Annotated in this window: 52 protein-coding genes and 4 pseudogenes (1 of these 56 running past the window's edge); 24 read left to right on the plus strand and 32 right to left on the minus strand. The window is 71.0% G+C overall.

Going from position 1 to position 56,840, the window contains the following annotated elements:
• Positions 1-343: 343 nt before the first annotated feature.
• A complete protein-coding gene (locus ACWERV_RS27145; protein ID WP_452937769.1) occupies positions 344-625 on the minus strand; it encodes a hypothetical protein in 282 nt (93 codons plus the stop codon).
• 134 nt (positions 626-759) lie between these two features.
• Here ACWERV_RS27145 and ACWERV_RS27150 point away from each other — a divergent pair, with 134 nt between their 5' ends.
• The gene (locus ACWERV_RS27150; RefSeq protein ID WP_452937771.1) at positions 760-3,270 is read left to right on the plus strand and encodes a Helicase associated domain protein; all 2,511 of its coding nucleotides are present in this window, start codon (positions 760-762) and stop codon (positions 3,268-3,270) included.
• Between the two features lie 66 nt (positions 3,271-3,336).
• Here the strand turns inward: ACWERV_RS27150 and ACWERV_RS27155 are convergent, their stop codons facing one another.
• A complete protein-coding gene (locus ACWERV_RS27155) occupies positions 3,337-4,140 on the minus strand; it encodes a nucleotidyltransferase domain-containing protein (protein ID WP_452937774.1) in 804 nt (267 codons plus the stop codon).
• Positions 4,141-4,172: 32 nt separating this feature from the next.
• Positions 4,173-4,616 carry a hypothetical protein gene (locus ACWERV_RS27160; RefSeq protein WP_452937776.1) on the minus strand — a complete coding sequence of 148 codons (444 nt, stop codon included), beginning with the start codon at positions 4,614-4,616 and terminating at the stop codon, positions 4,173-4,175.
• 220 nt (positions 4,617-4,836) lie between these two features.
• On the opposite strand from ACWERV_RS27160, the gene ACWERV_RS27165 reads away from it, so the two are divergent.
• Entirely contained in the window at positions 4,837-6,990 is a 2,154-nt protein-coding gene (locus tag ACWERV_RS27165) for a KAP family P-loop NTPase fold protein (RefSeq protein ID WP_452937778.1), read from the plus strand.
• A 92-nt stretch (positions 6,991-7,082) separates the two neighbouring features.
• Here the strand turns inward: ACWERV_RS27165 and ACWERV_RS27170 are convergent, their stop codons facing one another.
• Positions 7,083-7,805 carry a hypothetical protein gene (locus ACWERV_RS27170; RefSeq protein ID WP_452937781.1) on the minus strand — a complete coding sequence of 241 codons (723 nt, stop codon included), beginning with the start codon at positions 7,803-7,805 and terminating at the stop codon, positions 7,083-7,085.
• Positions 7,806-8,079: 274 nt separating this feature from the next.
• On the opposite strand from ACWERV_RS27170, the gene ACWERV_RS27175 reads away from it, so the two are divergent.
• On the plus strand, positions 8,080-8,499 hold the full coding sequence (locus ACWERV_RS27175) for a hypothetical protein (RefSeq protein ID WP_452937784.1): 420 nt from the start codon (positions 8,080-8,082) through the stop codon (positions 8,497-8,499).
• Positions 8,500-8,579: 80 nt separating this feature from the next.
• Here ACWERV_RS27175 and ACWERV_RS27180 read toward each other — a convergent pair whose 3' ends face one another.
• Positions 8,580-8,798 carry a hypothetical protein gene (locus ACWERV_RS27180; protein ID WP_452937787.1) on the minus strand — a complete coding sequence of 73 codons (219 nt, stop codon included), beginning with the start codon at positions 8,796-8,798 and terminating at the stop codon, positions 8,580-8,582.
• A 158-nt stretch (positions 8,799-8,956) separates the two neighbouring features.
• Between ACWERV_RS27180 and ACWERV_RS27185 the strand changes: the two genes are divergently transcribed.
• Positions 8,957-10,228: a hypothetical protein gene (locus tag ACWERV_RS27185; RefSeq protein WP_452937788.1), complete on the plus strand. Its 1,272-nt coding sequence runs from the start codon at positions 8,957-8,959 to the stop codon at positions 10,226-10,228.
• 4 nt (positions 10,229-10,232) lie between these two features.
• Here ACWERV_RS27185 and ACWERV_RS27190 read toward each other — a convergent pair.
• Positions 10,233-11,089, minus strand: a protein-coding gene (locus tag ACWERV_RS27190; protein ID WP_452937791.1) for an IS5 family transposase whose coding sequence is annotated in 2 segments (ribosomal slippage) — positions 10,233-10,742 and positions 10,745-11,089 — 855 coding nt in all. Because the reading frame shifts where the segments join, the coding sequence is not laid out codon by codon here.
• Positions 11,090-11,387: 298 nt separating this feature from the next.
• Here ACWERV_RS27190 and ACWERV_RS27195 point away from each other — a divergent pair.
• The 5 genes and pseudogenes from ACWERV_RS27195 to ACWERV_RS27215 all read left to right on the plus strand — a co-directional run.
• A pseudogene (locus ACWERV_RS27195) lies at positions 11,388-12,125 on the plus strand (ISL3 family transposase); the annotation flags it as partial.
• A gap of 582 nt (positions 12,126-12,707) precedes the next feature.
• A complete protein-coding gene (locus ACWERV_RS27200; protein ID WP_452937794.1) occupies positions 12,708-13,115 on the plus strand; it encodes a hypothetical protein in 408 nt (135 codons plus the stop codon).
• On the plus strand, positions 13,097-14,149 hold the full coding sequence (locus ACWERV_RS27205) for a reverse transcriptase domain-containing protein (protein WP_452937797.1): 1,053 nt from the start codon (positions 13,097-13,099) through the stop codon (positions 14,147-14,149). Before ACWERV_RS27200 ends, ACWERV_RS27205 begins: the two co-directional genes overlap by 19 nt.
• A 360-nt stretch (positions 14,150-14,509) precedes the next feature.
• On the plus strand, positions 14,510-15,157 hold the full coding sequence (locus tag ACWERV_RS27210) for a transposase (protein WP_452937800.1): 648 nt from the start codon (positions 14,510-14,512) through the stop codon (positions 15,155-15,157).
• A 49-nt stretch (positions 15,158-15,206) separates the two neighbouring features.
• Complete coding sequence (locus tag ACWERV_RS27215) at positions 15,207-15,794, plus strand: SMI1/KNR4 family protein (protein WP_452937803.1); 588 nt, start codon at positions 15,207-15,209, stop codon at positions 15,792-15,794.
• On the opposite strand, the gene ACWERV_RS27220 is transcribed toward ACWERV_RS27215, so the two are convergent.
• Both ACWERV_RS27220 and ACWERV_RS27225 read right to left on the minus strand, forming a co-directional pair.
• The gene (locus ACWERV_RS27220; RefSeq protein ID WP_452937806.1) at positions 15,782-15,982 is read right to left on the minus strand and encodes a hypothetical protein; all 201 of its coding nucleotides are present in this window, start codon (positions 15,980-15,982) and stop codon (positions 15,782-15,784) included. The two genes, ACWERV_RS27215 and ACWERV_RS27220, sit on opposite strands and share 13 nt — an antisense overlap.
• 1,170 nt (positions 15,983-17,152) lie before the next feature.
• A complete protein-coding gene (locus ACWERV_RS27225; RefSeq protein ID WP_452937809.1) occupies positions 17,153-17,560 on the minus strand; it encodes a hypothetical protein in 408 nt (135 codons plus the stop codon).
• A 1,172-nt stretch (positions 17,561-18,732) separates the two neighbouring features.
• Between ACWERV_RS27225 and ACWERV_RS27230 the strand changes: the two genes are divergently transcribed.
• The 3 genes from ACWERV_RS27230 (at position 18,733) to ACWERV_RS27240 (ending at position 19,609) form a co-directional block, all read left to right on the plus strand.
• Positions 18,733-18,894, plus strand: a complete 162-nt coding sequence (locus ACWERV_RS27230; RefSeq protein ID WP_452937812.1) for a hypothetical protein — start codon at positions 18,733-18,735, stop codon at positions 18,892-18,894.
• Positions 18,895-19,058: 164 nt separating this feature from the next.
• A complete protein-coding gene (locus ACWERV_RS27235) occupies positions 19,059-19,328 on the plus strand; it encodes a hypothetical protein (protein ID WP_452937816.1) in 270 nt (89 codons plus the stop codon).
• Positions 19,329-19,387: 59 nt separating this feature from the next.
• Positions 19,388-19,609: a hypothetical protein gene (locus ACWERV_RS27240; protein ID WP_452937819.1), complete on the plus strand. Its 222-nt coding sequence runs from the start codon at positions 19,388-19,390 to the stop codon at positions 19,607-19,609.
• Between the two features lie 304 nt (positions 19,610-19,913).
• Here ACWERV_RS27240 and ACWERV_RS27245 read toward each other — a convergent pair whose 3' ends face one another.
• The 7 genes and pseudogenes from ACWERV_RS27245 to ACWERV_RS27275 all read right to left on the minus strand — a co-directional run bounded on the left by ACWERV_RS27245 (position 19,914) and on the right by ACWERV_RS27275 (position 28,779).
• The gene (locus ACWERV_RS27245; RefSeq protein WP_452937822.1) at positions 19,914-20,774 is read right to left on the minus strand and encodes a PH domain-containing protein; all 861 of its coding nucleotides are present in this window, start codon (positions 20,772-20,774) and stop codon (positions 19,914-19,916) included.
• Between the two features lie 510 nt (positions 20,775-21,284).
• Positions 21,285-21,572: a hypothetical protein gene (locus tag ACWERV_RS27250; RefSeq protein ID WP_452937824.1), complete on the minus strand. Its 288-nt coding sequence runs from the start codon at positions 21,570-21,572 to the stop codon at positions 21,285-21,287.
• Between the two features lie 65 nt (positions 21,573-21,637).
• Positions 21,638-22,435: pseudogene (locus ACWERV_RS27255) on the minus strand (IS5 family transposase).
• 518 nt (positions 22,436-22,953) lie between these two features.
• Positions 22,954-23,181 carry a hypothetical protein gene (locus ACWERV_RS27260; protein ID WP_452937827.1) on the minus strand — a complete coding sequence of 76 codons (228 nt, stop codon included), beginning with the start codon at positions 23,179-23,181 and terminating at the stop codon, positions 22,954-22,956.
• Between the two features lie 205 nt (positions 23,182-23,386).
• Positions 23,387-23,920: a hypothetical protein gene (locus ACWERV_RS27265; RefSeq protein ID WP_452937830.1), complete on the minus strand. Its 534-nt coding sequence runs from the start codon at positions 23,918-23,920 to the stop codon at positions 23,387-23,389.
• 549 nt (positions 23,921-24,469) lie between these two features.
• A complete protein-coding gene (locus ACWERV_RS27270) occupies positions 24,470-25,210 on the minus strand; it encodes a hypothetical protein (RefSeq protein ID WP_452937833.1) in 741 nt (246 codons plus the stop codon).
• A gap of 137 nt (positions 25,211-25,347) precedes the next feature.
• A complete protein-coding gene (locus tag ACWERV_RS27275; RefSeq protein ID WP_452937835.1) occupies positions 25,348-28,779 on the minus strand; it encodes a tetratricopeptide repeat protein in 3,432 nt (1,143 codons plus the stop codon).
• Between the two features lie 169 nt (positions 28,780-28,948).
• Here ACWERV_RS27275 and ACWERV_RS27280 point away from each other — a divergent pair, with 169 nt between their 5' ends.
• From ACWERV_RS27280 to ACWERV_RS27290, 3 genes and pseudogenes are all read left to right on the plus strand, one after another.
• Complete coding sequence (locus tag ACWERV_RS27280) at positions 28,949-29,089, plus strand: hypothetical protein (RefSeq protein WP_452937838.1); 141 nt, start codon at positions 28,949-28,951, stop codon at positions 29,087-29,089.
• A gap of 712 nt (positions 29,090-29,801) precedes the next feature.
• On the plus strand, positions 29,802-31,979 hold the full coding sequence (locus tag ACWERV_RS27285; protein WP_452937840.1) for a hypothetical protein: 2,178 nt from the start codon (positions 29,802-29,804) through the stop codon (positions 31,977-31,979).
• Positions 31,980-32,087: 108 nt separating this feature from the next.
• A pseudogene (locus ACWERV_RS27290) lies at positions 32,088-32,345 on the plus strand (hypothetical protein); the annotation flags it as partial.
• Positions 32,346-32,575: 230 nt separating this feature from the next.
• Here the strand turns inward: ACWERV_RS27290 and ACWERV_RS27295 are convergent.
• The 10 genes and pseudogenes from ACWERV_RS27295 to ACWERV_RS27340 form a co-directional block, all read right to left on the minus strand.
• A complete protein-coding gene (locus ACWERV_RS27295; protein ID WP_452937843.1) occupies positions 32,576-32,794 on the minus strand; it encodes a hypothetical protein in 219 nt (72 codons plus the stop codon).
• Positions 32,795-33,707: 913 nt separating this feature from the next.
• Complete coding sequence (locus ACWERV_RS27300) at positions 33,708-34,391, minus strand: aldo/keto reductase (RefSeq protein WP_452937845.1); 684 nt, start codon at positions 34,389-34,391, stop codon at positions 33,708-33,710.
• A gap of 73 nt (positions 34,392-34,464) precedes the next feature.
• Positions 34,465-34,665, minus strand: a pseudogene (locus ACWERV_RS27305) (aldo/keto reductase); the annotation flags it as partial.
• Positions 34,666-34,755: 90 nt separating this feature from the next.
• Positions 34,756-35,970 (minus strand): amidohydrolase family protein, encoded by a 1,215-nt coding sequence (locus ACWERV_RS27310; RefSeq protein WP_452937847.1) that lies wholly within the window; start codon positions 35,968-35,970, stop codon positions 34,756-34,758.
• Between the two features lie 89 nt (positions 35,971-36,059).
• On the minus strand, positions 36,060-37,055 hold the full coding sequence (locus tag ACWERV_RS27315; protein ID WP_452937850.1) for a succinylglutamate desuccinylase/aspartoacylase family protein: 996 nt from the start codon (positions 37,053-37,055) through the stop codon (positions 36,060-36,062).
• A 67-nt stretch (positions 37,056-37,122) separates the two neighbouring features.
• On the minus strand, positions 37,123-37,902 hold the full coding sequence (locus tag ACWERV_RS27320; RefSeq protein WP_398442443.1) for an IclR family transcriptional regulator: 780 nt from the start codon (positions 37,900-37,902) through the stop codon (positions 37,123-37,125).
• 106 nt (positions 37,903-38,008) lie between these two features.
• Positions 38,009-39,586, minus strand: coding sequence for a DUF885 family protein (locus ACWERV_RS27325; RefSeq protein ID WP_452937853.1), 1,578 nt, complete (start codon positions 39,584-39,586; stop codon positions 38,009-38,011).
• A 49-nt stretch (positions 39,587-39,635) separates the two neighbouring features.
• Positions 39,636-41,387, minus strand: coding sequence for an ABC transporter permease (locus ACWERV_RS27330; RefSeq protein ID WP_452937856.1), 1,752 nt, complete (start codon positions 41,385-41,387; stop codon positions 39,636-39,638).
• A 31-nt stretch (positions 41,388-41,418) separates the two neighbouring features.
• Complete coding sequence (locus ACWERV_RS27335; protein WP_452937859.1) at positions 41,419-42,534, minus strand: ABC transporter substrate-binding protein; 1,116 nt, start codon at positions 42,532-42,534, stop codon at positions 41,419-41,421.
• A gap of 12 nt (positions 42,535-42,546) precedes the next feature.
• Entirely contained in the window at positions 42,547-43,614 is a 1,068-nt protein-coding gene (locus ACWERV_RS27340; RefSeq protein WP_452937861.1) for an ABC transporter ATP-binding protein, read from the minus strand.
• A gap of 253 nt (positions 43,615-43,867) precedes the next feature.
• Here ACWERV_RS27340 and ACWERV_RS27345 point away from each other — a divergent pair, with 253 nt between their 5' ends.
• Positions 43,868-44,596, plus strand: coding sequence for a spermidine synthase (locus ACWERV_RS27345; protein ID WP_452937864.1), 729 nt, complete (start codon positions 43,868-43,870; stop codon positions 44,594-44,596).
• A 550-nt stretch (positions 44,597-45,146) separates the two neighbouring features.
• On the opposite strand, the gene ACWERV_RS27350 is transcribed toward ACWERV_RS27345, so the two are convergent.
• Together ACWERV_RS27350 and ACWERV_RS27355 are read right to left on the minus strand one after the other, a co-directional pair.
• On the minus strand, positions 45,147-45,797 hold the full coding sequence (locus tag ACWERV_RS27350; protein WP_452937867.1) for a LuxR C-terminal-related transcriptional regulator: 651 nt from the start codon (positions 45,795-45,797) through the stop codon (positions 45,147-45,149).
• Complete coding sequence (locus tag ACWERV_RS27355; protein WP_452937870.1) at positions 45,785-47,059, minus strand: histidine kinase; 1,275 nt, start codon at positions 47,057-47,059, stop codon at positions 45,785-45,787. The genes ACWERV_RS27350 and ACWERV_RS27355 overlap by 13 nt, the downstream gene beginning before the upstream one ends.
• Before the next feature lie 135 nt (positions 47,060-47,194).
• On the opposite strand from ACWERV_RS27355, the gene ACWERV_RS27360 reads away from it, so the two are divergent.
• Entirely contained in the window at positions 47,195-47,710 is a 516-nt protein-coding gene (locus ACWERV_RS27360; protein ID WP_452937872.1) for a hypothetical protein, read from the plus strand.
• 655 nt (positions 47,711-48,365) lie between these two features.
• Here the strand turns inward: ACWERV_RS27360 and ACWERV_RS27365 are convergent.
• A complete protein-coding gene (locus tag ACWERV_RS27365; protein WP_452937924.1) occupies positions 48,366-48,629 on the minus strand; it encodes a hypothetical protein in 264 nt (87 codons plus the stop codon).
• A 93-nt stretch (positions 48,630-48,722) separates the two neighbouring features.
• On the opposite strand from ACWERV_RS27365, the gene ACWERV_RS27370 reads away from it, so the two are divergent.
• Positions 48,723-48,881 (plus strand): DUF6233 domain-containing protein, encoded by a 159-nt coding sequence (locus ACWERV_RS27370; RefSeq protein ID WP_452937913.1) that lies wholly within the window; start codon positions 48,723-48,725, stop codon positions 48,879-48,881.
• Positions 48,882-48,936: 55 nt separating this feature from the next.
• A complete protein-coding gene (locus ACWERV_RS27375) occupies positions 48,937-49,380 on the plus strand; it encodes a hypothetical protein (RefSeq protein ID WP_452937875.1) in 444 nt (147 codons plus the stop codon).
• Between the two features lie 74 nt (positions 49,381-49,454).
• On the opposite strand, the gene ACWERV_RS27380 is transcribed toward ACWERV_RS27375, so the two are convergent.
• On the minus strand, positions 49,455-49,724 hold the full coding sequence (locus tag ACWERV_RS27380) for a hypothetical protein (protein WP_452937876.1): 270 nt from the start codon (positions 49,722-49,724) through the stop codon (positions 49,455-49,457).
• A 762-nt stretch (positions 49,725-50,486) separates the two neighbouring features.
• On the opposite strand from ACWERV_RS27380, the gene ACWERV_RS27385 reads away from it, so the two are divergent.
• Positions 50,487-51,152, plus strand: a complete 666-nt coding sequence (locus ACWERV_RS27385; protein ID WP_452937877.1) for a hypothetical protein — start codon at positions 50,487-50,489, stop codon at positions 51,150-51,152.
• A gap of 64 nt (positions 51,153-51,216) precedes the next feature.
• On the opposite strand, the gene ACWERV_RS27390 is transcribed toward ACWERV_RS27385, so the two are convergent.
• Together ACWERV_RS27390 and ACWERV_RS27395 are read right to left on the minus strand one after the other, a co-directional pair.
• Positions 51,217-51,876 (minus strand): sigma factor, encoded by a 660-nt coding sequence (locus ACWERV_RS27390; protein ID WP_452937916.1) that lies wholly within the window; start codon positions 51,874-51,876, stop codon positions 51,217-51,219.
• Complete coding sequence (locus ACWERV_RS27395; RefSeq protein WP_452937879.1) at positions 51,806-52,315, minus strand: hypothetical protein; 510 nt, start codon at positions 52,313-52,315, stop codon at positions 51,806-51,808. The genes ACWERV_RS27390 and ACWERV_RS27395 overlap by 71 nt, the downstream gene beginning before the upstream one ends.
• Positions 52,316-52,791: 476 nt before the next feature.
• Between ACWERV_RS27395 and ACWERV_RS27400 the strand changes: the two genes are divergently transcribed.
• The 4 genes from ACWERV_RS27400 (at position 52,792) to ACWERV_RS27415 (ending at position 56,823) form a co-directional block, all read left to right on the plus strand.
• Positions 52,792-53,634, plus strand: a complete 843-nt coding sequence (locus ACWERV_RS27400; RefSeq protein ID WP_452937919.1) for a DUF1206 domain-containing protein — start codon at positions 52,792-52,794, stop codon at positions 53,632-53,634.
• Between the two features lie 157 nt (positions 53,635-53,791).
• Positions 53,792-53,995, plus strand: a complete 204-nt coding sequence (locus ACWERV_RS27405) for a DUF4177 domain-containing protein (protein WP_452937881.1) — start codon at positions 53,792-53,794, stop codon at positions 53,993-53,995.
• A 193-nt stretch (positions 53,996-54,188) separates the two neighbouring features.
• Positions 54,189-55,292 carry a DUF3710 domain-containing protein gene (locus ACWERV_RS27410; RefSeq protein WP_452937884.1) on the plus strand — a complete coding sequence of 368 codons (1,104 nt, stop codon included), beginning with the start codon at positions 54,189-54,191 and terminating at the stop codon, positions 55,290-55,292.
• 793 nt (positions 55,293-56,085) lie between these two features.
• Positions 56,086-56,823: an MFS transporter gene (locus tag ACWERV_RS27415; protein WP_452937887.1), complete on the plus strand. Its 738-nt coding sequence runs from the start codon at positions 56,086-56,088 to the stop codon at positions 56,821-56,823.
• Here ACWERV_RS27415 and ACWERV_RS27420 read toward each other — a convergent pair.
• On the minus strand, positions 56,801-56,840 hold the end of the coding sequence (locus ACWERV_RS27420) for a hypothetical protein (RefSeq protein WP_452937890.1). 1,013 nt of this gene lie beyond the right edge of the window; 40 of the gene's 1,053 nt are visible here — the last part of the coding sequence; the start codon falls outside the window, past its right edge; it ends in the stop codon at positions 56,801-56,803. The genes ACWERV_RS27415 and ACWERV_RS27420 overlap by 23 nt on opposite strands.

A 56,840-nucleotide genomic window follows, 5' to 3' on the forward strand; every position in this document is an offset into this window, starting at 1 on the left:
CGCCATGACCGCCTACGACGCCCGCGGAGCGGGTAGCACAGCGCTGCGCGCTGTGCAAGCGAAACGCCTCGCTTCGCTCAGCGTGACCGCGCTCCGCGCGGTCTGCCCGGCTCCGCCGGGCCAACCCCTCCGCTTCGCTTCAGGGTTGAGGGCCCGTCACCGGGCCTGCTTCGCAGTCCCTCTGACGGGCCGTGGCCCCTCGCTCCACTCTGGACCTGGCGGTGCGCTCCGCGCCCCGCTGTGGGTGAGCGAACAGGAATTCGTGCGGCCCGTGCGAGCCGGACAACAAGCAGGCTGGCTAGGGGGAGGTGGTGGCCGGCTTTGGGCAAGTGGAGCATCAGAGTCACTCCCAGCTGCCCCCATGAATCTGCCAGGCCGCCTTGGCGGCAGTGGTGTCATCGATGCTCACTCCCCAGCGTTGAGCAGCTGCCTGCAGTGCGTCTTTCGCTTCCTCAAAGGGGCGCGCCCAGTGGGTGGTGGAGACCTCTTCCCACACCGCCCGATACCTCATGGCTTGCTCCACAACTCGAAGGAGGTCCGCCTCGCGTGTGGACGGCACAGGTTCCACGTGCTGCCCCTCCCTTGTCTTCACGGTGCAGGTCATCGGGAGAGTGAAGTCAACCATCAGTAGAGAGGGTGCCGAGCAGGAAGAGATGTGCGTCAACTTGGCGAATGCGCTAGCCTCTGGAATCAGACACCACCCCCGGAGCACACCCGTCCGGGGCCGCGCATCGTCCCGGGATGGGGGAGCATCAAACCATGGTGGCAGTGGTCACAGCAGAAGCGGAAAACACGGTCGTAGAAATGGACCCGCTTCCGCATCAGATCGAGGCGTCCGATGCGGCGGTGCGGAAACTCGAATTGCAGCCGGGTCAGGAAATGCCCGCGCAGGGTCTGCGGACACAGGTCATCGCGGCGACCGGTTCGGGAAAAACCTTTATGGCGGTGCTGACCGCGCGGAAATTGCGGTCGGGCCGGGTGTTGGTGCTCGTTCCGACTCTGGATTTGCTGACGCAGATGGCGGCCGCGTGGCGGGCCGGCGGGCGTACGGGGCCGTTCTACGGGATCTGCTCGCTGCGGGCGGAGGAGGCGCAGGGGCTGGCGGCGTGCACTAGGGACGTGGACGAGCTGGTGGCGTGGACCAAGGGGCTGGAGACCGTCACCGTGTTCGCCACGTATGCCAGCGTGGGTCTGGGGACGCTCCAGCGGGCGCATGAGGCGGGGCTTTCTCCCTGGTCGCTGGTGGTGGTGGACGAGGCCCACCGGGTCAGCGGACGCGGCTCGAAGCCATGGGCCGCGATCCACGACAACGTGAAGATCCCGGCTGACCGGCGGCTCTACATGACGGCCACCCCGAGGGTGTGGGAGGCGCCGGAGACCGAGGAAGGCGGCAGCGGCGCGCCGGTGCTGGTCGCCAGCATGGAAGACGACCCGGACGGGCTGTTCGGCAGCGTGGCGTACAAGTTGACGCTCTCGCAGGCCCGCAACCTCGGGTTGGTCGCGGCGTGGCAGGTGGTGTGCGTGGACGTGACCGATCCGGAGCTCCAGGCGGCCGCGCTGCTCGGGATCAACAACCGCTCGGACAACGTGCGCGGGAGCCGTCTCGCGGCGTTGCAGACAGCCGCGGTGAAGACCGCCGCGGCGCGGGGCCTGCGCAGGATGCTCACGTTCCACTACCGGACCAGCGAGGCTGAGGCGATGGCGGCCGGGGTGCCAGCCGTGGCCACGCGGCTGTGGGAGGACGACCCGGAGACGTATCCGGAGCCGGATCGGGTGTGGGCGTCGTGGCTGTGCGGGGACCACAAGCCCGACCACCGCAAAACGACCCTGGCGACGTTCGCCGACCCGGTCGGCGAACGCGTCGACGGCGACCTGGTCCCGATGCGCCTGCGGCTGCTCAGCAGTGTTCGAATCCTCGGGGAAGGCGTCGACACCAAGGGATGTGACGCTGTGTTCTTCGGAGACGTGCGCGGGTCCGCGGTCGACATCCTCCAGATCGTCGGCCGGGCGCTGCGCATGAAACCGGGAGAAGGCAAGGTAGCGGCCTTGGTTGTGCCGGTCTTCCTCGGCAAGGGCGAGGACCCGGACGCCATGCTGACGTCCAAGGGGTACGAGTCGTTGGCCAAGGTTTTGGCTGCTCTCCGCAGTCACGACGCGGACACCGTGGAGGCCCTGGCAGAGCAGCAGTCGAACACCCGGAGCCGGAAGCCCACGGTCGCGGAGATCAAGGCCGCCGGGCGGGGAGAAGAGGCCGGTACGTCGGCTCCCGCGCAGAGCCTGCTGTCCTTCTCCACCCCGCGCGACCCGGCCGTCCTGGCACAGTTCATGAAGCTCCGCATTCTCCAGCCGGAAAACGCGTACTGGCGTCAGGGAATCCAGGCCGCGATCGGGTACGTGAAAGAGAACGGGGACCTGAAAGTCCCGTATACATTCGTCACGCCGGAGGAATGGCAGCCCGCCGGATTTCCGCTGGGGACGTGGATTGCCGATCAGCGGAGGTTCTTCAATGCGGGTGAGATGAAGCCCTCACGGGCTAAGGAACTCGAAGAGTTGCAGATGGTGTGGTCGCACTGGGACGTCGCTTTCCAGGAGGGGCTGTCAGCAGCGCAGGGGTGGGCGGCCGAGCACGGCCATCTGCTGGCCCCTACGACAGCGGTCTTCAACGGCCATCCGGTGGGAGTATGGCTGAAGAATTTGAGGACGGCCGGTCGGAAGTTGGCGGAGATCGAGGCGCGGCGCGAGGCCGGCCAGCCAGTCGGCTCCACCACGGGCGCGCTGACCGAAGAACGCAGGGACGCGCTCGAGGCGATCGACCCGAGCTGGTGCCCGGCCTGGCCGGTGGCCTGGCAGCGCTGCTACAAGCTGTGCCGCAACCTCATCGAGGCCGGGGCCCCGCTGCCGGGGCCGGGTGAGGCCACGGTGCAGGGCGAAGACCTCGGGGCGTGGGCGCTGGCGCAGCGCCTGAACTGGGAGCAGCTGCTGCCCGCACAGCAGTGGATGCTGGAGAACATGCTCCACCTGTCCCCCGCGGAGGCCTCGGAGCGGCCCCCGGCGCCCCGTACACAGGCCGACAAATGGGCGGCGAACCTCGCGGCCGCCCGGCAGTTCCACGCCCGCGAGAGCCACCTCCAGGTGCCCCGCAAGCACGTCGAGGTCGTGGGCGGTGTCGAGCACAGGCTTGGCATGTTCGTCGACAACGCCCGGCGTAGGGCCGACAAGCTGAGCGAGGCGCGGCGCCAGGAGCTGACCGAGCTGGGCATGCGCTGGTAAGGCGGGCGCCGGGCTCGGACGGCTCCCGAACCATCTCGCGCCGGAACGCGGTTGTGCCAGTACCAGTTAGGTCCGAGGCAGCGGTTCGATGAGCAGTGCATCCATGGGCTTGTTGATGTGGGGTCGCAGCACTTCCAGCCAGGTCACTCCATCGTCTAGGAAACGCCCCATGTATCCGAAGCCATTCCACCCCAGGTCGACGAAGCAGCGTTCAGCCTGCTGGTCGCGGCCGAACAGCCGCTGACCGTGCAGCGTGACTTCTCCGAGGTCAGCGCCCCGCTGCTCCAACGCAGCCAGGGCGCAGGCCGCTGCCCGGCGCAACGGACTCGTCTCGACCCAGCGCCTCCGTACGTGCTGGGCGGCTTCAGGATCCTCGATGTCTCCGTCCAGCAGGCTCAGCGGCGTGATGCTGATCCGGCCCTTTGCGTACCGGTTGAACAACTCGATCCGCGCCGGGCGCGGCACCCCGCTCTGAAGCCCCTCGAACTCCGCGAGCATGTGGTCTCTGGGCGCAGGTCCGGCTTTAGGGTCTGCGCCCAGAGAGGCAAGGCGCTCGCGAGCAAGAGAGAACGGCTCGCCCTTCCGCCAGAGCAAGAACAGTTCGAAGCCCTCGTCCTCCAGGCTGCGGCCACGGAACTGGAAGGAAATTCCCCGGGTACGGCCCCGAAGGGCTTGTTTCATCGCCACGTACGAGTCACGCCCGTTGATCGACGCATCCAACGACTCATCCAGCCAACGCCTGTCCGTACCGTGCTCGATGACGACATCGACGCCATTCGGCTCCAGCGCTCCGCGCGCGTACGACCCGAAGACGTACACCTCATCCACCAGCCCCAGCGGCCAACCACCGCCCTCGAGCCGCGTGATCATGTCCGCCAATAGCCGTGTCGCCCGCTCCCGCTTCACTCGACCACGCCCTCGGCATACGCAGCACGGAACTCCTGCGCCACCACGAAAACAGAGCCCGGCACCGCTCGCGGCCTCCCGTCCTCAAACGTCTGCCCGATCACCTCAGCCGCAGCCCTCCCCCGCTGCAGTTCATACTCCTCAACCGCGGCGGCGAACTCTGCAGGAACCTCCCGCCGGTCCACCACACCTGCCACAGCAGCCTGCGGAAAGGAACCACCAAACGTCTGCAGCTTGGTCCATCCCAGGGACCGGCCGGCCTTACGCATCGCCGATCTAATCAGCGCGACCCCACCCAGCTCATCCGCCTCATCAACACCGAGCCGCAGCTCGTACGCCCCACCGAACCCGCCACCCTCGGGCGGACACGACCGACGCAACAACGGCACCAGGACAGCAACGAGACGCTCATGACGGGGATCACCCGCAAACGACGGCATCCACCGAGCGTAGCCAGACACGACACGGCCCCACCCAGAGTTTCACTACACTCACTCACAGAAACGACCCGTTGCCGAACGACCGCCCTTCACCAGTACGACAGCACCCAGTTCCGGCATCAGCACGGGCCAGTATCTGTAAGGCGACCAGGCGGGGTGCATAGTGCACAGACGCAACGACTATCGGCCAGGCAGATGCGCGGTCGGGCACGATGGGCCGATGACCGGGGAGAGATTCTTCAACGACGATCCTGTCGACGGGAGCGTTGACGCTCCGGACCTGCTGGGGCGACGGCAGTACGCCCAGCACGCTGTCTCGCTCCTCCACCAAGTGCGCGAGCAGAGCGAGTCCGGGGTCCTCGCGCTCATCGGGCCCTGGGGCTCGGGCAAGTCGTCCGTCCTGCAGATGACGGTCAAGCACCTGAAGCACACGACCGGCGGCGCCGACACCAACGCGTGGTCGGTCGCCGAGCTGAACCCGTGGATGTACTCCGACCTCGAATCGCTGACGCTGGCACTGTTCAGCGAGATCCGCGCCGCCCTCCCCCACGACAGCCAGTGGTCCGAACTACGCAGGAAAATCGGCGCGTTCGGCCAGTCGATCAGCCCGCTGGGCAAGCTCACGGGCCTGCTCGGCCTGGACTCCTCGGATCTGATCAAAACCGTTGCCGACCGGATGTCCGGGGACACCAGCGCCTCGGCCGCCAAGCGCACCGCCGAGGCGGCCCTGCGCCAGGCAGCCTTGCCCGTCCTGGTGGTCATGGACGACCTGGACCGGCTCACCCCCGCCGAGCTGCTGGTTGTCTTCAAGCTCATCCGGCTGGTCGGCCACCTGCCGAACGTGTACTACCTGGTCAGCTTCGACGAACAGACCCTGCTGGACGTCCTCAAGCGCACTGACCTGGTCGGCTCGAACGACCAGCGCGGCCAAGAATTCCTGGAAAAGCTCATCCAGGTCCGGCTCGACCTTCCGGCCTTCCGCGACCGCGACATCGACGCCATGGCCACCCGCCTCCTGAACGCCCTGCTGGACTTTCACGGGGTGTCCATGACGCCGGAGCAGGAGCAGCGATTCTCCGAGGCGTACTTCCGGCACCTCCAAGACCGGCTGAGGACACCGCGGTCCATCAAGCGCTACTTCGGCCAGGCCGGCGCGACGCTCGGCTCGCTGGCCGGGGAGGTCGACCTCGTCGACTTCCTGATCGTCACCTTCCTGCGGACCAGCGAGCCCGGCGCCTACCGGATGCTCGGACGGCACCGCGGCGAGCTGACCGGCACCAGCATGGACCCGGCGCTGCGGCACGACGCACGGCCCGGTGAGCGCGCCGAGCGGTGGAAGGAACGCCTGCGCCGGGCCGGTGTCGCCGACGACAACCTGAACGGGGTACTCGCGCTTCTCGGGCTGCTGTTCCCCACCGTCCAGCGAGTCATCGGCAACGGCGGCGACCCCCGTGCCGCAGCCCGCCGGCACGGGATCGGCAGCCCCGACTACTTCGACCGGTACGTCGTCTTCACCGTCCCCGCCGACGACCTCCCCGAAGCCGTCTTCGCACAAGCCCTCGCCCAAATCGCCTCAGGAACAGAAGGCGATCAGGCGACCGAACTACTGGTGCGTCTACGGGAGGACACCCACCGCATCATCCGGCGCATTGACCAGGCACGCGCCGACGGCGTCCCCGTGCCCGCGGCCGCGCTGCTCCAGGCCCTGGCCGACAACTACGGCCAACTGACGGCGCAGCCCGAAGCGATGGGGCTGCTGGGCGCCGACCAGCGGGCGCGCTTCTTCGCCCCGGCCCTCCTCCTAGACCTGCCTCCCGGCCAGCGGCCCGCCGCCGTGGCCGCGATGGCCGCCACCCCCGTCGGAGCAGTCCTGGCCACCCGGACTCTCCACCGCGCCACCAACCCCGACGACACCGCCTCCGAACACGTGACAACCACCGAAGAATGGGCAGCCCAGGCCCGCGACACCCTCACCGCCCGCCTGGCCGAACACCTCGCACCAGCCGCCGGCCGGCCCGCGACCAACCTCACCAAGCAGGACAGCGAGCTGATCTGGATGTGGTGCCACACCGACCCCGCCGGCATCCGCACCTGGCTGAGCAACCGCCTCGACAACGGATGGGACCTCCTCCCCCTCCTCGCCAAACTCATCAGCCCCCAACCATTCCCCCACCTGCTTATCAACGACGAGACCTGGGCCGGCCTCGACGCCATGTTCACCCACGACGGCCTCTACGCCCGCCTCGCACCCCACCTCGACAACCCCACCACCCCGCACCCCGCCGACCAACACCAAACCGACATCCTCCAAGCCCTCCGCGACCGCCGACCCAACCCCCACCAAACCACCCCGGATGCCCCCGAGACTCCGTGACGACACCACGCCCCCAAAGCCAGGCCATAGGAGCAGCCACCCGCACGACAGCCGACCCACCCCGGCCTCGCCGCTAAACGGCAGCCGCTTGGTCACCCCGCGACAGCAGACCAACACGAGTCCACCCCGCATGACCAGGCAATCAACAAGCGAACACGGCTGACACCCAACCGCTGCCACCAAGACGCCCACTCACAGGGCAACGCCGAGTCGTCGTACGTTCTCATCTCGGTGCGGACCGCCCGGTGTTCCCGGGCCCGGCTGGTGCGGTGCTTGCGGAACTCGTTCGGGAAGTCGTAGGCGCAGGCGCCCATGAAGTAGGTGGTGATGCTGGCGCCGCCCTCGAAGGTCCAGCCGCCTTCCAGGAGCGCCCGCTGGCGGAACCGGAGCAGTGCACGGGCCACGGTCATGTCCGCCAGGTCCTGCCGGAGCTCGCTGTCCACGCGCAGCTCGTCCAGCTCCGCCTCGGTGGGGTGGAGCCCGTACCCCCGCTGGGCGACCAGCTTGAAGACGTATCCGGAGTACATCCACCCCCGCAGCATCGACAGCGCGTACCGCGCGAGGTCCTCGACGAACGCCTCGTACCGGCGGCCCTCGAACCCGTCCTCGGCCAGCATCCGCACCAGCTCCTGATCGGCCATCCTCCGGTCGATACTCTCCCGGGCGCGCTGCGCCTGCTCGCGCTCACCGGCGTCCAGCCCGTCCAGGTTCTCCGCCACCGGGGCACCGAGGTCTTTTCGAACGCTCGCGCCGGAAGGTTGTAGGTCCCAGGCGCGGGCGGGCGCGCAGCCCTCGCCCGCGTCCTCGCCCTGCATCGTGTCCCCTTCCGCCTGAGTCGTCGTACCGGCCCCGAAAGATGCTGGCGGGGCGGCTGTGCTTTCGCCCGGATCAGCCCGCCAACCGCTCGCGGACTCATCCGACCGAAACCACAGTCGACCCTTCTATGTGGCCGGGCTCCGGGTACCCCACGGAAGAATTCCAAGATCTTTTACAGACTTCTCGGCGGACGGATTCCGTGGGGTCCGGCGCGCCCGGACACGTATGAGCGCACAGCGCTCATCCCCCCGGACCAACCTTACGGAGCACCACGTGACCGCCGCCGCCGACCAGTTGACCGTCCCGAACGTCTTCAGCGAGTCCGTCCCGCACATCGTCGCCGGTGTGATCGTCGCCGTGCTGCTGGGCGCCTGCGCGTGGGCGGCCCGGCGCGTGCACATCCGCTGGGGCACCGAGCCCCAGGGACCCGGACGCCTCCCGGGCACCGAGCAGCAGCCGGACGGGAACCCGCAGCCGCCGACGCCCGCGGCCGGTACGGCACCGGACCGACCCGTGCACCGCACCTACACCCTGCTCACGACCAGGAGCAGCAGCGGCGGACCCGAGCGGATCGCCAGCCCGCTCCCCGCCGGCACCACCGTCGTCCACCTGGTCAACGGCGAGACGAACCGCTTCATACTCACCGAAACCCCGCTGTTCGACGGCTCCTACCTCGCCGAACCCATCCGCTGAACAGCCCCCGACAACAGCGCGCCCCGACCTTCTGCCCGGCCCGCCCTGGGCCGGGCAGAAGGTCGGTCGGGCAGGCACGGTTACGGGCCCTGGGCGCGGCGGGAGCGGAGTTCTCGTAGGACGGCCAGGGCGGCTGCCCGGCGGGCCGGCTTGTTCGACCAGACCGCGGGCAGGACGACCCCGGCGAACAGCAGCACGACTCCCACCAGGGCGCACAGTGCGGCCACCGCCCCGCCGGTGCCCATCGTGCGCAGCGCGGCCGCCACCGTGCCGCCTGCGAGTGAACTCAGGTGTCGCATGTCGTGCCCCCTTGTCCGGTTCTCCAGCGCGCGGCTGCGCGCACCATCACAATGGGGGGTCCGCGGGTGCTGGCGGGAAGTGAAATCTGGAAGTTTTTGCAGCTCAGAGGGTTGCATGGGGTGGCAGCGCCGGGCTTGCACCCCCTGCCGGAGGGGACATGGGGGAGATGATGGTCGGCAACGAGGACGGCTTACCGGCCGAGCAGAACGGCGGGACCGACGCGCCGCGGGCCGAGGAGGCCCTCCAGCGGTGGGTGGAGAGGTTCCGGTGGCTGCTGGAGCAGACCGGCCAGCCCGCCTACGTCTATGCCGCCAACCACGACCTGTCCGAGACGCAGGTGTCCCGGTGGCGCAACGGCAAGACCATGCCGACCGAGTTCGCAGTCGACGACCTCCTCCGGTCGCTGCAGCCCGCCCTGTCCGAGCAGGTCGTCGAGCAGACGTGGGAGCTGTGGCGGGAGGCCGCGAAGACCGCCAGCCGCTACGAGTACGAGAAGTACATGCTGCGCCAGGAGCTCCGCCGCGCGCTCCAGCAGCTCAAGAACGTCGGCGCCTATGCCGAAACCCTCCGCGACCAGCACGACGCCGCCCAGGCCGACGTCGCACGCCTGCGCCGCCAGGTCGAGGAGCTCCAGCAGGCCGCAGGCCGCACCGCCGTCCTGTCCCAGCTCGAGCACGACCGCAAAGACCAGAGGATCACCGAGTTGGAAGCCGAACTCGGCCTCCTCAAAGCCCAGCTCCACGAAGCCGAGCAGGACCTGAAGACCACCGACCGCGAGATCGAAGCCGTCGACCGCACCGAGGCCCGCGCAGCCGACCACGCCGACGCCGTCCGCCGCCAGCTCCGCGCCCTGGAAGAAGCCACCGCCCGCCAACTCCCGCCCGGCCACGAAACCGCCGCCCCGGCCGACCCGGCCCCAGCACCTGCTTCCGACCCGGCCTCCGTAGACACCCCCGCCCCTTTCCCGGCCAACGGCCAGCGGCCGCCAGCCAGCCCGACACCCCCGCGCGCCACCGTCCGCCTCGCTCAGGAGCAGCCCGGCACCGGCACCTTTCCCTTCGGCCGGACCACCTACTGGTCGAAGACACAGCTCACCTTGTACGGCCTCGCGACGTGGCCCCCCGCCGGCGCCAGCGCCTACACCGTCGGCTGCGGGTTCACGCACCTGCAGATGGCCCACCACAACACCGTCTGGCAGCTGGCCGCCTACGCACTCATCGGGGCCCTCGCGCTGTTCGTCATCTGGATCGGATGGGTGCTCACCATCGACCTGCCCGTCTCCGTCCGCGAGGACGACAAATGGCTGCCGATAAGCGTGTGTGGCTGGGCCTTCATGGTCAGCCTCGCCCTAGGCATCTTCGAGCCCCACGTCATCGTGATCCTCGACGACCTGGGCGCCAAACTCCAGTCGCCCCTCAACCCCGACTGATCCCCTAGGGTGTGTCCGCAAAGTTGTTGAGCCAGAGGCGTAGGCAGGCGATGGTGACTATGGCCTGGTAGTGCCGGGCGAGTTTGTCGTAGCGGGTGGCGAGGGCTTTGTTCTGCTTGAGGCGGTTAAAGCAGCGTTCGCCGACGTTGCGGCGTCGGTAGAGGTGCCGGTCGAAGGTGCAGAGCTTCTCGCCGCGGCGTCGTCGGCCGGCGATCTGGTCGGCGCGTTCGGGGATGGTGCAGGCGATACCCCTCCCGCGCAGGTAGTCCCGGATCGCGCGGGAGGAGCAGCCCTTGTCGGCCGGGAGCCGGCCGGGCCGGGTGCGGGGCCGGCCCGGCCCGGTCCGGGGGATGCGGACGGCGGCCATGACCTGCGTGAGCTGGGTGCAGTCGTTGACATTGCCTGCGGTGACGGTGAACGCCAGCGGCAGGCCTCGGCCGTCGACGACCAGGTGGATCTTCGTCCTCAGCCCGCCCCGGGACCGGCCGGGCGCCTGGCCGGCCGGACCCGGGCCCCCTTTTTCCGGGCTCCGGCAGCGTGCTGGTGCGCCCGCACGATCGTGGAATCGATACAGGCCACCGACCAGTCCACACCGCCGACCGCGTCCGAGTGCTGCTGCACCTGCACCAGCAGCCGCTCCCACGTCCCGTCCGCCGACCAGCGGCGGAACCGCTCGTAGGCGGTCTTCCACGGCCCGTACCGCTCGGGCAGGTCCCGCCACGCAGCCCCGGTGGACAGCTTCCACAAGAACGCGTTGATGATCTCCCGCCGGTCCCGCACCGGACGCCCCAACCGCGACACCGGCAACAACGGCTCGATCCGCTCCCACGCCTGATCAGTCAACTCATGCCGACGCACCACACACCAACAACGCCCACACCCACTTTGCGGACACGCCCTAGCCCAACTTGCAGCCCCCACCAGACCGAACCCAGGCCGCCGGGGGACTGCGTACGCCTTCACCGACACATAATCCCGCACAAAAACACCGCGTCCCCGAACCCTGTGAACTGGGATCTGGCTTTGTTCACGAGTTGCGGTTCTGGCTCAACTTCTGTGACGCGGCCACGCTGAGTGACGGCTGAGCTTCTCCGGGCAGTAGGTGAAGTCGCCCGAAAATGAGCCGTGGTCAAGACGGTTGGGATGGCAGTTCGGGGCCGTGGAAGAGATCGTGCTCCGGTTGAAGGAGCTGTTGTTCCCGTCGATCGCGGACGTTGCGGTGCTGTCGGTGGACGTGAGCATCGCGATAGTGCGGGTCGACGCGGAATGCACTGCGAACGGTGCCGCTTGCCCGGCGTGCGGGGCCTGGTCGAACCGGGTTCATGGTTCCTACCTGCGGTTTCCCGTTGACGTGCCCAGCGCCGGACGAAGCGTTGTTCTTCAGCTGAGGGTCCGCCGATTCGCCTGCGGGAACTCGGGGTGCACCCGCCGCACCTTCGTCGAGCAGATACCCGGCCTGACCCGTCGGCACGGTCAGCGGACCGAGCGGCTGCGCGCGACGCTGGCCGCGGTCGGTCTCGCCCTGGCGGGCCGTGCCGGCGCCCGCCTGAGCCCCGCGCTCGGGGTCTGCGTCAGCCGAAGCACCGTCCTGTGCCTGGTCGACGCCCTTCCCGAGCCGGAAGTGCCGGCCCCGCGTGTGGTCGGCGTTGACGAGTACGCCACCCGCAAGGGCCGCCACTACGGCACCGTTCTCGTCGACGTCGAAACTCGCCGCCCTGTCGACCTGCTGCCCGACCGGGAGGCATCGAGCCTGGCGGCCTGGCTCGCCGATCGGCCCGGCGTCGAGGTCGTGTGCAGGGACCGGGCGCCGTTCTTCGCCGAGGGCGCCACCGCCGGTGCACCGCAGGCCGTCCAGGTCGCGGACCGGTGGCATCTCTGGCACGTGCGCCGTGAGGCGCTGATTGATCGAGTGGAGGTGGGAGACCTTCGCCGCTGTCCTGTCGCAGCAGGACGGTGAAGCTGGGGGCAGCCTGACCCGGGAGATGCCGGGGAGGGTGGCAAGCGGCCCCTACGAAGCCGGGACGTATCAGCACTGCCAGATGGTGCGGGTTCGGCGAGCGAGACGGAGAGGTATACGCGAGGAACCGGTGTGTGAAGCCTCCTAAGGTGCCACCAGCTCGAACCTGGCGGATCTGGGCTGGTCGCGGCGCGCACCCGCACCGTGGGTTGTTGGTGCCGGGGAACTTCCGGGTGGTTTTGTGCTAAACGGCCCGGGAGGCCACAGCGAAGTGCTGCGGGTTAGCTGTGGCGATGCCGCGGGGGTATAGCCGGGTGCCTCCTCCGTCGATCGATCGATTGGTGAACACGGGAACCTTCCCGGTCTTGCCCCTCGGTCGCGCTGCCAGCGCGGCCGGGACGGGCTGGGCACATCGTCTGCCGAACAGGCTGGGCAAGGGGCGGAGCCGCCGTAGTAGTCCGAGGCCGGGAGAGCCGGCCACATGGCGAAGGGCGGCAGCGAGATTGCAAGGGAGGTACTGCAATGTCCGAAGACACCTGGGTGGATGCCCCGGTCACGTGGCCGGTGGCGGAGTACGCCGAGCTACGGGTACGGAAGATGCAGATCAAGCTGCACCGTTGGGCGGTAGCCGATCATGGCTTCCGGTTCGACGATGTGTTCAACTTCGTGTGTGACCCGGCCACCCTGGTAGTGGCGTTCGAGCGGGTCGCAGGCAACACCGGAGCCCGAACTGCGGGCGTGGACGGCCTTCGCGCCGACCACGTGCAGGCATTTGGGGCGGAAGCGTACTTGGAACAGATCCGCTCGCAGTTGAGGGCAGGGGTCTTTCGGCCAATGCCGGTGCGCGAACGGATGATCCCCAAGGCGGGCGGGCACTGCGGCGCCTGGGGATCCCGACCATCGCGGATCGGGTGGTTCAGGCTGCGCTGAAGCTGGTTATGGAGCCCATCTTCGAGGCGGACTTTCGTCCGTGCTCGTACGGGTTCCGGCCCAACCGGCGTGCGCACGACGCGATTGCCGAGATCCATCTGTTCGGCACTCAGGGTTACCGATGGGTGCTGGACGCTGACATCGAGGCGTGCTTCGACCGTATCGACCACGCGGCCCTGATGGGCCGAGTCCGGATGCGGCTGAAGGACAAGCGGGTGCTTGCGCTGGTGAAGGCGTTCCTCAAGGCCGGGATCATGACCGAGCTCGGCGAACGGAACGAAACCACCTCCGGGACGCCCCAGGGAGGGATCCTCTCACCCCTGCTGGCCAACATCGCGCTGTCCGCACTCGACGACTTTGCCGCCGAACAGTGGACGAACACGATGGCAACGCGGCGGGATCGCGAGCGTCGACGGAAACACGGCCTGGGCACCTGGCGACTCGTCCGCTACGCGGACGACTTCGCCATCATGGTGCACGGGACCAGAGAACACGTCGAAGAGCTTCGCGAGCAAGTGAGCGAGGCCTTGGCGACGATGGGCTTGGTCCTGTCGCCGTCGAAGACCCGGATCGTCCACCTGGCCGACGGGTTCGACTTCCTCGGGTTCCGCATCGTGTGGAACCGCAAGCGGGGAACGGACAAGTGGTACGTCTACACGTTCATCGCCGACAAGCCGGTCGAGGCGTTGAAACGGAAGATCAAGTCACTGACCCTCAGGTTGTCGCATCTCGATTACAGGGTCGCGCTGATCAGGATCAACCAAATTCAGCGCGGCTGGGCCAACTACTTCAAGCACGCGGTCGCCAAGCACACCCTGTCGCGCCTTGCCACCTTCGTATGGTGGAGGGTCGTGCACTGGGTGATGCACCGCAACCGCATGACGTGGAAGGCCATCCCGCGATGGCTCCACACTCCGCAAGGATGGGGAGCGATCCGTATGGAAGGGATCGAACTGTTCAGCCTCGCCACGGTGCCGGTCACCCGCTACCGCTACCGAGGCAACAGCATCCCAACCCCCTGGCCGGATCTCTGACCGAGCCGATCCCAACGGCATGATCTCGTGGAGAGCCCGGTGCGGTGAAAGTCGCACGCCGGGTTCGGCGGGCGGGTCCGGGAAACGGTCCTGGAGCAATCCAGGAACCGCGCCCGGACCCGACCCGACAACCTCAGCGAGGCCACCGAGCGGAGCGTCGCCCAGCACCGTCGCTGCCTCCGCGCTCTGGTCCCCACGGTCCCCGAACCCGAACCCGAGGCTGTTCCGGCCGCGGACTCGTCCGGTTCTCCTTGGCCGCGTGGGCACCGATTCGCCGACCGGACCCGGGCCCGGCATGCCGCCGTCCACGCACTGCTGACGGCGGGGCACAGCCGGCGCTCGGTCCAGCGGCAGCTCGGGATGGCCTACCGCACCGTCAAGCAGTTCGCCGACGCTGCAACGCCGGAAGAGCTGTTCACCGGTCAGTGGCAGAACCGGCCCTCCGTCCTCGACGACTACAAGCAGTACCTGGACGACCGCTGGAGCGAGGGCTGCACCAACGCCTGGAAGCTGTGGGAGGAGGTCGTGCCACTCGGCTACAAGGGCAGCTACCAGCGCGTTCGCGCCTACCTGCGCGACAAGCGCATCTCACCGCAGCCGGTGACCGCCCGGCCGCCCTCGCCCCGGACCGTCGCCGGATGGATCCTCCGCTGTCCGGACACCCTCACCGAGATCGAGCAACTCCAGCTCAAGGCTGTCCGGACGCACTGCTCCGAACTCGACGCCCTCACCGGGCACGTCCGCTCCTTTGCGACCATGCTCACCGAGCGCCAGGGCGAGCGCCTGCCCGACTGGCTCGACGCCGTCCGGCAGGACGACCTGCCCAGCCTCCACACCCTCGCCGCGGGCATCGACCGCGACCGCGACGCCGTCATCGCCGGCCTCACTCTGCCGTGGAGTTCTGGCGTCGTCGAAGGGCACGTCAACCGGATCAAGATACTCAAGCGCCAAATGTTCGGCCGGGCCGGCTTCCAGCTGCTGAGGAAGCGAGTCCTGCTCGCAGGATGAGCTCTGGTGCCGTGCGATAGATTGCGTGCGACACGAGAGAAGAGCTCGCATGGACTCCCGCATCCCGCGGTTGCGACGCAAGCTGGCATGCATCCCCTACGCGCCCAACCGAAGCCACTCCTTTGGGGAGGAGCGGCACGAATTTCGTCTCGGCCCCCGCCTCACCAAAGGTCAGGCAGATGCCTTTCAGGCCGAGCATGACGTGGAACTCCCGCAGCCCTACCGAGACTTCCTCACCAAGATGGGCGGCAGTGGTGCGTCTCCGTACTACGGACTGATCCCGTTGGAGGATTGCACGCTCTTCACGATGAACTCCAGAGACGCCAGCACGGGCTCAAGAGGATTCAGCCGGGCCTTCCGCCCCACCCTCCGTGGTGACCTGTTCCTGCACGTCATCGAACGCGGCTGCAGCGATCTCGTCCTCATTGGCATAACCGGCCCTCTCACCGGGCGCATGCTCATCGGCAACGCGGACGGCTTCTGGGGCCCGAACGTCTCCTCTGCCCCGGACTTTCTCGCCTGGTATGAACGATGGCTCGACCACATGGCCGCCGGACAGGACAACCGGACTCTGGAGCTCACCTCACCCCAGCTCCGAGCGCATCTAATTCGGCAGCGGCTCGCTCACTCGCCGTGACCACTCCACAGAACCTGAGCCAGAGCCACTTCACGTGAACGAAGCCAGTCCTCGTACTCGGCCCGGGACTCGATACGCGCCCGAAGGCACAACTCGATCACCCGGTCCACGCGGCGCACCACGCACATCGCCAGGGCAAGGAGCGGGATCAACGTCCCGCCCTCCCCCAGCAGTTCAGGCCAAGCCACAGGCCCAGCTCCTTCTGACGATCCATCCGTTGGGGTGGAGCACACCACGGCCTCCGACTCCTACACACAGCGGGACCTCCAGATCCGGATACCGCCGACCAAGATTTTTTCGGCCTGCGCCGGCTTGATGCTGCAAGGTCGCAAAAGCGCGAGGTCAGGGGCGCGGAAGGACTATCGCGTCCCGAGGTCACGCGGCCCAGGCGCAGGTCCGTTGCCCTCTGTGTGTGGACGCCCGCCAGCGGGGCCCCGGGACGGAGGACTGAACCGCTGCGCGGAGGGTCGGCGTTCGCGAAGAATGTGGTGGATGACTGAGGAGTACTTCCGCTCGGATGATTTCGAGATCGTCTGGCCGCGATGGCTGGTGAAGGCGGAACTGGATCGGCTGGTGGAACTGCCGGGCCGCCGGCAGCCCGGTTCGGACGCCGGGTACAGCGCCCGCTGGGACGGCCAGGTCGAGCAGTTCTTCCGCGAGGCGTTCGCCCACCACGAGGCGGTCGAGGAGTGGAGATCACGTACAGGCGCCCTCGGGCGCGGTTGCTCCAGTACACAGCCGTCAGCTGGCCGGCGGCGGCGCGGACGTCCTCGTCCTCGATGTCGCCGGAGTCCGTCAATGGCCACGTCCACGGGGCGCGACCAGCGATGTCCATCACGTCGCGCAGCATCTCCACCGCGAGCGCGGGTAGTTCCGCGGCGGTCTTGGCGGCGTCCGGGGAGAGCCGGACCGGCCACGGCATGGCGGTCACCGGACGCCCGTGGGCCGAGGACGCCCTCCAGAGCGACGCCGTCGCCGTCGCCGTAGCCCGACGCGACGAACGCGTCGACCGCTGGGGCCGCCGCCAGGCGAGCCTGCCAGGTGCGGACCACGTCGTGAGTACCGGGAGTCCTCGAACGCCGGCACCCACCGGTCCGCACGGCCGTCGGCCCGCAGGGCCTCCAGCAGCTGCGCGGCCGCAGCCGGAGGCAGGGCGCGGTCGAGCGGTGCGCTCGTCAAGACCTCCGCAGGGGAGGCGTTGCGGGCCTGCCACGGTAGCGCCGCAGCAGGTCCGCAACGGGCCCCTTGGTTGGGGTGGTTCAGGCCCGATCATCCGTCAGTAGAACCGGAGCGTTCGCAGGCGCCGTGCCGGCTGCGCGGCGACGCGATTATCTGGCCTCTCTTAGCTGCTCAGCCGATCAGAGGTCGTTGAGGTAGACGTGGTCGGTCTCGTCGGCGTAGTCCGGGCCACGCCAGATGTCGACGTAGATATTCGTGTTCTCCGGCAGGTCATAACCTGTCATCGTGGCGTTGACCTCAATGCAATGGCCCTTGCCGCCGTAGGCGGCCAGGTAGTACCAGCCCCCGTCCCAGAAGACATATGCCCGAGGGGTGGCTCCGTCGGCGGCGGTGTCGCAGAGGCGGACGGTGTCACCGTGCTCATGGATGTAGATCGTGCCGCCGTGACCGGAGTCCGCGGTTGTCCAGATGTGGTCCCAGCTGTCGGCGCTGGGCTGCGCCGAGGCGGCAGACGCCGACGTGGCGCTGGCGAGCGTCCCTCCGGCGAGCAGCACCGTGCCGACTAGAGCTGCGAGCTTTTTTCGCATACTTGATCCTCCCCCTTGCTCAGCCGGAACGTCCGGCGAGCCACCGCCCGCTCCCACGCGGGCGGGCACAACAGGCAACCAGGACGTTTCCTGTCCCCGGTCCAGTAGCGCGGAACTCCCCCTCCACGCCGCTGTGGCTGCCTGCGGCAACAACCACTATGGGATGCGGCCCGCAGGGCCACAGCCCTCAAACCGGTCAGGGCCACCACCACCCCGGGCGTACGCGTCCAGCGAACCGCACAACCGGCCCGACATCGCACTTCACCTCCCGCCCACGCCTATCGCGGCCCCGCACCCCGCCCCGCGCCGCTACGGCGCGCTCTGCCCCTGACCGGGCCCGTGACCAGGGCAGGACACACAGGCCGGCCAGCAGGCTCGCCATATCCGGAATGGCCTAAATGCCCCACTTGGCGCAATTGCGCCACTCTCCCTCCACTCCCACCGCACCATCCCCCACCGTGCTGATCGCCGCGGCCGGCAGTCGACAGCCGGCACTGAACCGGGGTGCTCGCATGGGGTGTAGTCGGCCGCGTGCAGTCGGGTGCCAGCCGAGGCCCGGTCCTCGTTGCGGATCATGCCGGTGAGAGCGCTGCGGCACTGTGAGGGACGTTAGGTGCGGCTCTGGCTCTTGATCATTCGGCCGGGGCCGGTTCGGGCCTGTCAGTTCGTCTTCGAGCTCGGTGATCCGTTGCCGCAGTGACGCGTCCGCCAGCGGGTGTGGGCGACCATCTCGGCGAGCAGCTACCGCCCCGGGACAGTCTCCTCCACCATGGGCAGGCTGGCCGGACCGGGCGAGGCCCCGGTGCAGCGCTCGCACTCGGGCTGGCCGGGGCAGGACACGATCTGCTCGCCCTGGTCCCGCCCGGCCGCGGGGGTTGGGCACCCCCCGCTTTCCTCGGCGGCGGCCCGTCCGGCAGCCGGAGGCCCTGCAGTCGTTCGTCCGCGTCGTCGCCGACGACGGCGCGGACGCGTTCCTTCACCCCTCCGGGGAGCGGGACCTGCCGGTCCGTCACGCCCACCACGACCTGATCACCGGCCAGGTGAGCCTCGGGACGGTGCCGGATGTGTAGAAGAACGCCCACGGCCACCGCACCAGCGGGCTCGGGGGCGGCCGGACGTGCCGGGCACCGGGCTGCGCGCTCGGCGCGTCCGGCTCCGGGAAGACGACGCGGGTGCTGCGACCGGTCGCCGAGGCCCTGTGCCTGCAGGCCCTGGCTGGACAGGCCGCCGTCGTCGTGGTCGGCCCCGCGGGCGCCGACCTCGGCCCGGACGGGCAGTACGACGTCGCGATCCGACTGGGCGCCGGCCCCGCGATGACGATCACTCCACGCTGACCGACGTCGCCCGATCAAGCTCGCTCGACGGCAGCTCGCTTCGGCTGACGGTCCCGCCCTGACCGCTGTGGCCCGGCCCCGGCCGGGCCACACGACTCCGCACCCCAGCACTACCGCTGGAGGTCCGGACAGCGCTACCGATCCTGCTGTGCGCCTACAGCGCGGTGGGGAACGGCCCCGGCTCGTTCAAGTCCTACGGTGCGCGCGCGGTCGTCACCGACGGGCGCGGTTCCACCGTGACCGTACCGCTGTTCAGCAACCGCCACCTCTCCTACTGGGTCGCCGTCGCCCTGATCGACTTCACCGTCCCCGGCGGTGCCACGATCCGCCACGTCGAGAGGTACAGCGCCAACCACGTCGAGGGCCGCCCCACCCTGTATAGCGACGGGACCTTCCGCATGGGCAACGGGAAGGTCGAGTTCAAGTCCCGGTAGCCGCCGCGCCGGCGTGTGTCCACGGGCCAGGTCAGTCGTCGGCGGCGACCAGGAGGGTGATGCGGGCGGCCGATGAGGACGAATTCGTGGACTTCGCCGTGGACGCCGCCCCAGTCGTGGAAGTGCTCGCTGCCGAGGCCGCGCAGGTGGTGGACGGAGCCGGCCGCGGTGAGCGGGGCGAAGACGTCGCGGTGCAGGTGGGCGGTGAGTTCGGCGGGCATCCCGGGCCGAGCCAGATGCTCAGGATCTGTGCGCCGCGCTCCCCGGTGAGGGGTTCGTAGGCGTCGGGGGTGACCGAGGTGAGCCGGCAGGTGCCGTGGCGGGTGCCTTCGGGCGACGCCGCCGCCCGCGTAGTCGTCGCAGAACCGCTCGTGGGCGAGGACGGCGGCAAGCAGGCCCCGGTCCGACGCGGGACCGGCGGGCAGGCGGAGGTACTTGGCGTCGATCCGGCGGAATCCGTGGCCCATCGGGGCCGGGAAGGCGTAGTGGCGGAAACTGAGGAACGTGCCGCCTTCGTGGGTGAGGTCTGTGCCCATGGCGGGAGAGCGAAGCCGCCGGAGCCGGACGCGCGCACGGGACCTTCGACTACGCGGGCTGCGTCCGCACCGCCGGCAGGGTGCCCTGCGAGACCTGCCAGCCCGCGGGGACCGCGGCCCGCGCGGCGGTCAGGAAGGCGGCCGCCCGCTCCGCCTTGCCCGCGCCCTCGAAGAAGAAGCTCGTGAAGTCCGGCTCCCGCAGGACCGTTTTCGCACCGCCGTGCGCCGCGGCGAGCTCCGGCAGCGTACGGTCCAGCAGCGGCCGCAGCTCCGCCGGTACGTCCGCCCCGTGGCGTACCGCGACCGCCCGCGCCCCGCGTACGTCCATGGCGACGGCGGCGGTCAGCGCCCGCGCGCTGAACAGCGGGGTGCGGAACTCCCACGGACGCGGCTCGGGAGAGGGGAAGCCGTGCACCGCCAGCTCCTGGAGGACCACCCGGCGCCGGTGGTCGCTCCTGCGCTCGCCGCCGCCGTCGAGGGACGGCAGCGCCATGAGCACCGGGCCGCGGGCGAGGTCCTGCCGCTGCACCTGCGTCAGGAACCGCCCCAGCGGCGGCTCCTGCCCGCGCAACACCAGCCGCAGCTGGTAGACGGGGCCGGAGTTCGGCATGCCGGAGCCGCGCTCGGTGTAGACCAGACCGGCGACCTGGGACCACGCCACCCGCCTGTGCCGCGGCCCCCGCACCACGGTGATCCCCTCGTCGTCGAACCGCAGCCGCACCAGGAAGCGCATCTGGAGCCAGTGGAAGACCACCACCACCGCGATGACGCCGAACGCGCCGAGCCCCCGCGGCTGCGCGCGTATACCGAGGACCACCGCCCCGTACAGGACGACGAAGAAGACCAGGTCCACTCCGAGCGCGCGGGAGTGCTCCTCGATCAGCGGGCCGAGCCGCACGGTTGTGGCCATACGCCCCACGCTACGGACGTCCCCGCGCCGCGGTACCGGCTGTGACGGAGCGGTGCCGCGGTCGTGACAAACCCGCGGTGCACGCGTCAGCCCAGCAGGGCCAGCAGGGTCTCGGCGCCGAAGCGGGCCGCGTCGGGGTCCACGCGGCCGTGCGCGGGGACGGCGGCGGCGGACGGCACGACGCGCACGGCCTTCGCCATCACGGCGACGGCGCCCGGGGCATCGGGCGCCGCGTCTTCGGTGAACCCGGTCTCCCGGCGCAGCGCGGCGTCACCTTCCGCGGGCCGGGTGCCGGTGCCCCGGGCGTGGCGGGCCGGGCGCCGGGGGCGCCGGGGCGCTGTGCTGCTGGTGCACGGCGTAGAGGGCGACGCAACGCCACGCGGGCTCGTCCATCGCCGCCGCGAGCCGCGGACGCGCAGGACAGCGGGTGCGCGTCTGCGGCCTGAGGGTTGAGGAACATCCATGCCAGATCGTGCGCTGAGACGTTGTCTCAGTACGGTTGGCGATGTGTCATGTGACGTCGAAAGGTTCGGTTCCGGCATAGTCGTACGACCATCCCGCGGTCGTGTCGGGTGCAGGCATGAGGTCGTAGACGTGCCACACGTCAATCGGTGGGTGCTTGCGCGAGCCGCGGGCACGTTGCTGCTGCGGCGGCTGATTGCGTTGGTCCAGTTCCACGATGCGGGTGCGGCCGTGGAACGGACCTCCGCGCACCTTGATGCCCACCGTGTTGTTTACGATCTCTCCGCGCACCCACTGGGCGATCAGTCCCAGGTGCCTGCTGTCTCCACCGCTCATACCGACAGCGAACCACTGCCGGCGGCCTTCGGGGAGCCGGCTGCATCGGCGCAGAGCCAACAGTGTCAGCTGAGCCTGCGATAGCAGATGAGGGCACTGGCGATGCCGGCGAAGGCGAGGAAGTGCTCGGCCTTGCGCTCGTAGCGGCGGTGCAAGCGACGGCAGCCGTTCAGCCAGGACATCGTCCGCTCGACCGCTCAGCGGTGCCGGCCCAGGCGGCCGGAGGACTCGACTCCGCGCCGGGCGATGCGCGGCACTATCTTCCGGCGGCGCAGCCATCCGCGCAGGTGGTCGAAGTCGTAGCCCTTGTCCGCGTGCAGCCGGGCCGGACGACGGCGACGGGGTCCGTAGCGGGAGCGGATCGGCGGGATGCCGCGCATCAGGAGGATCAGGGCCTGGCTGTCGTGAAGGTTGGCGCCGGAGATGCCCACCGAGATCGGCAGCCCGTTGCGGTCGCAGATGACGTGTATCTTCGATCCGAACTTGCCTCGATCGGTCGGATTCGGTCCGGTCAGCGGCCCCCTTTGACCGCGCGGACGCTGACCGAGTCAATCGCGCACCGCGACCACTCCAGATCGCCGTTTGCACCGAGCCGGTCCAGGACTACGCGGTGCAGCTTGGCCCACGCCCGGCCGCGGACCGGTGGGTGAAACGTCGATGGACCGTCTGCCACGACGCACCGACGACGGGCGGCACCCGCCGCCACGTGCAGCCCGACGTGGCGACGAACACGATCGCCGCCAGTACCGCGCGATCACCGCACCGCCGCCGCCCCCACCCTGGGCACGGAGTGGCGGATCCGGCACCACGTCCCGAAAGATCTCCCACAGCCCGTCCGGCACCAGCCGCTCAACTATGTCCATGCCAAGGCGACGAGCGACTGCCAATCCTCACCAGCGACGACGGCACTGCGCGCGCAGCTCCCACGGGCTCCTCCGGTATCGGACTCACCCGCTGCATCCAGACCCTGGCCAGCGTCCACCACGACGCCGAGGGACGGCGCTGGAAACACGGCACCGACCCTGCCCACGTCCACCTGGTCGTCCTGCGCTCCGACCTGACCGAGCAGCAGGAGCGCACCGACCGCACCGTCCGGCAGCTCCACCGACTCGGACTGCGGCTCTCGTCGACGACCGCCGGAGCCACCGCAGTTGTTGAAATTGACCAACCAGCGACCCAGGGTATCCGCGATACCTGAATGCACACACCTGCTGTGAATGCCACGTCGATTCGGCCCGGAGCGGAGCAGTGCCGACGCGGATGGTGTCGGTCACCTCGTCCAGGCCGGGCCGCGCAGCCGTCGTCGACCGCCTGGCCACGGACGCGGGCCGAAGCGCCGGCCAAAACCGGCTGAGCGCTGCAGGGCTCAGCTTGACGATCCTCAACCGCAAGGATCGTCGAGCACTGTTCCGGGGAGGCTCGACGTGAGCATCTCGTCGATGCAACTGCGCAGCCCGACGCCGCTGGGGTCGATCCAGGTGAGCCACGGCACCGGCTGGAGCAGGCCGTCGTACGGACGGGGGGCAGCGGCGGTGAGGAGAGCGCGGAGCTCGTCGGGGGCGGGGTCGGTGACCAGGCACAGCCAGGCCGGGGCGGCGCCGATGCGCACCTCGGGCGGTCGTCCGGGGTCCGGCCACAGGCTCCGAGCCCACCCGGGTAAGTTGGGCGATCGCAAGGACCAGGCTCACCCGGACCACCGCATCGTCTTCCTCCGCCGGCCTGGACCGCAGAGCAGAGGAGACGTACCGGCTCCCACGGCGGAGCCGGTACGCGCGTTCGCCTGGGGCGCGGACGGCCGGCACCACGCCATCGGGTCAGACCAGGACCGGGGGGCGGGGGTCAGCCGCGAGTTTCGCCAGCTGTGTGTGGAGGATGTTCTGCGGGATGTCGGGGGTGTCGTCGGTCTGGTCGAGGGTTTTGAAGGTGACGATGGTGGAGCCCTTGCGGACGACCACGACGGTCATGGGGATCGCGGACCCGTCGGCTCCGACGACGACCTGGCTCGCGTCGAAGGCGATGGCGTCGTCGCCGGCGCCGGGGGCGGTCCGCTGGTAGGGCGATGAATACTGCAGCTCGTCGCCGGGCCGGGCACCGGAGGGGCGGATCTCGGCGGTCGTGCACTGGGAGAGGGCGAAGCGCAGCTCGGACATCACCTGGCCGGCGACCGTATCGGTGTACGAGGTCAGCGCGACGCTCGCGTGCCTGGCCGTCGCGTCGGCGGAGGGCACGACGTCCTCGCTGACATGGGCGGTGAAGTCGTGGAGGCTTTGCAGCTCCGCGGCTGCGTAGATCGGTCGGCACGATGCGGGCGTGACGGTGTCGTACCTCGTGCGGAGGCCGTGGTCCACCGGGGCGCCCTTGCCTTCGACGGCCTTGACCGTGTAACCCGTGATGTCACCCGGGCTCAGCGCGAGCCGGTCCAGATCCGGCTGGTTCAGCGCCGGCTCAGCCGTGGCAGGGCGATCCGTCTTCTGATGAGCCGCAGCATCATGGCCGCCGCACGCGGCAGCCGGCCCAAGTGCACAGACCACCCCCGCGGCTGCGACAGCTCGCATCAACGCAGCCCGCACCCCCATCGCCCCCATCGCCCCCAGAATCGCTCACTCGAAGGGCCCCGGCCGCACGCCAGGACCAGAAAGCAGCGAGCAGCTTAACTGATCACCTGCGCGGGAAAGTCACCGATGTGGTCGCGTACGACGTCGGCGTACCGGCCGCAACGCTCGGCGGCGCAGAGGTCTGTGTCCGACAGTGAGACCACGGATGCGGCGGCACGATGCGTCGTTGCGACACCGTCGAGATGCGAGGACCGCCGTGAAAAGCATGTCACCAGCCACATCGAAGCAGGCGGATTCGGCCCGGCGCGCGAGCGCGACACCCGCCGTCGGGGGGGGTGTTCGTCATCCGGGGAGGATGCCGGTGATCGATGTGGCGGGAGCGGTGGCTTCGGCTGTGGGTACGGTCACTGTGACGGGGTGTCCGACGTCGGACAGGGTCATCGTGGCGGTCACGGTGGTGTTCTGCAGAGCTATGGTGGTTCGGGTGCGTACCACGTGGCCGGCCTGGTCGACCCAGACGTCCGCGTCCGCGAAGACCGCCCAGGAGTCCTCCTTCGCCGCGGCCAGTTGCCCGCGCGGGCCCGCCGCCATCCGCATCGTCAGGGGGCCCAGGCCGAGGCTGCCCGAGTAGTGCACGGTGGGGGTGCCGTTGATCCGTGCGGGCGCCGCCTTGGAGACGTGATCCATCTCGGCGATCTGCTGGAGAACGCACTCCGGGTCGTTGAGGGGTGCGCGCAGGAGGTAATGCGTCACCGTGTCGGCACGGACGGTCTCAACCCACTTCTGGCCCAGGTTGGACAGACCGCGCAGGTAGACCGTTTTCTGGTCGAACACCTCGTCAATGTGGTCGATGGCTCCACGGGGAAGGCGCACAGTCACGGCGCCCTTGTCCGCGGCCATGTCGAAGGCGCCCGTGACGGTCAGGGTGCCTCCGGTTCCGTTGCTGTTGACCACGACGGTGTCCGTAATCCGCGCGCTGGTGCTGCGGCTCGCGGCGACCGCGGAGCGGACGGCCTCCCGGTAGGCGGCCGACACCGGCAGGGCCGTCGCCTCGCTCGGCGGCGTGTCATGCACCGAGCTCACGCACCCCGAGCAACCCAGCAGCAGGAGCGCGGTCCACGCTGCACACGCACGTCGCTTCATGATCCCCCCCGGGAATGTCAAACTGCCTGACCGGCAGCGTTGCAGGATAACCCCCGGGCCGCGCTGCCCGTGCTCCGTCAGGAGTCGTCGGCCGGGGTGTAGTGGCTGTTCGCCAGGCACCACTCGATGTCGGCGACGGCCGACGCGTGGATCCGGGGGTCGAGGTGGCCGAGCACGCTGTTCCACCTGTAGTCGACGCGGTGTAGCAGGTTGGCCTGTGCGAGTGTGGTTCGACCGGTTCGGTGTTGGAGGCGTACGAGTGCGGCCTCGCTCATCACTGTGTCCGGCTCGCCGCGACCGGAGGAAGGGCACAGGCCGCTCTCGAGCAGGTCGAGGGCGTCCGACAGCCGGCCGCGCCCGGCCAGCCGCCCCGACAGGACGTGCAGGGCACCGTTGTCGTCCGCCGAGAGGGCCCTGCGCAGGAGGTCGTCGATGCCGTCCCGATCGCCTGCGTGGTCGGCGTGGGCCGCGGCACCGAGCCAGATGCCCTGAGTGGAGCGCATGTTGACGTCCAGGTCGAGTCCCTTGACGAATGCCTCGGCGATCGCGGCGGCTCCCGGCAGGCCGACGGAGCCGGTCAGGCCTGCGGCGATCTGGCCGCAGGTGGGGAAATCGGAGATGTCGGTTGCCGTGGACAGGCCGAGTGCCAGGTCGGTACGGCCCGCGTCGAGCAGGACGGTGAGCAGTCGGAAGGCAGGCAGAGCAGGCGCGCCAGCCGCGATGCGCCGCAGAACGGCGGTGGCCTCGCCGACACCGTCGGGGTTCAGCAGCAGCATCTGGGCGCACACCGGCCCGAACTGGCCGCGCCCGGCGAGGAAGCACTCGTACGCCTGACGCGCCGCGGCGGCGTGGTCACCGAGTTCGCTGCAGGCCAGGACGCGGTAACCGTGCAGGATCTCGTGCGAGTTCACGTAATCCGAGTCGGGGTTGGGTTGGGGCGTGTGCTCCAGCAGCGCGCGCCACTGCCGGGTTCGGCGATAGTGCTCCAGCAGCGGCACTGGCGTTCCCTGCTCGGCCACCGCTGTGAGGGCAGCGTCCTCGTCGAGGCATTCGTACAGGCCGGGATGCAACTCGTGGAACATCATCTCCAGGTAGCCGGTGAGCCGTTGAAGGGGAAGTCCCCCGGTGAACGTGTTGGTCGCGCCGGAGATTCTGCGGCCGGACGCGTACGGCAGCCCCGCGGGCGCGCGGCCGGTGATCCGCAGGATTCTCAGCCGTGTCCGGGAAGCCGCCTCGTGGCCGGCGTCGGCGGCCTCGGCGAGGAGTCGCTCGGCTTCGTCGAGACGGTTCCGCCGCCACAGCGTGGCCGCCAGGTTCCGCCACGAGGTCGCCGAGCCGGGCCACTTCGTGACCGCGTGGCGCAGCCATTCCTCGTCGTCCTGCGGCACGGCGTACGAAGTCCGGCTCACCGGTCCACCGCGGCTGGCGCCACCGTGGGCTCCCGTTCCGGCGGGTTCGGGAGCCCAGGCAGATGGCGGGACCAGTTCCCGCAGCCGCTGCCGCCACCAGCCCGCGGAGCCCGTCACCTCATTGGTGCACAGGTTCGTACCCCAGTCAAAGGTGAGTGTCTCGCCAGGATCGCTCTCGCACAGCCACCGGACCATGCGGCGTTCCTCGGCCAGCGCCCCTTCCTCACGGTCGGTCCGGGTACTGCGCACCTCCAGCATGCGCTCCAGTTCCCGCCAGCGGGCGCGGTGCGTCACGGCACTGAACAAATCGTACGGCTCGCGCCTCCTGGTCACCGCTTCGTCGTCGGCGGAGGCGGTTACGCAATCGGCCAGTTCGTCCCAGCGGCCGTGCCAGGCGAGGAAGTCTTCCCACTTGCGGTGGTAGTGGGAAGGGGCGGCCTGACGCAGCAGGGGTTCGGCGCGTTCGCTCTCGCCGCGACTCCACAGCAGGGTCCCGAGCTGTTCCGCTGCTTCCGCGGCGATCGCCTCGTCCGCAGCGGCATGCGCCGTGGACAGCAGTCTTTCCGCGATCTCTCCGTGGCACGCGTTCACGGCCCGCAGGCCCATCGCAAGGGCGGTACGGGGGTCAGCCGCCTCTGCCATGATCCCCCAGGCCGGCGCGGCGATCGGCGGCCTCAGCCTGTACTGAGCGTCGTCGACGAGGTAGTCGAAGACGGTCACCGCGCGGCCGCCCCCTGGCGTCAGCAGGCGGCAGTAGCCACGGCGCAGGCGCACGGCCCAGCGCAGTGCCTCATCGAACGCGGAGGTGTTCCCGGCTTCCCCGGCCTCCCCGGCGAGTCCGTCGGGGACATACAGGGGGTGCAGGCGGGACAGCAGGTCCAACGGCACCGGGCCGCTCCAGCCGGCGCGTACGCAGTCCACGGCGGCGTGCACCAGCGCGGCGCCGTGGTAGTGCCCGCCGGGGTCGGCGGTATGGGCGGCCAGCAGGTCCCGCAGTTCGGGCCCGGCGGCAATTGCCTCGGCCAGGCCGTAGCGGTCCGTGGTGGGCAGAGCCGTCGCGATCCTCGGGTCGCCGGCCAGCCCGTGCGCCCGCTGCAACTCCTCGGCCGTGAACGGCCGCTCCAGGTTCACGCGAGTGGCGCGTGCCAGGAACTGCCGGGTGAGCGGGCGCCGGTCGCCGTCCATATTGCCGGGCGCGCTGTCGCCGGACGGGTCGGTGAGGTCGGTCAGCTCGGTGGCGCGGATCGTGGCCAGCAGCACCGGCCGGTGAGGATGGGCCAGCAGCCGCAGCAGGTCCGCTACGTGGACGCCGCCGGGACCGAGATGGAGTTGCAGGTCGTCCAGCCACACGGCGGTACGGTGCATCTCGAAGGCGGGGTCCGACAACGGCGCCAAGGCCCCGGGCACCACGGGAACGGCCAGCCGCCAGCCCTCCAGGTGCCGCCACATGGCCTCGGCCATGGCCCGGGATTTCCCCGCCGACGACTGGCCGACCACCAGCGCCAGTCCTCCGCGGTCACGCGCCGCGACCACGGCTTCGTCCAGCAGCCGGTCCCGGTCCCGGCTCACGTACGAGGGGTACTGCGGATCCAGCGCCACGTGGTATCCGCCGCCGCGCACCGGAGGCGCCGCGTGGATGCCGAGTACGTCCCGATCCCGTACCGCACCTGCCAGGGGCAGGTCACCGTCCGGTCCCAGGACGACGCGGCCGCCCAGGATCTCGCGGCGGCGCTGCGCGGCCGCCGGAGAGCGCGGCCACTGCCCCGGGGCCGCGGAAAGCCGCGCGGCCGCGACCCGGTCGGCTTCGCGCTGCCGTGCGCGGCGCAGCCGGTCGGCCGCGTGCGCCTTGAACCGCAGCGACTCCCACTCCTGGTCGTCCTCCACACCGCAGGCGGCGAGCAGCCTGCCCAGTGTCCGCTTCGTCGGCGCCCGGCGAGCGCACAGCGCCTCGCCCACCACCGTCTCGCCCAGGTCCGCGGCTTCAGCGAGGCGGGAAAACGATTCCAGTCCCGCCGCCCGCATTGCGGAGCGCAGCCGTTCCGCCAGCCGGCGCATCTCCAAGGGCGCGTCCGGGTCGACCCGCTCCGCCGTACGCCCCAACCCAGCAGCCCCCGTTCCCCGCGCGGACAACCGCATTCCCCGCGACCGTCCCCAGCCATTGTCCGCGGATTCCCCGCATCCCGGCAACCGGCCCGGACCGGGGAAGCGCCCCCGTTCCAGGCTCGGTTCAGCGGTCCCAGCCGGGACGCACCCGACCCGGGGAGGAACCATGCACACCCTGCACCACATCCACGACGTGTTCACCGCGCTGCAGCCCGTGCTGGCCGCGGTCCAAACAGGCGTCGGCCTCGCCGGCCTGATCGCGCGGGTGCGCCCGAAGCGCACGGCGCCCAACCGCGACGACCGGTGACCCCAGCCCGGGTGCGACATTCCGCAGCACCCGGGCTTCCACCGACGCCATGCCATGAGCCAGGAGCCAGTAACGCTGGTTCCGGGCTCATGTGCGTGACAGGCAGCAAGGCGCCGAAGTCGAAGGCGAGATCTTCGGGCACGGCCACTGCGCCGGTCACCGACGTCCGGCCTACGCGCAGGGCGATGTGCAAAGGGCGATGTACCGCCAGGGCCGTGGGACCAGGTGACGGCGGCGCCTCCGTGACTGCCGTCACCGTCCCGCCCCCGGCCGGCACGCCCGAACAGACACCGCCGGCCCCGCCCGGGAGCCCTGTGGCCTGGGCCTCTTCCCTCCCAGAAAGAGGTATCGACACAGCGGCGCCGGTTGCACCCCGCGGTGGGCAGCCGGAACGCCCCCGGCAAGAAGCACCGACGCCTGGCGGACAAGGCAGACACTTCCCACGGACAGCTGCCCCCCCGACCGGCCGCGTGGCCGGAAGACACACGTCCGCAGGTGCCGCAGCCTCCCCTGACCAGGGATGTCCGTCGAAGCGGAGCAAGCCTCAACGCCGGCAACGAGCAGGCCTTCGAGCGTCGTCGCATCCCTGTGTACGCCCCTTCGTGCCACCGCCCCGGCCACGGGGGCTCGGCCTCGGTCAAGCGCGGCTCAGGTGACCCCGGGCCCGGGGAATCCGAGTGCGCCGTGGTGGCACTGCTGGGAGCATGACCGCGTGATCCAGGAACTCGAACGCATGGTCGTACGGCACACCCTCCGCATCCCCGCACCCGGCGGCTCCGGGCCGTCCGAGCAGGCGCTGCCGGTGGTCAGGCAGCTGGACGCCGCGCTGCTGTCGGCCGGGTTCACGCTGTCGGCCCAGGCGCGCCGGTATCTGGCGGGCCTTCCCGAGCCGCTGGCCGCGTACACCGGGGCCCGCACGCTGGGCGCGGTACGCGAGCTGGTCGGTGCGCACGTGCAGCACAACACGTACTTCGTCGGCTTCCCCGCGAACGTGCCGGACACCGTGGAGTTCTGGTGGTCCTGCGTCGCCGGCGCGCTCGCCGACGAGGCCACGCACGCGGCCACGTACGAGCAGCTGAGCGCCGGGGCGGTCGACCTGCTGACGCTTCCGGCCTACGGCCGGTACCAGCACACCTACGAGGAGATGCTCGCCGCGCACGGCGAGCTGGTGGCTGCGGCCGGCGACCGTGTGACGGTGCTGCACCTGGGCGGCCCGCTGGAGGAGGAGGTGACGGCGCTGTACCTGGCGCTGGCCGGGAGCAGCACACCACTGGGCGAGGACGGTCTGCGGGACCTTGAGGCGCTGGCCGGGCACTGCGCGGCGGGGCCGCAGCCGGAGCACATCCCCGTGCGCGAGAACCGGGCGGTCGTCAACCGCGCCAGGCTCACCGCCGGCGCGGACCTGCTGCTGGACACCGTGACCGATGTCCTGCGGCTCGCGGCGGCGTTGAGCGACGGGGACGTGGGCCTGGTGGAGCCGACGCGCTTTCGCGCGCTGGGCCGGCCGGTGCGGCGCGCTCTGCTGGCGGGGCTGGACGCGGTGGTCGCGGCCGACCCCGCCAAGCTCGCCGACGTGAACGGGCACCGCGAGGAGTTCAAGCGGCTCGGCGAGCGGCTGCACCCGCACGAGTACCCGAAATGGCCGCACGCCGCATCGGTGTTCGCCGTCGCCCGCGGCGAAGTAGCTGCCCCCACCTCCGGCAGCCGCGTCGAGCAACTGCTCGCGCAGGGCGATGTGGCGGGCGCGCTGCGGGTGCTGGGCGCATCGCCGGGCCGGCTGCTGCGGGCGCTGGACCGGCTCCTGCGCGACTGCGCCTCGCAGGCCGAGCGGGACGCCGTGGTGGCCGCGGCCTCGCAGGCCGCCCAGGGTGCGTCCGGGCGGGTGCTGCTGGCGGTGCGCGAGCACTTCCTCGGGCGCGGGCGGCCCGCGTCGGCCACGCGCGTCTTCGTCAACCGGCGCGGAGCCGCGTGGGCCACCTCCGACGAGCGCCGGCCCGTGCCGGTCCCGGCGCGCGAGCAGGTGGCCGGCGCGCTGGACGCCGAGATCGCGCGGCGGCTGCCGCGGCCGGAACGGCTGCTGATCGACCCGCACGTGCTGGACGTGGCGCTGCCGCTCAGCGGCCGGGCATCCACGGGCGGTTTCGGCGTGCTGCCGCGCGGATCGGTCTCGCCGGTCGACGGGGACCTGCTGCGGTTCTTCGTCCACTGGAAGCAGACCCGGGAACGCACGGACTTCGACCTTTCCGCGCAGCTGCTCGACTCCGGCTACACCACGGTGTCATGGCTGTCCTACACCCAGCTCACACAGGTCGAGGGCGAGCACTCCGGGGACATCACCGACGCCCCGGACGGCGCCTCGGAGTTCATCAACCTGCGGCTCGGTGCGGTACGCAGCACCTTCATCGTCCCCCAGGTCCACATCTACTCCGGCGAGGGCTTCGACGAGGTCGAGGAATCCTTCTTCGGGTTCATGCTGCGCGAACACGAACAGCAGGGGCAGCCGTTCGAAGCCCGGACGGTACGCATGAAGTCGGAACTGCGCGGGCCCGGACGGGCGGCGCTGCCGCTGGCTTTCGTACGCGGGCCGGACGGCGGCTGGCACGCGAAGTGGCTGCACCTCTACCTGCGGGGGATGCCGGGCGGCAACCGGGTCGAGGCACACAAGGTGACGGTGGCGGGGCTGCTGCGCGCCGTCGTCGAACGCGAGTACCTGACGGTGCGCTGGCTCACCGAGCGTATGGCCTCGCAGGGCACGGTCATCACGCTGTGGGACGGCGCGAACCTCCCGGAGGAACCCGTCACCTACATCGGCATGGAGCAGCCCGAGGGCCTGCACCCCGACTCGGTGGTCATCACACCGCAGAATCTGCGCGCGCTCATCCCCGAGTGAGTGCTAGCGTTCCATGGCGGCGAGGCCATGATCGGACTTCCTTCTCATTCACTCTCCGACGCTAGTCCCTTCGCTCTCCTCGCCGCCGACCTTCCGTGGAGCAGGACGCACCTGCCTGCCGACCACACCGCCACCAGCGTCCGAGATGCCCTGATGGAGACCGCACACAGGCTCCCGCAGCACCTGAAGCGGTCCCTGGCCCGGGGCCGGGGCACCGACCTGTCCGTCCACACCCGCGAGCACCTCGACGCCGTCGCCGCACAACGCCGAACCCTGGTGGCCCACAGGCCGACCTACCGCGACATGAGAGGCTGCGATTCCTCGTTCGCGGCGGCTGTCCGGAACTGCAACCAAGATCCGGAGTAGGCGACATCAGGCGGATGACGGTCTTCGCGGAGAACGGGGCCGTCCGCGGCGCTGGTGACCACGCCGGGCCAGAACCGGGCAGCGCCGTGGTTGGCATGGTCGAAGGCGAGTGTCCACCGGCCGGGGTGCCGACGGAACATGAGGCGGGCAGCGGTCCGGCCCGCACCCAGCCGGCGGTACCGGCGCAAGACGAAGAACTCGCTCACCTCCCGGACGCCGTCGTCGAGCCCTCACGTCATGCTGAATCCGGCCAGGGCGCCGTCGATGCGGATGAAGCACGCTTCCCTGTCGTCCTCCGTGAAGTAGTGGTCCAGGAAGCGATAGACGAACGTGCCGTGCGGCGTCACGTCGTATCCCCGCACGTCGGAGAAGTCGTACTGGTAAAGCTGCACCAGGTTCCCCAGGACGGTCTTGTCCTGCGCAGCCACTGGAACCATCTCGATCACCATGGACGACAGTGTTCCGCAGACCGAAGCGCTCTCCCGCGGGGCCGCGGCCACCCGGCTGCGTGATCGCAACCGAGCGACTGCTCAACTGCCTGTGCCACACGTCAGAGATCACGTGTGGCGACGAGCACTGGAATCCGCCGGACGAGGATCCGGGGCCTCGGTGCGGTCGCAGGTCCCAAAAGCAGCGGGTGGGCCGGTACGGTGACGGTCATGGGACGACGATCGGACCTTGCCGCAGAGATCGCGCAGAACGTGGTGAACGCCTCCGCCGTCCTTTTTCTGCTGGCGGGACTGGTGCCCCTGTTGTGGCAGCACGACGGCTGGTCGGGGGTCACCCACCGGACCGGCTCGGTCCTCCCGCTGGCAGTGGGCATTGCCGTCTTCGGCCCACTGGGCCGTCGGTGGAGAGCCCACAGGCGCCGGCACCGCGCCGATGGGCAGCAGGCAGGTGCACGACCGCACTGACCTCCGCACGATCGCCTGCGGCCTGAGGCCGGCGTTGCAGAATCAGCCGTGCCGGACAGGCACCCCTGTACCGCCGGCCTGGACAGGCCTTGTGTGAGCAGGCACCTCCGTGGCGGCCCGCCGAACCAGCCCCGGTCGGACCACGGCAGCCGGCGGGAGACTGTGACAGCAGACCGGCACACACCACTGCCCGCCACCGGGCGATCTGCGCTTACTACCGCCGACGCCCACCCCCTGCCACCATGACGCCCGCTCACAGGCCGTTTGCGTGGGCGGCTCTGGACGCAGAAGGAAGGCTCGTCCGAGTGAGCCCCTGCCACGGCAGCGTGTGATCGAGGACGTCGTCCGGCTCGGTGGCAGCTCCGGATTCGTGAGCCACAGGAGCGTCAAGCGGCTGAGCCGACCCGGCTCGGGAGTGGCCGGATGCCGCGGCCGTACCGGGTCCGGCTCAGTCGAGAACTCCCGGCCGGCTGCCGCCCCGTGCAGCCGTCGACGTCCCCGGGTCCTGGACGCGGTCGAAGGCCGTGGCCGCGTCCAGGGCCCGCAGGGTGGCGGGGGAAAGGTGCAGACCGGCGGCCAGGGCGGAGTCGCGGATGGTCTCCGGGCGGCGCGCGCCGGGGATCGGGATCAGGGCGGGGCTGGTTTCCAGCAGCCAGGCCAGTGCGGCCTGCTGAGGGCTTGCCCCGTGCTCCTCGCCCGCGGCGGCGAAGGCGGCGGTGAGCCCGTCGGCCGCCCGGCCGACCGTGCCGAGGGGGCGCCAGGCCAGGAAGGCGAGGCCCAGGTCGTCGGCCCGGCGCAGGACCGCGGTGTGCTGCGTGGCGCTCGGTGAGAACTCGTTCTGGACGGCGACCAGGGCGTCGCCCAGCACCTCGTGGGCCAGGTCGAGTTCGGCGACCGTGACGTTGGAGACGCCCACCGTCGCCGCGACGCCCTCGCGTACCAGCCTGTCCAGCGCCGCCAGCGACTCCTCCAGCGGGACCCGCGGGTCGGGGGCGTGCAGGAAGAACAGCTCGATGCGGTCCTGGCGCAGCCGGTCCCTGGACTGCGCGGCCGAGCGCAGCAGGTGTTCGGCGCTGCTGTCGGTGAGCCACCGCCCGTCGCCGGGCCGGACCCGGCCGGCCTTGGTCGCCACGGTGATCCGCGCCGCGTCGCCCTTGCCAGCTGTCCAGGGCCTCGGCGATGAGGATCTCGTTGTGCCCGACCTCCCCGGCGCCGGTGTGGTAGGCGGAGGCGGAGTCGACGAGGGTGATCCCCGCGTCGAGCGCGGCGTGGATCGTCGCGACCGCCCGCGCCCGGTCCGGGCGGTCCTCGATGGACAGCAGCATGCCGCCGAGGCCGACCGGGAAGACTTTTGACCGCCCGCAGACGCGTGCTGCGCCGACGGCTCGGGGTGATGCGTGGTGCATGGGTCTCCCTGTCTCGTTGATGGGGCCGCTCGTCCGGCCGGTCGTCCCGCCGCCCGTCCGGCTGCCCGTCCGCCCACTCGTCCGGTTGCCCTAGCCCCGTGCGACGGGCCGGCCGCGCGAGACGACCGCGGCGATCTCGGCGGCCGGGTCCGCGAGCAGCGCCACGTGGGTGCCGGGGTTGTGCCGGGTCAGCAGGATGTCGGCGCGGGCTCCCTCGGCGATGACGCCGAGGGAACCCGCGGCGCCGAGCAGCCGCGCCCCCGTGGTGGTCGCGCTGCGCAGCACCGCCCAGTCCGGCTGCACCTGGGCGCGCAGCGCGAACTCCTCGGACTGGTGGTGGTGCATCCCGCCGAGCAGGTCGGTGCCGAAGGCGACGGCGGCGCCGGCCCGGTGCGCGTGCGCGAGCGCGGCGAGCCCGCCGTCGCGTACCGCGGCGACCTTGGCGACGCTCGCCGGCGGCAGCCCCAGCCGCGGGCCCTCTTCCGCCAGCACGGTGTACGTGACCAGCGTCGGGACGTAGAAGGCGCCGTACGCCGCGAGCAGCGCCGCCTCCTCGGGTCCGATGAGGTTGCCGTGCTCGATGGTGCGCACCCCGAGCCGCAGCGCCCTGGCCACCGCCTGCGGGGTGTAGGCGTGCCCGGCGCAGTAGAGGCCGGCGCGCTGCGCCTCCTCGACGGCGGCGCGGACCTCCTCGTCGCTGTACTGCGTGCCGTCGATCCGGTCGGTGGGGCTGGAGATCCCGCCGGACAGCATCAGCTTGACGAACGAGGCCCCGGAACGGGCCAGTTCGCGCACCGCGACCCGCAGCGCCGGGGCGCCGTCGACGACCTGGCCGATGCCGGGGACGGCCGGGTGGTCGTCGGTGTGCCGGCGGCCGCGCGGGCGCAGGTCGCCGTGCCCGCCGGTCTGCGACAGCGCCTTGCCGCACACGTACAGCCGCGGGCCGGTTGCCACCCCCTCGTCGAGGGCGTCGGCCAGCCCCGCGTCCGCGCCGCCCGCGTCCCGCACGGTGGTGAAGCCGCGCTCCAGCATGCCGCGCAGCTGCCGCAGCGCGTGCGCCGTGACGTAGCTGGGCGGGTAGCCGGTGTCGGCCCACTCGTCGGCGGTGACCGATGTGGCGTGGACGTGGCAGTCGATCAGGCCCGGCACCGCGTACAGCCCCGTCCCGTCGAGGTCGCCAGCGGCCGGCGGCTCGTACGTGTCGGGTGTGACGGCGGCGATCCGGTCGCCGTCCAGGACGATCCGCCGGTCGGGCAGGACCCGTTCGCCGTCCGGGTCCACCACGTCGACGTGCCTGATGTGCATCGGTGCTCGCTGCCCTCTCGCTGTGCGGTGTGTGCCCCGGGTCGTCCGGCGGGGCGCCGGTCGGCCGGTCGGCCGGTGAGGGGCGCGCCTCAGCCGGCGAGGAGCGCGCCGAGGGTGGTGGCGGTGTCGGCGTTGCCCACCATGAAGCCGTAGTCGCCGGGCGTGGTGCGGGTGTAGCTCTCGCGGGTGAGCACCAGGATGCTGGAGTCGTACGGCGCCACGAGCTGCTCGACCACCTCGAAGGTGTAGGGGTCGACGACCTCCCCGATCACCGTGCCGCCCTTGACGACCTCGCCGAGCCGGTCCGGGCCGAAGTGGGAGATCACGGCTCCGCCCCTGGTGGGCCGCAGCGTGACCAGTTCGGTCAGCACCGTCTGGGGTGCGGCGGGGGCCTCGGGCTCGCCGTCCAGCATGCCGATGGTCTTGAGCATGTTGCGGCCCCGCCGCACCGCCTTGTCCAGGAAGGCGTCGGTCAGCTGGCCGCCGCCGCCGAGTTCGCAGACGGTGGAGCGGATGCCGTTCTTGATGGCCCACGCGTTGGAGGTGCCCTCGTAGGGGGCGTGGTGGTAGAGCAGGGGGGAGCCGAAGCCGGTGGCCATGTCCACGCCGTCGTCCATGACGTACGCGTACTCGACGGTGGAGTACAGGCCCGCGGAGTGGAAGTCGATGAAGTAGTCGCCCTCCAGCATGATCTCCGCGAGGACGGCGGCCAGTTGCTCGGTGACCGAGCCGTTGCGGTCGCCGGGGAAGATCCGGTTGAGGTTGAGGCCGTCCTGCGGGGTGAAGCGGCACATGGCGTCGTAGGCGTACGGGTTGGCGACCGGGACGGCGACGACGGTGCCGGACAGATCCGCGGGGTCGACGGAGGAGACCAGCCGGCGCACCTCCTCCGGGCCCATCGCCTCGTCGCCGTGGACGCCGCCGAAGGCGACGAGGGTCGGGCCGGGGCGGGCCCCGGTCACGCGGTGGACGGTCAGTTCGACGTCGTGCCCGTTGCCCATCCGGGTGACCGGGACGGCCGTGACGGTGTGGCCCGGCTCCGCGGTGGTGGTGGCGGTGGCAGGGGCGGGGGCGCTGTCGGTCATGTGCGGTGTCTCCTCGTGCTGTCGTTCGCGGGTGCGGTGTGCCGCGGCCGGGGTCGCCGGCCGGGCGTCACTGCTGGGCGCCGATGGCGGCCGCCTCCTGGCGCAGGGCCTCGACGGCTCCGTCGGCGAGTTCTCGGGTGAAGCGGGCCGCGGGCCCGCTGATGGACAGGCCCGCGACGGCCACGCCGTCCGGGCCGACGATGGCGGCGGCGCGGCAGCGCAGGCCCACGGCGTAGGTCTCCTCGTCCACCGCGTAGCCGCGGCGCAGCGCCTCGGCGAGTTCGGGCTGCATCGCGTCGAGCACCGCTTCGGGGTTCTCGACGCCGGCGCCGCCGAGCAGCGCGAGCTGCCGGGAGCGGGGCAGCCGGGACATGATCGCCTTGCCGAGCGCGGACGACTCCGGCCGGATGAACTCGCCGATCCGGTTGACCGCGCGCAGCGGCTGCTCGGATTCGGTGCGGGCGATGATGTACATGCTGTTGCCGACGATGCGGCCGGCCGTCGTGGACTCCTCCGTCACCCCGGTGAGCAGCCGGGTGGCCTGCTGGAGGCGGTCGTTGCTGTACAGGTGCTCGCTCACGGCGGTGGCCATGGCGACCATCCGCCGGCCGGGTACGAAGCGGTGGGCGGCCGTCTCGTCCAGGAAGCCCCAGACGACGAGTTGGGTGGCCAGCCGGGAGACCGTGGACAGGGGCGCGTCGGCCGCCGCCGCGAGTTCGCTCAGCGTCAGGGGCGCGTTGTCCGCGGTGACGGACACTTCCAGCAGGTTGAGGATGCGCCCCATGTAGCTGGGTGACTTCGTGTTCTCGGAAGGGGCCGCCGTGCGGGTCCCGTTTCCCTGTGCCATCGGTGTGTGTCTCCTGTCGTCCCGTCGGCGGCGCCGTCCGCGCCGTCCGCTTCCCCGCCGTCCTACCGGTTGGCGGGCCGCCCGTGTGCGGGTTTGCGTCGGCCGGTCACAGCCGCGCGCTCCCGGCGGCGGGCGCCCCGTCGGCCGGCGGGGCGATGCCCATGGCCGCGGCGACCAGTCCGACCGGCGGCGAGCCGAAGGCCATGAGCTCGCGGTGGAAGCGGGACAGGCTGAACTGCTGCCCCCAGGCGGCCTCGGCCTGGGCGCGCAGCCGCCGCATGAGGACCTTGCCCCAGGTGTAGCGGATGTAGCTGGGCTCCCAGACGCCGCGCAGCGCCTCGGCCCGTGCGGCGGGGCCGGCCAGGAAGGCCCGGCGCTCGAAGAGTTCGACGGCCTCGCCGACGCCGAGCGCCCCGGTGTGGACGCCGAGGGCGGCCTGGACGCGGACGGTCCGCATCATGGCCTCCTGCGCCATGCCGAACTGGTACAGCGCGGTGGCGTCCTGGTAGCCCTCCTCCCACATCATCTCCTCGGCGTAGTGCGCCCAGCCCTCGAAGAACAGCTCGGACCACAGGGTCTTGCGCACCGGGGAGTCGACGCGGCCCATCATCAGGGCGTGGCTGCAGTGGCCCGGCCCCACCTCGTGGACGGCCATCACGGCCATCGCCGCCCGGTTGAAACGGGACAGCCAGGCGCGGTGGTCCTCGGCCGGCCAGCCGGGCGCGGGCGCGGTCACGTGGAAGAGGGAGTGCCCCTCGGTCTCCCAGGGGGCGCACCAGCTCACCCGGCCCGCGCCCCAGCTGCGGGCCGGCGGCGAGGGCTCGACGACGCAGGCGTCGTCCACCACCGGCACCAGGTCGCGGTCGCGCACGAAGCGGGCGGCGGTGGCCACCTGGGCCTGCGTGTCGGCGAGGATCTGCCGGAAGTCGCCGTGGTCGGCGCGCACCCGTGCGCTCACCCGCCGGGTCCGCTCGGCGGCGGTGAGGCCGGGCGTACGGTCGAGGCGGTCGGCGGCGTCGTCGAGGACGTCGCGCATCCGGTCGTACTCCGCGTCGGCCATGGCGGCGAGTTCGTCCAGGTCGACGGGCACCCGGTCCTCGCAGCCGAGCAGCGCGACGAGGTCCTCGGTGCCGAGGCCGGGGGCCGGGTCGCCGTCGCGGGCGGCGGTCTCCAGGTGCGCGGTCAGCCGCTCCAGGGCGGCCAGCGCGCGGGCGCCGTCCTCGCCGTCCTGCGGGCGGATCTCGGCGGCCATGCCGCGGGCCGCGGGCAGGAACATCCCGGCGACCGGCGCCGACAGCTCGTCCAGCGCCTCGATCGCGTTGTCCACGGCCTCCGGCCACAGCCGCAGATGGGCGCTCCTGGCCCGCCCGCGGTCGGCGGCGGCGGCGTACGGGCGGTCGTACGGGGACAGGTCCAGGGCCTCGATGTGCACCCAGGGGTCCCAGCGGTGCTGGCGGATCCGGCCGAAGCGGGTCCGCATCGCGTTCTCGGTGGCGGCGAGCTGGGCCTCGTCGTGCGGGTCGGCCAGCGGCTCACCGCCCAGTGCGGCCAGGGCGGTCCGCACGCCGGCGGGCGACAGGTCCACGACGGTGCCGTCGTACTCGTCGTGCAGCCCGGAGTATTCGCGCAGGTAGGCGGCGTCCATGTCGCAGACGTGGCGCAGTCGCGGGAACAGGTCGGCCATCAGATGCCCTCCCTCGGGGTGGTTGCGGACGGGGCGGGGTGCCGCGCGGTCACAGCGCCGCCCGGCGGCGGCGCTGGACGAGCCGCAGTGCCAGCGCCCCGAGGCCGACCACCACGACCGACAGGGCGGTCATCAAGGTGGCGAGGGCGGCCGGGGTCGGGTCCTGGTAGTTGTTCAGGTAGCCGTACATCCACACCGGCAGGGTCTGCTGGTCGGTGCTGAGCAGGAAGATCGACAGGTCCAGCTCGTTGAAGCTGACCAGGAAGGCGAAGACACCGCCGATGAGCATCGCGGGGGCGATCTGCGGCAGGGTTGAGCGCAGGAACGCCGTGAAGGGGCGGGCGCCGAGGTCGATCGCGGCGTAGTCGAGCGTGCGGTCGGCCCGGACCAGCGCCGCCGACAGCAGCACGATGACGAACGGGACGGTGGCCGCGGTGTGCGCGAGGATCACGGCCCAGCGGCCGCTGGTCAGCCCGAGCCGGGCCAGCAGCATGAACACCGCGAAGCCGAAGGCGATCTTGGGGACGACGGCGGGCGAGAACAGCGCCGACTGCACGGCCCCGCTGCCGCGGAAGCGGTAGCGCACCAGCGCCACGGCGCCGGCCGATCCGAGCAGCACGGCGAGCACGCCCACCACGACACCGATCCACAGGCTGCTGACGAAGGCGTGCGCCACGCCGTCCTGGTGGAAGAGGTTGGTGTACCAGCGGGTGGAGAAGCCGGGCGGCGGCCACTGCCCGTACGAGACCGAGGACAGCGAGCTGATCACGACGATCGCGGCCGGCAGCAGCTGGAAGGCGTACAGGGCGACCAGCCACACCCCCAGGCCGCGGACGCCGCGCGGCGGCGACGGGCTGACGGTGACGCCGCCCTGGTCGGCCTCGGCGAAGCGGCGCTGGATGACGACGAACAGGCCGGTGGACAGCAGGGCCAGCACGAGCAGCAGCAGCGCGCACACCGAGGCGGCCGGGAAGTCCGTGGAGCCGACCAGCGCGTAGATGGTGGTGGACAGCATCGCGACCCGCCCGCCGCCCAGCAGGCTCGGGGCGGTGAAGCTGGAGATGGTCAGCGCGAAGGTCAGCTGGCAGCCGGCGATCAGCCCCGGCGCGCTGAGCGGCAGGGTGATGGTGCGGAAGGTGCGCCAGCGCGACGCGCCGAAGTCGTCGGCCGCCTCGGCCAGGGTGCCGTCGATCTGCCGGAAGGTACTGCTGATCGGCAGCACCATCAGCGGCAGCAGCGTGTGCACCAGCGCGATGACGACGGCCGTGCGCTCGTAGAGCAGGTGCACCGGGCCGATGCCGACCAGGCCGAGGGCCGAGTTGAGGAAGCCCTCCTGGCCCAGCAGCAGCTGCCAGGCGTAGACGCTGGCGATACCGGAGAAGACCAGCGAGGAGAAGACCACCGCGAAGCCGGCGTTGCGCCAGACGGTGCGCTTGACGTGGTGCAGCGCCAGGGCGGTCAGATAGCCGACGACCGCGGTGACCGCGGTGACCAGCAGGCCGATCAGGACGGTCTGCCAGATCACCGACCAGTAGTACGAGCTGCCCAGCACCTTGGTCCACGTCGCCAGGCTGCTGCTGGTGTCGACGGCGCCGTCCTTGTACTGCTGCAGGGAGTATTCGACGAGCGACTCCATGGCGAACGCGAACACCGCGACGAGCAGGACCATGCTGGGGGCGAGCAGCAGCAGCGCGGTGCGCCGCCGCCTGAGGCGGTCCGCGATGCGGGAGATCGGTGCGGGGAGGGGGCCGGCCGGCGGGGGCGCTGTGCGCTCCGCCGCGGACCGGAGGTTGACCGCCATCGTGCGGCTCCTTCCTGTGGTGGGCGGGTCGTCAGATCCTGGAGACGACGTCCTGCGTCCAGCGCTCGGTCCAGGCGGTCATCTTGGTGCCGACGGTGTCCCAGTCCACGTCCACGAACTTCTGGTCGGGGCCGGCCGCGATGGCGGGAATGGACGAGAGCTTCGCGCTCAGCTTCGTGGTGCCGACCGCGGGGATCTCGATCGCGGTGTCCACCCAGCGCTGGTTCCACTTGGGCTGGAGCATCTCGTTGACGATGTCGTAGCAGACCTCCACCTGGTCGTCGGTGGAGCCCGAGTTGATGTTGACGCCGATGGGGTCAAAGAAGGCGCCCTCGGCGGGGCGGCGGTAGCCGAGCGGTGCTCCCTGGCCGCGCCACACCGTGGAGGTGCCGAGGTAGTGCGAGGTCAGCGGCGCCTCGCTGGTGGCGAGCACGTTGAGGAACTGCGGGTTGGCCGTGACGACCGTGCGGATGTTCTTGGCGTGCTCGACCCACAGGTCGAAGCCGGGGTCCATGGCGTTCCAGTCGCCGCCGTGCAGCTTGGCCGCCATGCCGATCACCCACCACGGGACGGTGAAGAAGCAGAGCTTGCCCTTCTGCGCGGGCGCCCACAGGTCCGTCCACGAGCCCAGGCCGTCGGGGTAGGTCCTGGAGTTGTAGACCAGGCCCATCTGGTCGGCGCCGAAGACCACACCGCAGTGGTCGCGTTCGACGAACTGCGGGTACAGGTGGTCGGTGTTGGGCATGCGGCTGTAGTCCAGCTTGAGGTACATCCCGGTGGCCTTGCCGGTGCCGGTGGCACCGCCGTTGCAGAACACCAGGTTGTTCAGCGGCTGGTGGGGGTTGGCCTGGAAGGCCGCGGTCTGCTTGGTGAGGATCAGTGTGTCGTCGATCTTGATCTCGACGTTGGGATGCCTCTCCTGGTAGTCCTTGGCGAACTCCCGCGGCATCAGGCCGAGATCGGCGCCCGCGAAGGGGGTCATGGTGATGACCAGCTTGTTGCCGGAGCGCGAGTTCGCCGAGCCCGGCGGCTGCCGGGTGGCGCAGCCGGCCGTGAGGAGGCCGGCCGCGGCGGCGGCGCCTGCCAGCAGCGAGCGCCGGGAGACCGGCGCGGCGAGGGCGCGTGAGCCGGAGGTGTGGTCTGCCATCGTCGTCTTCCCCTAGCTCTTCGCGCCGAGCATGACGGCCGCCTCGGCCTGCCAGCCGATCTCCACCTCGTCGCCGGCGGCGATCCCCGCCGCCTCGGCGGCCGGGAGCTGCACCACCAGCTCCGGCCCCGCGCCGGCCACCGCCACCTGGAAGCGGACGCTCGGGCCCTGGAAGGTCAGGTCGGTGACACGGGCGGCGAAGCGGTTGTCGAGGCCCGCGGCCAGCTTGGGCCGCATGGCGATGGCCTCGGGCCGCACCGACAGGGCCGTACCGGGCCCGGGGGTACGGCAGCTGAAGGCACCCGACCGCAGCACGCGCTCGTCGACGGAGCCGCGGATGATGTTGGTGTCGCCCAGGAAGGTCGCGACGAATTCGGTGGCCGGGCGGTTGTACAGCTCGTCCGGCCGGCCGACCTGTTCCAGCCGGCCCTGGTTCATCAGGGCGATCCGGTCGGAGATGGTGAACGCCTCGGTCTGGTCGTGGGTGACGAAGACGAACGTGGTGCCGGAGTCCTGCTGGATCTTCTTCAGGGCCCGCTGCATCTGCACCCGCAGCCGCAGGTCGAGCGCGCCCAGCGGCTCGTCGAGCAGCAGGACGGCGGGCTTGTTGGCCAGCGCCCGCGCGATCGCGACGCGCTGCTGCTGGCCGCCGGACAGCTGCGCCGGCCTGCGGTCCGCGTAACCGGACAGCTCCACCAGATCGAGCATGTCGCTGACGACGGCGCGTATCTCGGTGCGGGACATGCGGCGGATCTTCGGACCGAAGGCGATATTTTCGGCCACCGTGAGGTGGGGGAAGAGCGCCAGTTTCTGGAAGATCAGGTTGGTCGGCCGCCGGTTCGGCGGCACGTCGGTCACGTCCTTGCCCGCGATGGCGACCGTACCGGTGGTGGGCTGCTCCAGGCCGGCGAGGATCCGCAGCGTCGTGGACTTGCCGCACCCCGACGGGCCGAGCAGCGAAAAGAACTCGCCCCGCCTGATCCCGAGATTCATGCCGGTCACAGCGGTTTCACCGTGGGGATAGGTCTTGCTGACATCGGTCAGCTGCGCGTCGAGGGCCGACGGGTCGTCCGGGTTCACAGCCTCACCTGAGCTTCCACTCATTGGAATTTGGCTTCCACTGAAGTGATCAGGACGCTCATCAGGGACAACCTTGCTGTCAACACCCCGTGCACGGTCCGGCCTTCGGAGCCGACTCGGCGCAGCGATCGCAAGCAGGCGGAGACCTGGCCGGATCTTTTCGCTGAGGGGCGGTGTGTGCTGTCATCATCGAGCCCTCGAAGCGGTGGGCCCGAGCGGGCGCCGCTCGGCAGCGCCGCGGAAAGAAGAGCAGATGAGCCTGCGTTTTGAGGAACTCGACTGGGACACGACGCCGATGGGCGACATCAGCCTGCGCCGGCGGCGCGACCCCGCCTCGGGTGAGGATGTCCACGAGATCAAGCTCGGCGACGAGTTCCTCATGTCCAGTCTCTTCACCGCCGGCGAGATCGCTCTCGCCCGGCTTGCCCTGGCCGCGCTGCCCGCCGGGCAGGTCGATGTCGCCGTCGGCGGCCTCGGGCTGGGCTGTACCGCTGCCGCGGCACTCGACGACCCGCGTGTCGCGTCGCTCGTCGTCGTCGACGCGATCGCCAAGGTCATCGAATGGCACCACCGGCACCTCGTACCACTGGGCGCGCGGCTCACCGGGGACGACCGCTGCCGCCTGGTCCACGGCGACTTCTTCGCCCTGGCCACAGGCACCGACAGCCTCGACCCGTCCGTGCCCGGACGCCGGTTCCACGCCGTCCTGCTGGACGTCGACCACTCCCCCGAGCACGTTCTCCATCCGCGCCACGCCGCGCTCTACCGGCCGGACGGACTGCGCGCCCTGGCCGGACACCTCCACCCGGGCGGTGTCTTCGCGCTCTGGTCCAACGACCCGCCCAGCGACGCCTTCACCTCCCTGCTCGGCACCGCCTTCGCCCGCGCCGAGGCCCACACCGTCGCGTTCACCAACCCCCTCCAGGACCGCACCGCCAGCAACACCGTCTACATCGCCGTCAAGGCCCCCGAGGACCGGTAGCGGCGCGCTCTCCCCTCGCCCGCACACTCCCGTTCTCCTACGACACGGGAATCGTGACGTTGCACCCGCTGAGGCTGTGCCCGAACAGCGACGCGCTCGCCGACAGCAGGGGAGGTCGGATCGCGCAGCGATACCTCGTACGCATGCTTCACGACGGCAACGGGCGTGAACTGGCCCGCATCCGGCAACGGTTCGGAGCTGCCGCTTTCCTTACGGCGGGTGATGTGGTCCACTCCACCGCGCTCACCGAGCGGACCTGCCCCATCCCGTTCTCCGTCTGGGCCGGTGCCGGCGACGCCATCGTCCGTCTGCATTCCGCCCGGCCGGTGTTTCCCGACGGCGCGGCGCTGCCGGGGACCATTTCTCCATTCTGCGGGCGGAAACTTCCGTGCACCGTACATTCACCACGCTGCCTCGCCCGGTACTCGACAGCTGTTCCATGCCCGGTCCCGGGGCGAGTTCTTCGTCAGAGGCCCGGGAGCGAGGATCTGCCCCCCGTACCCGTAACGGTCTCCTCGTTGCCGACCGGGCATGCGGGCGTGGTCGCGCACTACGCGGTCGCAACGCCCAGGAAGCGCAGCACCGCCAGGACGCGGCGGTGGTCGGCGTCGGCCTTGGGCAGGTTGAGCTTGGTGAAGATGCTGTTGATGTGCTTGGCGACCGCGCTCTCGCTCACGACCAGCTCGGCGGCGATGCCGGAGTTGGACCGGCCGCCCGCCATCAGCTCCAGCACCTCCCGCTCGCGCGGTGTCAGCCGGTCGAGCGGATCGCTGTGCCGGCGCACCAGCAGTTGCGCGACGACCTGCGGGTCGAGCGCGGTGCCGCCGGCCGCCACCCGGCGTACCGTCCCGGCGAACTCCTCGACGTCGGCGACCCGTTGCTTGAGCAGGTAGCCGACGCCCGAGGTGTTGGTGGCGAGCAGATCGGCGGCGTACCGCTCCTCCACGTACTGCGACAGCAGGAGCACCGCGGTATCCGGATACTGGCGGCGGATCACCAGCGCGGCACGTACTCCCTCGTCGGTGAAACCGGGCGGCATGCGCACGTCGATCACGGCGATGTCGGGACAGTACTCCTCGACGGCCGCCAGCAGCCCTTCCGCGTCGGTGACCTGCGCGGACATCTCGAAACCGGCCGCCTCCAGCACCTTGACCACGCCGATGCGCAGCAGGAGGGAATCCTCGGCGATCACGGCACGCACGGCACCTCCACGGTGATGACGGTCGGGCCCCCGGCGGGGCTGCGGCAGGAGAACGTGCCGTCGACGGACGCGACGCGCTTGGCGAGCCCGGCGAGCCCGGTACCGCCGCCGACCGCTGCGAGATCCGCGCCGCCCGCGCCGTCGTCCGCGACGACCACCAGCAGTTTCTCCCCGATCCGCTCCACGCTCACATCCGCCCGTGTCGCCCGAGCGTGTTTGACCACGTTCGTCAGGGCTTCGGAGACTACGAAGTACGCGACGGCCTCGACCGTGGGCGAGGGGCGCTGCGGCAGGTCCACCGCCACGCGCACCGGGATCGGGACGCGTGCGGCGACCCCGGACAGCGCGGCGTCGAGGCCGCGGTCCTCAAGGACGGCCGGATGCAGGCCCCGCACCAGGTTGTTCAGCTCGGCGATCGCCTCCTTCGCTTCGCGGTGCGCCTCGTCGATCACCTTGCGGGCATCCGCCGGCAGGTCGCCGAGCGTGGCCCTGGCCAGGCCGAGGTTGACGGCGAGTGAGACGAGGCGCTGCTGCGCGCCGTCGTGCAGGTCGCGCTCGATCCGCCGCCGCTCGGCGTCCGCGGCGTCGAGCACGCCGGCCCGGCTCTCGGCGAGGTCGGCGACCCGGCGGGTCAGCTTCTCCGTGCGGCTGGGGCCGAGCAGGACCTCCGCCGCCCGGGTCTCCAGCCGCACCAGTGCCCCGGTCAGCCGGGGCCCGAGGAACAGCAGGACGAGGCCGCCGACGGTGATGTACGCGGCCTGCGTGGTGTATCCCAGGTCGGTGACCCGCCACTGCGGGGGCAGCGCCCAGATCCACACGTAGATGGACCCCGCCACGAGAGCGGCGGCCCAGACGGCGAGGACGGCGAGGCCCAGGACGGCGAGCGGCGGACCCGCCACTGCGTGGTAGCAGACCTGCCGCCACAGGGCCCGGCCGGTCAGCCGGCGCACCACCGACTTCCAGTTGCGTCCGGGCCGGGGCGCGGCGGGGCGCGGGAGGTCCTTGCCGACGAGCGCCCGGTAGCGCCGGCGCTGCCCGACGCTCAGCAGAGGGGTCACCACGAGCGTGAGCAGCACGGGCAGCGGAGCCACGGCCACCACGCCAGGCGCCTGCACCAACGCCGCCGTCGTGCCGAGCAGCCAGAGCCACAGCGGCACCACGGCGAGGTGGAGCGGCAGGCCGGCGGCGACGAGCGCGGTCCGGTGTCCCGCCCCGCGGAACAGGCGGCCCGGCACCAGCCGCAGCCACGTCGTGAGTCGCATGCGTCAAACGGTAAAGCCGCAGGCCATCCCCGTGCCATGGCGCTGCCGCCCGGCTCGGGGGTGCATTTTTCTCCACCCCGGAACGGGACCCTGCGTGACTGACGACGCCCCGGTGCGCGCCGGAGGCTGGGGTACGTGAAAGGCAGAGCCGACGTGAAGCGGGGGAAGACGATGCGTCAACCGGGCCTGTGCGACGAGGAAGTGGCCGGTGCCGAGGGCTTCGACCGCACCGAGGTCGTCCCGTTCCACGAAGAACGGGAGGAGCCGCGCCCGGCGCGGGGCGCGCGACGGGCCGGACGGCTGCTGGTCGCCTGCGGACTCGGCCTGCTGCCGTGGCTGTACGTGCTGGCCACCGGCCTGCCGACCACCGCGACCGCGGCGCACTGGCCGGTCGCCTGGGTCGGGCTCGACGCGCTGGAGGCGCTCGGCCTGATCGCCACCGGCCTCCTCACCGCCTGCGGCGACCGGCGGCACGCCCTGGCGGCCGCCGCGACCGCGACGCTGCTTGTGGTGGACGCGTGGTTCGACACCACGACTGCGGCCCCGGGCGGCGACTTCGCCACCGCGGTCGCCATGGCGCTCGGTGCCGAGCTGCCGCTCGCCGCACTGTGCGGCCGGCTGGCGCTGCGCGCGCTGAGCCGGCCCGCGTGACACCGAGCGCCCGGCCACATGCCACGGACCGTATCGATCCACGGCTGGGTGGCGCCCGTCGCGCCGGGGCCGCGGCCCACTCCCCCACCGGGACCCTTCGCTCACCGGCACCCGGTCGGCGCGCCAGTTCCGCGCTCCGCCGGAAGTGGCACGGCACCGGTGACAGGGGAGTTCCCGGGCCGAGCGGGCCATGCCGCGCGGGCCGGGCGGATGCCGAAGTCGCTCATGCGTACGGACCAGTTCCGGGGGCAGATGCCTCCAGCCGGAGCAACCGCTCCGGCCGGTCCGCCGGGCGTACTCGGCGGGCTCCCCCCGGAGAAGAGGATCCACCATGTACATCGGCCTGGGAACTGTCGTTCTGATCGTCATCGTCGTCGCCATCGTGATGTTCCTGCGCCGCGGGTGAGCCCCGCCGCTCAGACCGGCAGGCACCCCCGCCGCGCCCCGGGCAGCAGCCCCCGGACGTCCGGGCGCTGCTGCCCAGGCTGACCTCCCGGGCAGTACGGCCGTTCCCGCGAAGAGCGCTCCGTCCCGGGCACGCGACGAACGGCGCCCGGCGCGGTGGGGAACGAGCGGAAGGTGGGGAACGCCAGCCCTTTTCTTCACCTGTGTGCTGCCAGACAGCGTGAAACGGGCTCGCCCGGTACCGGGAGCCCTACCGCGGCTTCAAGGCCTCGGCTACGGCAAGGGCCTCCCAGGAGAACGGGAACATCTCGGTGATGAGTCGGTCTTCGACAGTGATCAGCTGCCTCGATGCCGCGCGGGCCGCGCCACGTTCCCCGTAGGGCAATCCAGGTGCCTGGTACATCACCACGTCAGGATCAAGACATTCGGTGAGTCCGTCGAAGCCGGCCTCGCCCATACCTCCGGCGGCAATGTACGCGGATTCGGCCGCGTAGAAGTCCTGGAGTTCGGTCAAGGCGTCGCCCCGTGCGCACAGGCGGCCCGGATCCGCGCCCGCCGACCGGGGCGAGGCACTGGAGGGCCGGCCGTACGGCATCGTGCCCCTGGCCTGGACGGTCGAGACGCCCTCACCCTCCAGCGGGGTCCGGGGCGGATCCTGCACCGGGGCACCTGCCACGCCCGTATCGCCGAAAGCACCCTCCGCCCCGTCACCACCGCCCAGGCCCGGACCGCGCTCCGCACCGGAGTCCGCCCCTGCGGGCGCTGACCCCGGTCTTCCTCCAGGACCTGGCCAAGGCCGCCGAGCGGCGGCCCTGGGTGGGGTGCTCTTCCTCGACGTGTTCGAACGCACCGGGTCGCTGCTGAACCAGTGGTTGCCCGACGTGCTCGTCGGCGAGGAATACGGCGCGCTGCCGCTGAACGTGATCGCGGTCCTGTCCGGCCAGGGCCGGCTCGACGCCCGCCAGTGGGGCGACCACCGCAGCCTGGTCCGGGACGTCCCGCTGGAGGTCTTCACCGAACAGGAGAACCGCGAACTGCTCGCCACCCGCGGCATCACTGACGGACAAGTCATCGACGTCGTCGTGCAGCTGACAGGCCGACCGCCGGCCCTGGTCGACCTCCTCGCCCGGAGAGGATCTGGACCGCTTCCTCGCACACAACCCGTCGATCGGGGGGATCCGCGAGATGCTGGACGATCTCGCGGGCGTGGAATCGGTACTGGCACCGGAACCCGGCAGCACTGGAGCCGCTTCGGCAGAGGCTGACCGACGCAGGGAACGGAAATCGCTGACGCCCCGGCTCAGGTGGGGCAGCGCTGCGACGCCGCGCGTCCCCCGGCTCAGGGAGTGTCGCCCTCCCACAGCCAGACCCACGGCCGCGCGAGCGCAGGCCTGTAGCACGCCTTACCTCTGGCCCCGTACCGCCCGATCTCCGTCGCCAGCGCGGCGCCCCCGGTGCGGTCGGCTTCCGGGACACCGGTGACGTCCAGGAGCAGGCCGTCCAGCGGCCCGCCGGACAGCTCCACGTACTCGTGCTCGTCCCGGCGACCGGCATCAGGGTCGTCGTGGTCGGCGCCGTACACGCGCCGCTGCAGCCACCTCGCGTCCATGACGGGTCAGCCTGCCACCCACCACCGACAGCCACCTGCGAAGGACCGGCGCCCCGGCCCGCGGCCGGTCCACCGGTCAGCACGGTGCCCACGCCGCCCACATCAGCCGCCCCTGCCCGCCGCCGCGCTCAGGTCCGGCACGGCTCCGGCCCCGGTCAGGCCCCACGCAGCGGCCTGCTCCGCGGCCGGACAGCTCGCCGGGCACCTCCACGGCTTCCTCCTCCCGCACCGCGACCCACCGCACGGCGACGTCCGCCGCGCCGTCACGCGGCGTCCGCACCGCGGGCCAGGTCCAGCAGTGACGGAACGCGGGGCCGGCTTGCACGAACGGCAGCCGGCGACCGGACCCGCTGTCCACCGGTAGGCGGCCAGGAGCACCCGGCGAGGCAGACGCTACTGGTGTCCGCCTCATGCCTGTCGTCCGGCAACGACGGCGCTGCGCGCCCCGGCTGCCGGTCGGGCACCGCTCGTCCCCGCGAACGGGCACGGGCCGCCGGGTCCGGTCCTCATCCCCGGACAAGAACGCACCACGGGCCTCGCACGCGGATGACAGGAAAATGCCGCTGCCGGCCACGCGAACGGCCCTGCCCGGCCGGGACGTTGCCGCCGTCTCCGCGCGCCCCTACTCTCCGGTCTCCGGGCGACTCCACACCCGCCTCGCGTCCTTACCCCGACGCTCTCCCCACGCGGCAGGACTCTCCCGCCGGGGCCTGCCGAGGACGGCAGGGCGCCTGTCCGACCGTGCAGAAAGGGAATCCGGCCATGCGCCTGCTCATCCAGCGTGCCGCTCGGGCGGTGGCGCCCATCGGGGCCGCGCTGCTCGCACTCATCGGCCTCACGGCCGGCCCGGCCTCCGCGGCCGTCTCCCACGTCGTGGTCAGCGGAGCCGCTGTGAACGGCGCCTTCTCTGCGTCCACGAGCAACGCAGTGCTCACCGACTCCGTCACGGGCTTCAAGATGCCCTGCCACCTCTCCACCAGCCCGGAATACGCCGGCCAGACGCTCACCAACGGCACCTACACCTCCTCCCCACCGCTCCCCCGGGCCGCAGCCATCGCCTCGGCCTCGCTGACGTGTGCGTTCTCGTACACCTTCGCCGGCACCGCCCAAGCCCTCCCCTGGAGTCTCAACCTCACCGGACCGACCACTGCCGGAGGCTGGACCCCCGCCACCGTCAGCGGGCTCCGCGTCTCACTGTCCGGGCTGCCCGCACCGTGCAGCCTCACCCTCGCCGGAACGTCCGCCACCACGGGTGCCACCATCGGCGGCTACTTCGCCAACCCAGGTGGCCTGAGGCTGGACGGCAGCGGTGACCTGCACATCTGGAACACCAGCAACTGCGGCACCTGGTTCAGCTCGGGCGACACGGCCGCGCTCACCGGAGACTTCACCGTCACCCCGAGCTCGCTGGCGTTCACCGCCTCCTGAACAGCCCCCGTACCGAAAGCGGACGACCCCACAGCGGCCCGAACGCAGCGGCCCGACGGACCTGTCACCGCGCCCGGAGCGCTCCGCGGACCATGCGCGAGGGCCGGCTCCACCTGTGCGCGGGCCAGGTCCGCGAAGGAGCAGCCGGCACCCGCCGGTGTGGGAAGCGGTGAAGGCGCCGTACGGTCCGTCGGTGAGGTCGCGGCCGACGCCGTCCTTTGGCCTGTCCGCACAGGATCGTGCCATCAGCGGCTCGGACGGTGACGGTGACGGCTGACGCGCCCTGGAAGGGTCCCCGTACGCGATGGTGGAGACCGCCCCCTCGGGCACCGCGGCCGCTTTCAGAGCGGGCTCGCCGGTCGCTGCGGCGATCGACGTCGGCGGTCCGGACGGCCACCGAGGTCTCCGGAAGGCGCGGCGTGAACCACTCACGAACGGCCCGTCTGCGGAACCGGTCGGCGTGCACGTGGATCATGATCCGGCGCACGTGCGCGGCCATGTCGTCGCTGTGCCGTACGCGGTCCCACTTCACGTACGCGCGCGCCAGCGCGTTCTGCGCCAGGTCCTCGGCGTCGTGGTGGCTGCTGGTCAGCAGGTACGCCGTGCGCAACAGGCTCGGCCACCAGCTTGTCATGAAGGCGTGGAACTCCTCGTCACTGGTGTTGCTCATCGAGCCCGGCCAGGGTTCGGCTGCTGGCCGGGCCTGCGGTGTTCCCGCGGTCATCGTCACGGCTGGACCTCGGTGCTGAGGAGAAGGGCGGCATACGCGGCGGCCGCTGCCGTCTCCCCGTGGACGGCAGCGGCAGGCGTGACCAGTTGTGGATCAGGATCGCCGGCTTCGCGTCCGCTGTGCCCTTCGCGCCGAAGGCGTAGAAGGCACCCCAGCCGGGGTTGCCGGAGAGCGTGACGACGTTGGCCTTGACGCCCCCGACGGTGACCGAGGTCGTGGCCGTCGCCGGGAGGCGGAAGACCCCCGCCCACACCACACCGGAAGAGCTGCCGCCGGCCACCGTGGACACCTTGCCGGGCAGAACGCCCGCCACCGGCAGGACGGTCGGGCCGGCGGAGCCCAGGTTGCTCGGGGCGAGGGTCAGACCCTTCGACGTCAGCCACACGCTGCCACCGCCGACGGAGATCTTCTGCCCCGACGAGACCACCTGCACAGCGCCGGGCTCGGGGGCGGGCCCGGCGGTGGCAGTGGCGGCCGGAGCAGACAGGCCCCTGCCTCCCGTCCACCCTCCGGACGGGGCCCGGACGGCAGAACGCTGCTCCCTGGGGCGCGTCAACGCGTGTGACGCCCATCATGCCCCGCGCGGACCGAGCGCCTACGTCACCCGAGGGGGACTCCACCGGCGGTGGCGCCGCTCTCCACCATCGTGCTGTGCGTCGGCGACCTGGCGGGCGCCGGCTGCGGGCCAGGCTCAGGTGCGGGCCAGTTCGCCCTCGGAGCGCTTGCGGGACGCGGCCGTGCGTCGGCGCTGACGGGGCCCGGCAGCGGCGTGAGGGTGCTGGTCCCGGTCGCGGTGTGGACGGGTGACCGGGCGGTGGCCGCTCCTGGGCGCACGCGGCGCCGGTTTGCTCACGCCACTTGCCCCCTCGGGTGTCTGTTGTTCGATTCTGCGGGAAGTCGGCCGGAATGATGACCGAAGCAGCGAAAGCAGCGGGGACCCGCCGTAGCGCCGAGCGGGTGGCGGACAGCAATGCCGTCGCGGCCGGGGCCCGCGCGGGTTTTGTGGCCCGTGGCGTGATCTACGTCCTGGTGGGCGTACTGGCGGTCCGCATCGCGTTCGCGGACTCGGGCGGCCAGCAGGCGGACCGGGGAGGCGCGCTCGCGGAGATCGCGCACAAGCCGTTCGGCAACGTTCTGCTGTGGCTGCTCGGCATTGCCCTGATCGGTATGGCCGTGTGGCGGCTGTCGGAAGCCGCGTTCGGGCAGCCCGGGGAGGACGGCGACAAAGCCAGCAAGCGTGTGGCGGCCGGTGGCCGTTGCGTCTTCTACGGCTTCGTGTCGTACTCCGTCCTCGCTTACGCGCTGGGCGACAAGGGCAGCGGCAGCGGCTCGACCGACAAGCGGACCGACGACGTGACCGCCCGGGTGCTCGGGTGGCCCGGGGGCCAGTGGATCCTCGCGGTCGCCGGTATCGGGGTGGCGTGCGCGGGCGGCTGGATCGCCGTGCGCGCCGTCATGCGCAAGTTCCACAAGCACCTGAAGATGGCGGAGATGTCGCGGAACGTCCGCCGGGCGGTGGACTTCGTCGGCGTGTTCGGCGGCACCGCACGCGGGGTGCTGTTCGGGACGGCGGGCGGGTTCGCGATCGCGGCCGCTGTACAGCACAAGCCGGACAAGTCCAAGGGCATGGACGACACGTTGCGGTCCTTCGCCGACTCGCCGGCCGGCCCGTGGCTGCTGGTCGTCATCGCCGTCGGGCTGGTCGCCTTCGGCGTCTTCTCCTGGGCCAACGCGCGCTGGCGCAAGGTCTGAGCCGGTGGTGGCCGCGGCCGTCGGACGCGAACAACGGGATGAACTCCACGCCGAACACGATGCGGACGTCGCCCAGCGGGTGGGGGGCGTGGCTGCGGCCCGTTCCGGGGCGCCGGCCGCCCCCGTCGGTCACTCCGGGTGGGGCACAGTGGCCGGCATGCAGATTTGGGAGCACAAGTTCGTGGTCTTCCGGGGAAGCCCTTTCATCGACGAGTCGTCCGAGTCGAAGGTCAGCCAGATGCTCGAGCGCCACGGCAGGGAGGGTTGGCAGCTGGTGAGCCACGCCCCGCACGAGGTGACCAAGGGCGCCACGGCCACCTTCGTCAAGAGCATGACGTTCACGTTCAAGCGGCCACGGTGAACCCCTGCCGCGCCCGCCGCCCTTGGCGGCGCGGCGGCGGGAAAGCGCCGTCTCGAACATGCCGGGCAGAAGGGGCCGACCTTCTGCACCTGACCGCGCACCGTCCAGCGGAGTCGGTAGTGTCGGCCGCGTTCACAGTTGGGGCGCTTGGGGACGGGGTGCGGAAAATGATGAAGCGAAAGTTGCCGGCGCAATGAGCGACGGGCCCGATGAAGGAGCGGACAGCCGCGAGCTACAGGAATTTCAGAGGAATCCCGCTCTCCTCGACACCAGCGAGCGTGCCGCGGACATTCTGCGGGAGTTCGAACGTCTCGGCGCGCTGACAGAGACAAGCCGGACAGCCGCGGATTTCGACGGCCCGGACGCGATGAGGGCCACACCGGGTTATGCCCTGTTCGGCGCGCTGGGAGGCGAGCTGACCATGCGGATGTCCGACCAGCAGTGGCGAGTGGAGGCTGTTCTTGACGGACTTCCGCCGGTCGTCGATCCAGGGGATGCGCTTCGCATGATCGAACTCAGCGTCGGGAACATCGGCAGTGGACAGCACCAAACAGGTCGCGGGGAGGAGCTCACACTGGATACCGTCGTAACCCTCTTGTCGGCCGTCTGGGAGCAGAGCGGGAGGTCGGAGAGCCAGCGCCGTGACTTCCTCCTTGCAGCGACGGGAATAGCCAGTAATCTTGAGCGCGCAGTCGAGGAGGGAGACATTTCATGGGGGCGCGGGCGCGTCACCGGCCCGTGGGACATCGAAGAAGTGACCGGTGGGACCCCGGGATGGCGTTCGACAACCCCCGAAGGAATGACCCGTCACGACTTTGGCGGCCTCCGGGTGCCGTTCGACCCGGATCACGTCCAGTGGAAACTGGTAGCACCCGCTCCCGGAGCCGAAGCCTTCGCCATCCACCTGATGGACGGCGAAACCGTCATTCAGCTCGATCTCTTCCGCGCTGATCCGTCACGGCCATGGACGCAGTTGTGCTCCGAATTGGTCCACAACATGATCGCCAGCGGCGGGACGGCCGGCCTGGCCGCCGGACCGATGGGGCCGGAAGTACGCGGCACCGTCGGAGCAGCGGTCACAGGCGATGCCGGATCCAAGAAGGACGTCCGGTTTCTCGGATGCCAGGGGCCCGGATGGCTGCTGCGAGCCACGGTTTGGGGTGCGGCGGCGGCCCCGCACAGCAATGAGCCATGGCCGTACGACGTGTGCACCGGAACCGTGGTCGACGCCCGACAGGGGTCACCCGAGCCCGGTGCACACATTCTGCTCCGGCTCCCTGATACGTACGGTGAATGAGCTGGACGTCGTGGCCCACCCCGTCACCGAGAGCGGGCCACGACGGCAGCAGCGGCGCCTCCCCGGCGTTTCACCGAAGGGTGAGTTGCCCGCTCACCGCGGTCAACTCCGCTGCTCGCCGGATCCCTGCGGATCACCGCACCGGAAGCCGCGAAGCACCGGCAGACGCGGCTGCCTCCCGGCTTCGGTAGCGGTTGATGAGAATTCGCGGCAGGACTGCGTCATGGCCGCGGCGGTCACCGCGGCACCGGCAGAGCGGGGCAGCCCGGCCGTCACCACCAAGTCGCTGCCGCAACCAGCTCCCGGCCGGGGCGTGATGTCCTGGTCCGGGTACGACGCGGCGAGCCGGGTGAGCGCGTCGCCGCCGGCGGGGGCGAGTAACAGCTCCCGAAGTGAGCTTCACGCCGATCCGGTCGCGATGTACCGGCAGGCGGCGTCCGCTGGGAGCCGTTGATCGGCCTCGGCGGTGACGGGCTCACCGTCGTCCATGACATCGACGGGTACGTAGTCATCAGGGTGAAAGCTGTTTGACGCTGCCCGCCCACGCGGTGAGGCCGGTGAAGCTCCGGGTCCGGTGCCACGCAGGCGACGGGCGGTATCGGTCAGCACGAGCGTGTCCCCGTGGAGAGCGACTCCGCCGGCTACGAGACCAGGCGGGCCAGCTGCACGACGATTCGCTAGGGGAGCGGCGACGGTCCGCCTGTGCCGATGGGATTTTACCCAGTGCGGTTCCCACCCGACTCGGTTTCTGTCCTGTCCGTGAGCGCGTCCCTCGGCCCTGACCCTCCCGGTGGTGCTGGCCGGTGTCGTCCTGGTGGCCATGTCCATCTCCGGGACGGCGGTGGCCCTGCCGGACGTCGGCCGGGACCTGGGGACCTCCGGCCCGGCCCTGAACTGGGTGGTCGCGGGATACAACCTGGCCTTCGCGGCGATGACCCTGGTCGCGGGCTCGGCCGCGGACCGGATGGGCCGGCGCAGGACGTTCCTCGTCTCCGCACTGGTCTTCTCCTGCGGGTTCCTCGTCACCGCGGTGAGTCCCTCGATCGTCATCACCGACGTGTCGCGCATCGTTTCCGGCGCGGGAGGCGCCGGCGTCATGGCCGCGGGCGGCGCCCTCCTCGCCTCCTCCTACCAAGGAGCGGCCCGCAACCGGGCGTTCGCACTCATGGGCACCATGGCGGGCGTCGGCATCGCCGCCGGACCCACACTGTCCGGCCTGCTGATCTCACCGAACGGACAATCATGTCCCCGCCCACGGCGATCCCGTGACCGCCGGCCTGCGGTATCACCCCCCGGGCGCCCGGACGTCGCTCACCCACCAGCTCGCCACCTCCGCGCACCCCACCCGCCTGCTCCCCGACCCTCCTCCCAGCACGCAACGAGCACACCGTCACCCGAACACACCCATTTCGTCCGCGCCACCGAGAAATGGTTCGACGGTACGACCACGCAGCATCCGCTGGGCCGCCGGGAAGGTGCGCCGGCGGCCCAGGGGGTTCAGGGGGCGGTCAGAGTGCGGGCTCGACGGTGAAGTCGCCGGAGGAGCTG

The sequence above is a fragment of the Streptomyces sp. NPDC004031 genome (genome assembly GCF_053604375.1).

Bases quoted from the DNA above. Each gene is read 5' to 3' on its own strand.
- ACWERV_RS27145 (WP_452937769.1), bottom strand. From the start codon at position 625: ATGGTTGACTTCACTCTCCCGATGACCTGCACCGTGAAGACAAGGGAG.
- ACWERV_RS27150 (WP_452937771.1), top strand. From the start codon at position 760: ATGGTGGCAGTGGTCACAGCAGAAGCGGAAAACACGGTCGTAGAAATG.
- ACWERV_RS27155 (WP_452937774.1), bottom strand. From the start codon at position 4,140: ATGATCACGCGGCTCGAGGGCGGTGGTTGGCCGCTGGGGCTGGTGGAT.
- ACWERV_RS27160 (WP_452937776.1), bottom strand. From the start codon at position 4,616: ATGCCGTCGTTTGCGGGTGATCCCCGTCATGAGCGTCTCGTTGCTGTC.
- ACWERV_RS27165 (WP_452937778.1), top strand. From the start codon at position 4,837: ATGACCGGGGAGAGATTCTTCAACGACGATCCTGTCGACGGGAGCGTT.
- ACWERV_RS27170 (WP_452937781.1), bottom strand. From the start codon at position 7,805: ATGCAGGGCGAGGACGCGGGCGAGGGCTGCGCGCCCGCCCGCGCCTGG.
- ACWERV_RS27180 (WP_452937787.1), bottom strand. From the start codon at position 8,798: ATGCGACACCTGAGTTCACTCGCAGGCGGCACGGTGGCGGCCGCGCTG.
- ACWERV_RS27185 (WP_452937788.1), top strand. From the start codon at position 8,957: ATGGGGGAGATGATGGTCGGCAACGAGGACGGCTTACCGGCCGAGCAG.
- ACWERV_RS27200 (WP_452937794.1), top strand. From the start codon at position 12,708: ATGTCCGAAGACACCTGGGTGGATGCCCCGGTCACGTGGCCGGTGGCG.
- ACWERV_RS27210 (WP_452937800.1), top strand. From the start codon at position 14,510: ATGGCCTACCGCACCGTCAAGCAGTTCGCCGACGCTGCAACGCCGGAA.
- ACWERV_RS27215 (WP_452937803.1), top strand. From the start codon at position 15,207: ATGGACTCCCGCATCCCGCGGTTGCGACGCAAGCTGGCATGCATCCCC.
- ACWERV_RS27225 (WP_452937809.1), bottom strand. From the start codon at position 17,560: ATGCGAAAAAAGCTCGCAGCTCTAGTCGGCACGGTGCTGCTCGCCGGA.
- ACWERV_RS27240 (WP_452937819.1), top strand. From the start codon at position 19,388: ATGCGGGCGGCCGATGAGGACGAATTCGTGGACTTCGCCGTGGACGCC.
- ACWERV_RS27245 (WP_452937822.1), bottom strand. From the start codon at position 20,774: ATGGCCACAACCGTGCGGCTCGGCCCGCTGATCGAGGAGCACTCCCGC.
- ACWERV_RS27250 (WP_452937824.1), bottom strand. From the start codon at position 21,572: ATGAGCGGTGGAGACAGCAGGCACCTGGGACTGATCGCCCAGTGGGTG.
- ACWERV_RS27280 (WP_452937838.1), top strand. From the start codon at position 28,949: ATGCACACCCTGCACCACATCCACGACGTGTTCACCGCGCTGCAGCCC.
- ACWERV_RS27295 (WP_452937843.1), bottom strand. From the start codon at position 32,794: ATGGTGATCGAGATGGTTCCAGTGGCTGCGCAGGACAAGACCGTCCTG.
- ACWERV_RS27310 (WP_452937847.1), bottom strand. From the start codon at position 35,970: ATGCACATCAGGCACGTCGACGTGGTGGACCCGGACGGCGAACGGGTC.
- ACWERV_RS27315 (WP_452937850.1), bottom strand. From the start codon at position 37,055: ATGACCGACAGCGCCCCCGCCCCTGCCACCGCCACCACCACCGCGGAG.
- ACWERV_RS27320 (WP_398442443.1), bottom strand. From the start codon at position 37,902: ATGGCACAGGGAAACGGGACCCGCACGGCGGCCCCTTCCGAGAACACG.
- ACWERV_RS27325 (WP_452937853.1), bottom strand. From the start codon at position 39,586: ATGGCCGACCTGTTCCCGCGACTGCGCCACGTCTGCGACATGGACGCC.
- ACWERV_RS27330 (WP_452937856.1), bottom strand. From the start codon at position 41,387: ATGGCGGTCAACCTCCGGTCCGCGGCGGAGCGCACAGCGCCCCCGCCG.
- ACWERV_RS27335 (WP_452937859.1), bottom strand. From the start codon at position 42,534: ATGGCAGACCACACCTCCGGCTCACGCGCCCTCGCCGCGCCGGTCTCC.
- ACWERV_RS27345 (WP_452937864.1), top strand. From the start codon at position 43,868: ATGAGCCTGCGTTTTGAGGAACTCGACTGGGACACGACGCCGATGGGC.
- ACWERV_RS27355 (WP_452937870.1), bottom strand. From the start codon at position 47,059: ATGCGACTCACGACGTGGCTGCGGCTGGTGCCGGGCCGCCTGTTCCGC.
- ACWERV_RS27380 (WP_452937876.1), bottom strand. From the start codon at position 49,724: ATGGACGCGAGGTGGCTGCAGCGGCGCGTGTACGGCGCCGACCACGAC.
- ACWERV_RS27385 (WP_452937877.1), top strand. From the start codon at position 50,487: ATGCGCCTGCTCATCCAGCGTGCCGCTCGGGCGGTGGCGCCCATCGGG.
- ACWERV_RS27390 (WP_452937916.1), bottom strand. From the start codon at position 51,876: ATGACCGCGGGAACACCGCAGGCCCGGCCAGCAGCCGAACCCTGGCCG.
- ACWERV_RS27400 (WP_452937919.1), top strand. From the start codon at position 52,792: ATGACCGAAGCAGCGAAAGCAGCGGGGACCCGCCGTAGCGCCGAGCGG.
- ACWERV_RS27405 (WP_452937881.1), top strand. From the start codon at position 53,792: ATGCAGATTTGGGAGCACAAGTTCGTGGTCTTCCGGGGAAGCCCTTTC.
- ACWERV_RS27410 (WP_452937884.1), top strand. From the start codon at position 54,189: ATGAGCGACGGGCCCGATGAAGGAGCGGACAGCCGCGAGCTACAGGAA.